Raw genomic sequence first — 56,447 nt, 5'->3', positions numbered from 1 at the left:
TCCCACTCACCCACACGGGAGTGAACAGCATGGGTATGAAGGACAAGCACCAGGACTCCGGCGAGCAGCAGCGGCAGCAGGGCCGGCAGCGCCCCGGCGAGGGCCGCGAGAAGACCGGGCAGCGCCCGACCCAGCCGCGTGAGCGCGGGCGTCACGACGGGCCGGACACGCCGGACGAGATGGAGGACCGTCTCAACCAGGACTACGACCGCTAGCCACGGCCGGGAGTCGGCGTCGTCGCCGCGTTCGGCTTCGACCGTGGCGCGGGTGACGGCGTGAGGGCGTGGGGTGTTCCGGGCCGGGGCACCCCACGTCCGTGCGGTTCCGGCCGACCAAGTCACCTCGCTCAGCGGCGCGGAGGCAGCTCCGGCCGTGAACGGTCGGGGACGTCCCGGTAGTCCGGCGGGACCGCCGCGGGGTTGGCCTCCAGGAGTTCCAGGGCCAGTTCGATCGCGTCGTCCATCTCGACATGGCGGCCCTCGGCCCAGTCCAGGGGAGTGCGCAGGCTCTCCACGTCGGGAGTGACGCCGTGGTTCTCGACGGACCAGCCGTAGGCGTCGAACCAGGCCGCGTTCATCGGCACCGTGATCACCGTGCCGTCGCCGAGGCGGTGCCGGCCGGTCATGCCGACCACTCCGCCCCAGGTGCGCTGGCCGACCACGGGACCCAGCTTGAGCAGCTTGAAGGCGGCCGTGATCATGTCGCCGTCGGACGAGGTCGCCTCGTCGGCGAGAGCCACGACGGGCCCGCGGGGCGCGTCGGAGGTGTACGACACGGGCTGGGCGTTGCGGGTCAGGTCCCAGCCGAGGATGGTGCGGGTCAGCTTCTCGATGACCAACTCGCTGATGTGTCCGCCCGCGTTGCCGCGGACGTCGACGATCAGGGCGGGCCGGGACACCTCCATGCGCAGGTCCCGGTTGAACTGCGCCCAGCCGGAGCCGCCCATGTCGGGGATGTGCAGGTAGCCGCACCGGCCGCCGCTCAACTCCCTTACCACAGCACGTCGTTTGGCCACCCAGTCCTGATAGCGCAGCGGGCGCTCGTCGATCAGCGGTACGACGGCGACCCGGCGCGGCGGTCCCTGGCCCTCCGCGGGGGAGAAGGTCAGCTCCACCGTCGTGCCGCCCGTCCCCGCGAGCAGCGGGTAGGGGCCCGTGACCGGATCCACCGGGCGGCCGTCGACGTGGGTGAGGACCGCGCCCTCGCGGATGCCCGCGCCGGCCAGCGGGGAGCGGGCCTTGGAGTCGGAGGAGTCGCCGGGCAGGATCCGGCGGACGGTCCAACGGCCGTCGCGGTACGTCAGGTTGGCGCCGAGCAGGCCCTGAAGGCGCTGGTAGTGTGCGGGGCCCTCGTTGCGGCGGGCCGGGGAGACGTAGGCGTGGGAGGTGCCCAGTTCGCCGAGTACCTCGCGCAGCAGGTCGGCGAACTCGTCCGGGGACGCGACGCGTTCGACCAGCGGGCGGTACTGCGCGAGCACCGCGTCCCAGTCGATGCCGCACATGTCCGGCTCCCAGAAATAGGCGCGGATCAGCCGGCCCGCCTCCTCGTACGCCTGGCGCCACTCGGCGGCCGGGTCGACCACGTGCAGGATCCGGCGCAGGTCGATCCACGTCGTCGTGTCGCTGTCGCCGATCTCCGTGGACGGCACCGCGCGCAGGTCGCCCTCGTCGGCGACGACCAGGCGGGTGCCGTCGCCGCTGACCGCGAAGAAGTCGAGATGGCCGACGAGTTCGTACTTCTTCGCCCTGCTGATGTTGAAGTGCTCGAGCGTCGGCCGGCCGGTGGTGTCGTCCGGGTTGACGAAGGTCTCGCCCAGGGCGCCGGAGATCGGCCAGCGCAGCCAGACCAGGCCGCCGCCGGCGACCGGGTGCAGGGCCGAGTACTTGGAGGCGATGACGGGGAACGGGGTGACCCGGTTCGCCAGGCCCTCGACCTCCACGGTCACCGCGCCTGACTCGCCGGTCTCCTCGTCCTCGACGGGGTCCAGACCGCCGGCGGCCGGCCGTCCCTCGGGGTTCAGGGCGAAGGGGGACGGGGTCGCGGAGGACAGCGGAACGAGGTAGGGCTTGCAGCCGAGCGGGAAGGACAGGTCCCCGGTGTGCACGTCGTACACCGGGTCGAAGCCGCGCCAGGACAGGAAGGCCAGGTACCGGCCGTCCCGGGTGAACACCGGGTTCTCGTCCTCGAAGCGGCCGTTGGTGACGTCGACGATCAGCCGGTCCTGGATGCGCGCCATCCTGATCTGCCGCAGGGTCCGCCCGACCCCGGGCTGCGACCACGTCAGCCAGGCCCCGTCCGGCGAGAACGCCAGGTCCCGCACGGGCCCGTTGACGGACCGGACCAACTCGGTGAGCCGCCCACCGGAACCGTCGCCCGCACCGGTGCCGCCGGAACCCTCCGGCGCACCAGGCCCGGCGCCCTCACGCGCGCCAGAGGCGGCGGGCCCGCCTGCCGTACCGGTGCCGGCCGGACCGTTGACCGCATCGGTGGCAGCCGGGTCCTCCGGTGAACCGGTGCCGAGTGGACCGTCGGGCGCACCGGTCGCCGTGGAGTCGCCTGCCGCACCGGTTGCCGTAGAGCCGTCCGTCGGGCCGGTTCCGGCGGGCCCGCCTGCCGCACCGGTGCCGGCCGGACCGTTGACCGTATCCGCGGCAGACGCGCCCTCCGGCGCGTTTGTGGCGGCGGGTTCGTGTTCGTTCGTGTGTGCCTCGGTCGTGTCCGTGGCGACCGGGGGCTCGTCGCCCTGTCCCGTGACCGCGGCCACCTCCTCCGCCGCCTCCTCCTCGTTCAGGTCGGTCATGTCGAGCAGGAGCAGGCGGCCGTCGTGGGAGGCGAGGGCCAGGCGGTCGCCGGCGGGGTCGGAGGCCGTTTCCAGGACGCGGCCGAGGCGGCCGGAGGCCAGGCGGCGTGGTGGACGGGCGCCGGTGGCGCGGGGGAGGTGGGTGATCTCGACGGCGTCCTCGCCGTCCGCGTCGGTGACGTAGGCGACCTGGCCGGTCCCGCCGAGCATCTCCGGCAGCCGGATGCGCACACCGGGGGTGTCGATCAGCGTGCGGGCGGGGCCGTCGCGGTGGGTCAGCCAGTGCAGGGAGCCGCGTACGACGACCGCGCTGGCCCGGCCCGTCTCGTCGACGGAGATGCCGTCGACGTGCTGGGCGGCCGGCACCTGGTAGCGGCGGCGGCCCGCCCGCGGCCCGCTCGTCCGTACCTCCAGCCGGCGCGGGACCGAGTCCGCGGACAGGTCGTCCACCATCCACAGGTCGCCCGCGCACTGGTACACCACCCGCGTGCCGTCGCTGGAGGCGTGCCGGGCGTAGAAGGCGTCGTGGTCGGTGTGCCGGCGCAGGTCGGAGCCGTCGGGCGCGCAGGAGTAGAGGTTGCCCACGCCCTCGTGGTCGGAGAGGAAGGCGATCCGGCCGCCGACGAACATCGGGCAGGCCAGATGCCCGCCGATGTCGGCGAGCAGCCGCTGCCCGTGCAGCCACAGCCGGCCCGTCGCGCCGCCCCGGTACCGCTTCCAGGAGGCCGGTTCGTGCGGCGGCGTGCCGGTCAGCAGCAGGGTCTTGTGGCCGCCTTCCACGTCGGCGACCTGGAGGTCGGAGACCGGCCCCCAGGGCAGCTTGCGGCCGGGGGAGCCGTCGGTGCCGACCTTGTAGGCCCAGGTGAAGTAGGAGAACGGCTCGCCGTGGGAGGCGACGGCGAGGATGTCGGTCCGGCCGTGCTCGTCGGGCGGCGCCCACCCGCACACCCGGGTGTCGGTGCTGCCCCAGTAGGTGAGCTGACGGGCCGGGCCGCCGTCCACCGCGACCAGGTGGATCTCGGGCACCAGACTGCGCCAGCTCGTGTACGCGATGTGCCGCCCGTCGGGCGAGAAGCGGGGTGGGCCGACCTTGGTGCGGTCCACCGTGAGACGCCAGGCACGGCCCGCTCCGTCGAGCGGCGCCAGCCAGAGGTCGTCCTCGGCCACGAAGCACAGCAGATCGCCGCTGAGGTGCGGCAGGCGCAGATAGCTCACCTTCCCATGCTTTGCCCGGGTATGGGCCGCAGCAACTTATGCGGAACCGACAGTCGTGACCCAGGACACGTACGAAACGGTTTCGTTTCGTTCGGCGGGTGCGCTACCTTTCTCATGTACGAAACGGTGTCGTTCCCAACGGGAAGGCGGAGGACATGGCCGAGGTCGCGACCGGGCGCCGCAGCCGTATCACGCCCGAGCGCGAGGCGGAGCTGTACGCCGCCGTGCTCGACCTGCTCCGCGAGGTCGGCTACGACTCCCTCACCATGGACGCCGTCGCCGCCCGCACCCGGTCCAGCAAGGCCACCCTCTACCGCCAGTGGGGCGGAAAGGCCGAGCTCGTCGTCGGGGCCATGCGGCACGACAAGCCGACGAGGATCGACACGATCGACACCGGAGCGCTCCGCACCGACCTGCACGCCCTCGTTCGCGAGGACGACTGCGTCATGGAGCAGAACTCCGCGCTGATGCGGGCCCTGGCCATGGCCATGCACACCAACCCGGACCTCAGACAGGCCTTCCGGGAACAGCTCATCGAACCGGAGATGGCCGCGTTCCGCAGCCTGCTGCAACGCGCCGTCGACCGGGGCGAGATCCGGGCGGACTGCCCGGCGCTGGACTTCGTGGTGCACATGCTGGCCGGCGGGTTCGTCGTCCGTGCGCTCATCGAGGGCCTGCCGCCGACCCAGGGCTTCCTCCATTCGTACCTCGACGCCGTGGTCCTCCCCGCCCTCGGCGTACCGACTTCCTGACACCTCTCCCCAGCAAGCCCACTCTCTGACGCACCGCTCACGTCGTCGGGCTCATCACCCCTGCCCACCTTCACCCCCCACGACCTGACCGGGAGTACGTCAACGTGGCCACCTTCCTCTACAGACTCGGCCGCCTCGCCTTCCGGCGACGGCACTTCGTCGCCCTCGTCTGGCTGGTGCTGCTCACCCTCGCCGGCGTCGGCGCGGCCTCCGCGCCGGCCGCCGGGAACACCTCCTTCTCCATCCCGGGCACCGAGGCGCAGAAGGCCTTCGACCTGCTGGAACAGCGGTTCCCCGGCGCGAGCGCCGACGGGGCCACCGCCCGCGTGGTGTTCAAGGCACCGAGCGGCGAGAAGATGACCGCCGCCGGGAACAAGGCGACCGTCGAGAAGACGGTCGAGGAGCTGTCCAGTGGCTCGGAGGTCGTCTCCGTCGCCGACCCCTACACCGCGCACGCCGTCAGCCAGGACGGCACGATCGCCTACGCGTCGGTGCGGTACAAGGTCTCCGGCATGGAGCTCGAGGACTCCTCCCGCACCGCCCTGAAGGAGGCCGCGCAGCACGCGCGGGACGCCGGGCTGACCGTGGAGATCGGCGGCGACGCCCTCCAGACCGCGCCGGAGACCGGCGCGAGCGAGGTCATCGGCATCGCGATCGCGGCCGTCGTCCTCGTCATCACCTTCGGCTCGCTCGTCGCGGCCGGACTGCCCCTGCTGACCGCGCTGATCGGCGTCGGCATCGGCGTCTCGACGATCACCGCCCTCGCCCACACCCTGGACCTGGGCTCCACCACCTCCATCCTGGCCACGATGATCGGCCTCGCGGTCGGCATCGACTACGCCCTGTTCATCGTCTCCCGCTACCGCGCCGAACTCGCCGAGGGCCGCGAGCGCGAGGAGGCGGCCGGACGGGCCGTCGGCACGGCGGGCTCCGCTGTGGTCTTCGCCGGTCTGACCGTCGTCATCGCCCTGGTGGGACTGTCCGTGGTCAACATCCCGATGCTGACGAAGATGGGCCTGGCCGCGGCCGGCACGGTCGTCATCGCCGTCCTCATCGCCCTGACGATGATCCCGGCGCTGCTGGGCTACGCGGGCCGCAAGGTCAAGCCGATCGGTGCGAAGGGCGGACTGCTCCGCCGCCGGCGTCCCGCGCCGCAGCCGGACCGGCCCAACATGGGCACCCGCTGGGCGAGCTTCGTCGTCCGCCGCCCGGTCGCCGTGCTGCTGCTCGGCGTGCTCGGCCTGGGCGCCGCCGCGATCCCGGCCGCCTCCCTCGAACTGGGCCTGCCGGACGACGGCTCCCAGCCCGTCTCCACCACCCAGCGCCGCGCCTACGACCTGCTCTCGGAGGGCTTCGGACCCGGCTTCAACGGCCCCCTGATGCTCGTGGTCGACGCCGGCGGCAGCGCCGACCCCAAGGCGTCCTTCACCAAGGTCACCGACGAGATCAAGGGCCTCAAGAACGTCGTGACGGTGACGGAGGCGCAGCCCAACGAGGCCGGCGACACCGCGATGGTGACCGTCGTCCCCGACTCCAAGCCGTCCTCCACCGCCACCGAGGACCTGGTGCACGCCATCCGCGGCGCGGGCGGCGACATCGAGGCGAAGGCCGACGCGAAGGTGCTCGTCACCGGCTCCACGGCGATGAACATCGACGTCTCGCAGAAGCTCAACGACGCGCTGCTGCCGTATCTGGCGCTGGTGGTCGGCCTGGCCTTCCTGCTGCTGATCGTGGTCTTCCGCTCGGTCCTGGTCCCGCTCAAGGCGGCGCTCGGCTTCCTGCTGTCGGTGCTGGCGGCGCTCGGCGCGGTGGTCGCGGTCTTCCAGTGGGGCTGGCTGTCGGGCCTGATGCACGTGGAGGAGACCGGCCCGGTGATGTCGATGATGCCGATCTTCATGGTGGGCGTCGTCTTCGGACTCGCCATGGACTACGAGGTGTTCCTGGTCACCCGGATGCGCGAGGCGTACGTCCACGGGGAGACGCCGGGCCAGGCCGTGGTGACCGGGTTCCGGCACGGCGCCCGGGTGGTGACGGCCGCCGCGATCATCATGATCGCCGTCTTCTCCGGCTTCATCGGCTCCAGCGAGTCGATGGTCAAGATGATCGGCTTCGGCCTGGCGATCGCGGTCTTCTTCGACGCGTTCATCGTGCGCATGGCGATCGTGCCGGCCGTACTGGCCCTGCTGGGCCGGCGGGCCTGGTGGCTGCCCGGCTGGCTGGAGCGCGCCCTGCCCGACGTCGACGTGGAGGGCACGGCCCTGCACACCGAGCAGCCGCGGCACGCGGACCCGGACGAACGGCGGGAGCTCGTCGGGGCGTGAGCTCCTGACCCGCCGGGGTGAACGGCCGGTGAGGGTGCCGTGGGGACGGCGCACCCTCACCGGCCTCGTCGGTTCCGGAGGCCTCATCCACCACGTGGGAATTCCTTCGTGATGCCCGTAATCGGCGGCTAGCCTGCCGTTCATGACGACGACACCCGAGTCAGGAGCCCACCCCCGCTTCGCCGACGCCCTGTGTGAGCTGGGGCTCGACGAACTGCTCCCCGAGGTCCGCAGGTTCCCCGAGGCGACCAGGACCGCCGCCGAGGCCGCGGCGGCCGTCGGCTGCGAACTGAGCCAGATCTGCAAGTCGCTGATCTTCGCCGTGGACGGAGAGCCGGTGCTGGTGCTCATGGACGGCGCCTCCCGGGTGGACATCGAGCGGGTCAGGGAGGAGCTCGGCGCCGAGAAGGTGACACGGGCCAAGGCTGACGTCGTACGGGAGACGACCGGGTACGCCATCGGCGGCGTACCGCCCTTCGGGCACCGGACCCGCACCCGCGTGCTCGCCGACCGTTCGCTGCTCGGCCACGACGTGATCTGGGCCGCCGCCGGAACCCCTTACACCGTCTTCCCGATGGCACCCGCGGCGCTGGTCGCCCAGGCCGGAGGCGTCCTGGTGGACGTGCGCGAGCGCACCTCGTGACTCCGGCGGTCACCGCGGCCGTCCTGCTCGCCGCGGTCACGCACGCCGGCTGGAACGCGATCGCCCACCGCATCACCGACAAACTGACCGGGTTCACGCTCATCGCGGGCGGCGGCCTGCTGATCGGGCCGGCCATGGCGCCGTTCGTCGCGTTCCCGGCCCGCGCCGCGTGGCCGTACCTGCTCTTCTCGGCCGCGATCCACGTCGTGTACTACGCCCTGCTGATGACGTCCTTCCGGCTCGGCGACTTCGGGCAGGCCTACCCGATCGCGCGCGGCACCGCCCCGCTCGTCGTCACCGTGCTCGCCGCCCTCTTCGCGCACGAGGTGCCCGACGGCTGGGCCGCCGCGGGCGTCGCCGTGTCCTGCGCCGGGCTGACCGGTGTCGCCCTGTGGGGCCTGCGCGGACGCCGGCCCGACTGGGCGGCGATCGGCGCCGCCCTGGCGACCGGACTGGCCATCGCCGCGTACACGGTCGTCGACGGGCTCGGGGTGCGGGCCGCCGGCTCGTCCCTCGGGTACATCGCCTGGCTGATGGCGATCCAGGGCGTGGTGATCCCGGCGTACGCGGTGTGGCACTGGCGCGGACGCACGGTCGCCACGCTGCGGCCGTACGCCGCGGTCGGGCTGCTCGGCGCGGCGCTGTCCGTGGCGGCGTACGCGCTGGTGCTGTGGGCGCAGACGAAGGCGGAACTCGCCCCGATCGCCGCGCTGCGGGAGTCGTCAGTCAATCCTTGCTCATGCAGTAATAGTTTGGCTGGTCAGGGGGCTTTCCAATAGAGAAGTCAAGGCCGGAGCCTGAGCTGGGCTCCTAGGGACCGCCTCCATGAAGAAGTGATGTTGATCAGCGGGTCGGGAAGGACGCCAAAGCAAGATCCCACTGGTCAGCCGCGTGAAGGAGTGCAGCCATATCGAGCTGCACCTCCACGACGTGCTGGTAAAGGTCCGCTCCGTCATCACCCTGCTGCCAAGGAGCCGCGCCCTCCAAAGACAGGTGAATGCGAACCACCGCCCTGCCCTCGTTGCGGTCGGCGAGGCTGAAGGCCAAGACCGGTTCGATGAACCACGTGTCCGGGGACAACTTGCCGTCCGTGTCAGGTCCGGTCACAGTCACCGTGCCCGCTGCCACCGCACGCAGCCACCTTACGCGCTTCATCGGTCAGCAGACAGGCATCGGTGAAGGACCAGCTGCCATCGCGAGTTGCCACGGAACCTCCGATGACCAGCCAGTTGTCGTCATAAGAGTCGCCCCTGACTGTGGGGAACTGATAGCGCAGCGGGCGGAGGTCGACACTATTTGCCTGATCGCTCAATCGCACCGCCGCAGGATGCCACGCTCCCCTCGCGGCTCTGCACATGGTGGGCGTAACGATCAGGATGACGCCGTGACCGGTGGCGGCATGACCTCGTAGAGGCGCCGGTCGTGGACCTGGGCCCACAGGCAGAGTCACCGGGTGTTGGCTGAGCTCAGTCGCGTGATCTTGGCGCTGCTCAGTCGTGCCGGATGGAGAACAGGCGCGCCGCCACAGCCAGCACCAGCCCGGCCACGATGAGGTACAGGCCAAGACGTTCTTCGGGCACCGCCGGTGACCACACCCGCCAAGCTGACGAGGTGTAGCCATCGGCTGCCAGGAAGGCCCCGTAGCCCCTGGGGAGCGCGCTGGTCTGGCCGCGCACCCACAGCAGGGCGCCGATGACCGCGCAGCTCGCGGATATCGCATACAGGACCGTGGCGCGGCGCGGGACCGGTCTGTTCACGGGTTCTCCCTCGGCTTTGTCGTTGTGATGCGTGGATTCTCGCTGCCCCGTACCGGTCACGTCCGCGCCGGGGCATCGTGTCGAATACCCGTGCGTACCGCAGCTCCTCTGCGCCATGCCCGCACGCTCGGTCATGCTCGGTCGGAACATCAACATCTGGCCCGCGCTGAATCTCTGAATCTTTGGTCTTCCGCCCATTCGATCTGCTGGGCTTGACCCCATGGACACCGCCGCTGCCGACCGTCCGTCGGCGACCTACGACCGCATCGGTATCGGATACAGCGAAGTCCGACGCCCTGACCCCCGCCTGCATGCTCTCATCGGCCAGGCACTGGAAGGCGCCCGCACGGTTGTCAATGTCGGCGCCGGCACTGGCTCCTACGAGCCGGAAGGCGTCAGCGTGACCGCTGTCGATCCTTCCGAGGTCATGCTCGGCCAACATCTCGGGATGAACAAGGTAAAGGCTGCAGCCGAAGCCCTTCCGTTCACGGACGGCTCCTTCGACGCGGCCATGGCCATCATGACCGTCCACCACTGGCCCGACCTGCACCGCGGACTCAGCGAACTGCGCCGCGTCGCTGACAGGCAGGTCGTCTTCACCTGGGATCCCACGCACCGACCGGAGTTGTGGCTGCTTGAGGAGTACCTGCCGGAGATCCGTGAGCTGGACCACGCCCGCTTCACCCCTGTGACCGAGGTCGCCGACGCGCTCGACGCGCACACCGTGCTGCCCCTTTCCATCCCGCACGACTTCACCGACGGCTTCCAGTGCGCCTACTGGCGCCGACCGGAGTGCTACCTCGACCCGGTCATCCGCCAGGCCAGCTCCACCTTTGCGCAGCTGCCGCCGTCCGTCGTAGAGCCAGCGATCGCCCGGCTCCGCGCCGACCTCGCATCCGGCACCTGGCACCGCCGCCACGCCGACCTGCTGGCTCAGCAAACCATGGACTACGGATATCGCCTGCTCATCGCAGGCGGGTAGTCCCGTCATCCCCTACTGTCTACGCGGTCCGTAGGCTGGCGGCTCCTGCCAGGCAGAGAAAGCTGTTCAGCAACTTCACGTCGGTCATCGTGGGCGCCGCGATCGGCGCCGTGTTCTTCAAGGAGCGTTTCGGGGCGCCGCGGATCGCGGCCGCCGGGCTGCTGGTCGTCGGCATCGGGCTGATGCTGCACACCGGGTAGCGCGGGCTCCTTGGGTGCGCGGGCGGCGGCCGAGAGGCACCCTGGAATCAGGTGTTCCGGAGGTGACCGCCATGATGAAGACCGTTGTGGGATGGCACATCGAGCTGGAGTTCCAGGAGGACGGCCAGCACACCCGGGCGGCGGCGATGGTCCGCTTGCCCGACGGCAGCGAGGTCCGCGCCCACGGCAGGGCCAGCCGCCACCGCACCGACTCCGACCAGCCGCGGGTCGGCGAGGAGATCGCCGGGGCGAGGGCCCTGAACGAACTCGCGATGCAGCTTCTGACCAAGGCGCACGGCGAGATCGACGAGGCCTCGGGCCGCACGTCGCAGCCTATCCACGTCTGACACTCCCGCCGGGAAGGACTACGCCAGGGACGTCCGCACCGCGTGGACCAGGGCCTGCGCCCTCGGGTCCGCCGTCACGTTGGGGTGGAAGCCGTTGGTGATGTAGGCGAAGGCGACGGCCGCGTCCGGGTCCGCGAAGGCCAGGGCGCCGCCGCGGCCGGGGTGGCCGAAGGAGCCGGGGCCGAGCAGGGGCGACGCCGGGCTGTGCAGCATGTGGCCGAGACCGAAGCGGGTGGGGGCCACCAGTACGCGGTCGGGCCCGGCGGAGTGCTCCGTGCGGGCCAGTTCCATGGTCCGCGGGGTGAACAGGCGGGTGCCGCCGTCCACTTCGCCGATGAGCGCCGCGTAGAAGCGGGCCAGCCCGTCGGCCGTGGCGATGCCGTTGGCCGCGGGCAGGACCGCCGCGCGGTAGGCGGGGTCGTTCTCGTCGGGCAGCGGGGTGATCGCTGCGAACGCCCGCCGGGTCAGCGACTGCGGGTCGGCGTACGCCTCGGCCACGGACCGCTTGGGCCGGGTGCGAAGGCCCGTCGCCGAGCGCGGGGGCTGCACCTGGCCCACGCGGCCCACCCGCCCGCTCTCGCCCGCCGGCAGCCCCACCCACAGGTCGGCGCCGACCGGTCCGGCCACCTCGCGCGCGATCCATTCGCCGATCGTGCGGCCCGTGATCCGCCGCACCAGCTCGCCGGTCAGCCAGCTGTACGTCTGCGCGTGGTAGCCGTGGTCCGTGCCCGGCTCCCAGACCGGTGCCTGCGCGGCGACCGCCTCCGCGCCCAGCACCGGATCGGCGGCCTGCTCCGGTGTCAGCGGCCGGTCGAGGACGGGGACGCCCGCACGGTGCGAGAGCAGGTCGCGGACCAGGGTCCGCTCCTTGCCCGCCGCCTTGAACTCGGGCCAGTACGCCCCCACCGGCGCGTCCAGGTCCAGCTCCCCGCGCTGGTGCAGCAGCAGGAGCACGGCCGCGGCGACGCCCTTGGTCGCCGAGCGCACGATCTGCGCGGTGCCCCGCTCCCAGGGCGCCGAGCCGGCCGTGCCGTCGACGTCACGCGTTCCCGCCCACAGGTCCACGACCCGGTGCCCGTCCCGGTACACGGCCACCGCGGCGCCCCGCTCGCCCCGCAGCGCGAAGTTCGCCGCGAACGCCTCCCCGACCGGCTCGAAGCCCTCGGCCACTGTGCCGTGCACGTCCACGTCCACGTCCGCCATTCCTCCCGCTCTTCGCCTGCGACAGTGGGTGCAACCGGCGGCCCCGGCCTGCGATTCCTGCGGCGGATCGGCTTGGCACGATCGTTATGTCAGTGCCGGCCGGTCCTCTGCTCACCCCGGGCGGCGTTCCGACGCCGCCTCCCGGCCCTTCACGCGCCCATCGACACGGACCGCGGGTCGAAGCCGAAGGGCAGCTCCAGGCGGTGGGCGCGCATCAGTGTGTCGTCGGCGAGCAGTTCGCCGGTCGGCCCGTCGGCCGCGATCGCGCCGTCGCTCAGGATGAGTGCGCGCGGGCACAACTCCAGCGCGTACGGCAGGTCGTGGGTGACCATGAGCACGGTCACGTCCAACGAGCGCAGGATGTCGGCCAGTTCACGGCGCGAGGCGGGGTCCAGGTTGGACGAGGGCTCGTCCAGGACCAGGATCTCCGGCTCCATGGCGAGGACGGTCGCCACCGCGACCCGGCGGCGCTGGCCGAAGGAGAGGTGGTGCGGCGGGCGGTCGGCGAACTCCCCCATGCCGACCTGTTCCAGGGCCGTGGCGACCCGGGCCTGGAGCTCCGGTCCCTTGAGTCCGTTCGCGGCGGGCCCGAAGGCCACGTCCTCCCGCACGGTCGGCATGAACAACTGGTCGTCCGGGTCCTGGAAGACGATGCCGACCTTCTGCCGGATCTCGGCCATGTGCTTCCTGCCGACCGGCAGCCCGGCGACCGTCACCGTCCCGGTGCCCCCGCCCAGGATGCCGTTCAGATGCAGTACCAGCGTGGTCTTCCCGGCGCCGTTGGGGCCGAGCAGCGCGACCCGTTCGCCCCGCCCGATGCTGAAGTCGACGCCGAACAGGGCCTGGTGGCCGTCGGGGTAGGCGAAGGCGAGGCCGGAGACCTCCAGAGAAGCTGTCACAGGATCCATCCCAGCAGACAGACGGCGAACGCGGCACAGGGGAGGGCCAGGGCGTACGACCACTGGGCCCGGGACGCGGTCACCTCGTCGATGACCGGCATCGAACCGGCGTAGCCCCGGCTCACCATGGCCAGGTGCACACGCTCCCCGCGCTCGTAGGAGCGGATGAACAGCGCGCCCGCGCACTTGGCGAGCACGCCCCAGTGCCGGACACCGCGCGCCTCGAAACCGCGCGACTCTCGGGCGATCCGCATCCGCCGCATCTCGTCGGCGATGACGTCGCCGTAGCGGATCATGAAGGACGCGATCTGCACCAGCAGGGGCGGCAGCTTCAGGCGTTGCAGGCCGAGCAGCAGTTCGCGCAACTCGGTCGTGCTCGCCAGCAGGACGGACGCGGCGACGCCGAGGGTGCCCTTGGCGAGCACGTTCCAGGCGCCCCACAGCCCGTTCACGCTCAGGGACATTCCGAGCACGTCCACCCGTTCGCCCTGGGCCACGAACGGCATGAGCACCGCGAACGCGACGAACGGGACCTCGATCAGCAGCCGCTTGAGCAGGAAGCCGGCGGGCACGCGGGCCACGGAGGCGACGACGGCGAGCAGGACGGCGTAGACGGCGAACGCCCACATCGCCTCCCTCGGGGTCGACACCACGACCACGACGAAGGCGAAGGAGGCGGCCAGTTTGGTGTGCGGCGGCAGCGCGTGCACGGGCGAGTGCCCGTGCCGGTACAACCGGTGCGCGTGACCCGCCCCCATGTCAGGCGGCCCGGGAGGAGGGAGCGGACGGCTCGGCGGCCGTACGCCGCCTGCGGACCACCCAGAAGACCGTGCTGCCTGCGACGACGGTCGCCCCGACGCCGATCACGCCCGCGAGCCCGCCGGACAGCCGGGCGTCGGCGATGTCCTTCACCCCGTAGTCGGCGAGCGGGGAGTCGGCGGCGGCGTGCGGCTCCTCCTTCTTGTCGATGCCCTGGTCGTGGGCGATCTTCTCCAGACCGTCGGGGTTGGCCGAGGCATAGAAGCTGACGAATCCGGCGAGGACGAGGGAGGTGACCAGGCCGGTGAGCCACAGCTTGCGATGGGATCGGGCGGCGGCCGGCACGGGCTCCGGCTCGGGCTCGGGGGCGTCGACGAGTTCGCCGTTCACCCGCAGCTTCAGGCGCTGCTCCAGGCCACGCGCGCCGTACACCAGGTCCGGGCGTACGGCGATGACGGCGCCCACGGTCAGCGCGGTGATCGCGGCCTCGCCGATGCCGATGAGGACGTGCACGCCGATCATGGCGGTGGCGACCTTGCCGATCGCCACGTCGGTGGTGCCGCCGACCGCGTAGATCAGCGTGAAGGCGACGGCGGCGGCGGGGACGGAGAGGAGCGCGGCGGCGAAGGAGGCCGCCGTGATGGAGCTGCGGCGCCGCGGGAGCACCTTCACCAGTCCGCGGAAGACGGCGTAGGCCACCACCGTCGTGACGATCGCCATGTCGGTGATGTTGACGCCGAGCGCGGTCAGGCCGCCGTCGGCGAAGAGGATGCCCTGCATGAGCAGGACGACACTGACGCACAGAACGCCGGTGTAGGGGCCCACGAGTATCGCGGCCAGGGCCCCGCCGAGCAGGTGGCCGCTGGTGCCGGCCGCGACGGGGAAGTTCAGCATCTGCACGGCGAAGATGAACGCCGCGACGAGACCGGCCAGCGGCGCGGTCCGTTCGTCGAGTTCCCGGCGCGCACCGCGCAGGCTCACGGCGACGGCGCCGGCGGCGACGACTCCGGTGACGGCGGATGTGGGCGCGTTGATGAATCCGTCAGGCACATGCACCGTTCGATGATAGAGGCTTGTTGCGAAGCGCTTGCAAGAGCGAGTGCGTCGTTGATGTGCGCCGGATCGGAACGTTCGGGAAGCGGAATCCTGGAAATATGCGACATTGGAGGGAAAGCGGATGTCCAGCCCTCGCACAGGTCACACAGCGTTAGGGGTCGTCCGATGTCGGTGGTCGAACAGCACGCACAAGCCCACATCCTCACGGAAGACGTTCTCGATGATGTCGGGGCCGTCCCGGTCGTCCTTCGCTACGACTCCCTTCAGGATCCGCGCGCCGTCATGGTCGACCTGCCCGGCCCGCACGAGTGGACCTTCCCCCGGTCACTGCTGGAACAGGGGCTGCGCGCCCCGGCCGGCAGCGGTGACGTGCGGGTGTGGCCCTGCGGGCGGGTGCAGGCCGTGATCGAGTTCCATTCCACGCGCGGTGTCTCGGTGGTGCAGCTCGAGACGAAGACGGTGCACAGGTTCCTGAAGCGGACCTACCGGGCGGCGGCGTCACCGGCGGCGCTCGCCCACGGGTGACGCCGCCGGTCTCCGCGGGCCCACTCGGCCGCCGTCAGCTCCCGGCCTTCAGCAGGGACGCCACTATCGGACCGGCGGTGTCGCCGCCGTGCCCGCCCTTCTGCACGACGCCCGCGGCCGCGAGGTCGCCCCGGTAGGCGGTGAACCAGCCGTTGGGCTTCTTCTGGTTGTCGACCTCGGCGGAGCCCGTCTTCGCGCCGTAGTCAGGGCCGAGTCCGGCCATGGCCTGGGCGGCCGTGCCGTACGCGGCGGTGTACTGCATCACCTCGCGCAACTGGGACAGGGTGGAGGCGGACATCGTCCGGGAGGCCGTGGCCAGCTTGCGGTGGTCGACGTCCGGGGAGACCAGGTACGGCTGGTGGAAGACGCCCGCCTTGACCGTCGAGGCCACCGACGCCATGTTCAGCGGGTTCATGCGGACGCCGCCCTGCCCGATGAGGGAGGCGCCCATCGGGGCGGCCGTCTGCACCGGCACCGCGCCGTCGAAGGACGGCACACCGATCGCCCAGTTGTCCATCGCCAGGCCGAAGACCTGCTGGGCCTGCTGGGTCAGGTCGGAGTCCTTCAGCTTCTTCGCCTGGCTGATGAAGGCGGTGTTGCAGGAGCGGGCGAAGCTGGCCTTGAAGGTGCCGCCCTTGATCTCGAAGTCCTGGTCGTTGTGGAACTTCCAGCCGCCGTAGGTGTACGTCTTCGGGCAGGGGTGCGGCTTGTTGACCGAGGCCAGGTCCTTCTCGAAGAGCATCGACGAGGTGATGATCTTCATCGTGGAGCCGGGGGCGAGAGAACCCAGGAAGGCGGTGTTGAAGCCGCGGTTGGAGTTCGCCACCGCCAGGATCTCGCCGGTCGACGGACGCATCACGACCACGGAGGCGCGGTCGGTCTTCGACACCTCCTTCTCGGCCGCCGCCTGGAGGGACGGGCTCAGCGTCGTCTTCACCGTGCCCGGTGTGCCCTTGCTCAGTTCGACGAGCGTCTTGTCGGACAGGTCGGCCTTCTTCGACTCCTTGCCGCGGACCACGCGCAGCTCCACACCCGCGCTGCCGCCGGCCGTGGCGCCGTACTTCTCGCGCAGCCCGTCCAGGACCGGGCCCAGCGACGGGTACTGGGCGGTGGTCATCTCGGCGCCGTTCCGGTCCAGGGCCTTGACCGGCGCGGTGCCGGACTCCCCGGTGACCAGGGTGTCGCCGTCCTTCAGGTCGGGGTGGACGACGGCGGCATGCCACTCCACGACCGGCTCGCCGTCCGTGTCGTTCCGGACGACGGTCAGCGCGCTGTCGTACGCCAGCGGCTTGGTCAGCTCCTTGTACGACACCGTGGCCTTCACGGAGAACGGCACCTTGTCGCCCGTGGCGGTGCCCGCGGTCAGGGTGACGTCCTTCAGGTGCGCGTCCTTCGCGTAGCCGGTCAGCAGGGCGGTGGCCGCGGAGGCGTCGCTGGTCGCGGCGGCCGCGTCGGCGGGCTTGCCCTGCTGCCAGGCCGTGAGGAACCCCTCGGCCGCGGTCTGCACCTCGGCCGCCGACAGCGGGCCGGTCTTCTTCTCCGTCCCGCCCGGGCCGGACGTCGTGTGCGGCCGGTCGTCGGCCGCCGCACCGCCGCCGTACAGCGCGTAGGCGCCGATGCCGGCCCCGCCGACGACGACGGCGATCACCCCGCCGACCACGGCCGGAGTCCTCTTCCGTCGCTCGGCGACGCGCCTTCTCTTCCCCACTGCCTTCCGTCCTCCGCCAATCCCCCGGGGCCCCCGCCGCCCCACCGCCCCCACGATCCTCAATGACCGCCCCACCATAGGGCTTCTTCCCCCGGATGCACCCACGGGGCGGGCGCCTGATCCGGTCCCCCGGCTGGGACGGGGTCCCGGTTCCGGCTGGGACGGGTCCGGGTCCCGGGAGGGTTGGGGGGCCTGGTGGGAGAGGGGGATGGTCCCGATCCAGCCCGGGGCAGAGCAGCCTCGATCCAGTCCGGGGGCTCGTCCCGGCCCCGGGGGAGCCCGGTACCGTCCGGGCGGGCCGGGCCCCGCGGGGGCGGGGGCAGGGGCCCGATCCAGCCCCGGAGGCTCGACCCGGCCCCCGGGGGAGTCCGGTGGCGTCCGGGGCGGGCCGGGCCTCGCCGGGGCGGGGCCGAGTCCCGGTACAGGGGAGCAGGTTTCGCCGGGGCGGTGGTGAGGGCCCCGCCGGGGGCGCCGGTCCCGCTGGGAACTCGGGCCAATCCACAGGACGACCACAAGCCGGCCGTCCGGCCCGTGGTTCTTCGGTCCCTCGGCCGTCTGGCCGTCAGGCTCACCGGCCGTCCGCCCGGCTCTCCGGGCCGCCGGCCTGGCGGTGCGCCGGTACTCCGCGGTCCCGTCCCATGGCTCTCCGGCCGTCCGGACCGGCCGGGCCGACCGGCCTTCCGGCCTTCCGGCCGTCCGGACCGGCCGGGCCGACCGGCCTTCCGGCCTTCCGGCCTTCCGGCCTTCCGGCCTTCCGGCCTTGCGGACCGTCCGGCCTTCCGGACCGTCCGGCGCTCCGGACCCACCGGTCCCCTGGACCGGTCGGGCGCCGGCTTCGCCAGGCTTGCGGACTCGGTCGGGCGATACGGACCGGTCGGGCGCGCGGCTCGGCCAGGTGGGCGGATCGGCAGGGTGGGAGCGTCAGCTCGCTGTGCGGAGTACCGATGCCACGATCGGGCCCGCCGCGTCGCCGCCGTGGCCGCCCTCCTGGGTCACGGCGGCGGCTGCCATGTCGTTGCGGTAGCCGGTGAACCAGCTGTTGGACTTGGCCTGGCCGTCGACCTCCGCGGAGCCGGTCTTCGCGCCGATGCTGCCGCCGAGCCCGGACATCGCCGGGGCGGCGGTGCCGCTGACGGCCGTGCGGTTCATCATCTGCCGGAGCTGGGCGACCGTGCTCGCCGAGAGGCCCCGGGCCTGCGCCAGCGGACGGCCGTCGAGCCGCGTGGACACGATGACGGGCTGGCGGAAGGCCCCGGTCATCGCGGTCGCCGTCACCGACGCCATGTTCAGCGGGCTCATCTGGACCTGGCCCTGTCCGATCAGGTTGGCCGCGGTGTCCGGGCCGCCGGACGCGGGGACGGAGCCGTCGAAGGAGGGGATGCCGACCTTCCAGTTGTCCCGGCCGAGCCCGAAACGCTCCTCGGCCTCCTTGGTCAGCGAGTCCACCTGGACGTCGTCCGCGTACTTCACGAACGCCGTGTTGCAGGACCGGGCGAAGCTCTCCGAGAGGGTGGCCCGCTCGTTGGGCGCCATGTTCTTGAGGTTGTGGAAGGTCTGGCTCTGCCACACCGCCTCGTTCGGGCAGGGCGCGGGACCGGCGGCCGTCGTGAGCCCGGTGTCGATGAGGGTGGCCGCGCTGATGATCTTCATGGTGGAGCCGGGCGCGAGCCGGCCGAGGAAGGCCGCGTTGAAGCCGTCGGCCCGGTGGTTGGCGACCGCGAGCACCTCGCCGGTGGACGGCTTCACGGCGACCACGGACGACTCGGCGTAGCGTTGCACGGCCTGCTCGGCCGCCGCCTGCGCACTCGCGCTGAGGGTGGTGCGCAGCTTGCCCGGCCGGCCCTTGGCGAGGGTGACCAGCGGAGTGTCGGCGGCGCCGGAGTCCTCGTGCCGGATGCTCAGCTCGACCGCCGGCTCGCCGCCCGCCTTGTCGCCGTACTTGGCCCGCAGCTCGTCCAGGATCGGCCCGAGCGAGGGGTAGTCGTCCTTGGTCAGCACGGTGTTGTTGCGGTCGACGGCCTCGATCGGCGGGGACGGCGACTCCCCGGTGACGAGGGTGTCGCCCTTGACCAGGTCGGGGTGGAGGACGGAGGGCTCCCAGTCGACCAGCGGCTGATGGGTGGACACGCCCCGCACGATGCTCAGCCGGCCGGCGTAGGCCAGCGGCTTGGACTTGCCGCCGTACGACACGGTGGCCTTGACCGAGAAGGGCACGGTGGCCCCGGAGACGGTACCGGGGGTGATCTTCACCTTGGTGATGTGCGCGTCGTGTCCGTAGGCCGTGAGCAACTGCTCTGCCGCATCGGGGAAGTTGGTGTACGAGGCGGCCTCGGCGGGCTCGTCCTTCTCCCAGGCCGCGAAGAACTTCGCCGAGGTCTCCTTCACCTCGCCCCGGCTCGGCGGCCCGGTCCTGACCGGCGCCGGCCCGCTGCCGCCCACCGAGTCTCCGTTCACATTCCCGTTCAGCGCGGACACGAAGTTGTACGTCCCGTACCCCGCCCCGCCGATCATCACGGCGAACACCCCACCGATGACGGCGGCCTTGACCCCCTTGCGCATGGAAACGCTCCCTCCCCGTTTGCGGCCCACCGACTGTAAGCGGCCGCAGGAGAACCCACGGGGCTGTTTTCGAATGGTGTCCGAACAGTGATCAGCCGGCTGACCGTGATCAGCCGGCTGACTCGGGCCCACATCCGTGAGCCGACGGCGTCTACGCGTGGCACATGCCGTGGTTGACCATCTCGGTGTGGCGGGCGACCACCGGGCGGGCGCTCTTGGCCAGGGACTTCACGACCGGGTTGGCGCCCGAGGCGATCTCCTTGTCGATGAGCGCGAGGGTCTGCACGTGGGCGGGGTACTGGGCCTTGAGCCACGCGGCGTCGTACGCGCGTGTCCCGGCGAGGCGCTTGAGGTCGGCGGTCTGCCTCAGTTGCGCCTCCGTCTGCCCGGACGGCAGTGTCACGCCGAGTCGTGTCGCGGTCTTCACGACACCGGCGTCAAGGGTGCGGTGGTCGCGGATGAAGTCGCGCCCGACCCGCTTGACGCAGGCGGTGGTCGCGGCGCTCTGGGCCTGCTCGCCGGTCGTGATCTCCCACAGGTTCCCCTGATGGGCCGCGGCCAGGAACTGCTTGTCCAGCGCGGAGACCGCCGACGGCGAGGGCGACGACGAAGCGAGGGCCGGGAGCGACAGGGCACCCGTGACGCACAGGGCGGTGGCGCAGACGGCGGCGAAACGGGCACGGGATCGAGTCGTGTGCATGAGTCCTCCACAGGTCGCACGTGCAAGCCTCGGGAAACCCCATCCTCAGTGGCTCGAAGTTGCTCGAACTGCTCGAAGTTGCCTGAACCGGCTCGAAGCGGGTGAAGCCGTACCTATGCCATGGTTCATCCGGTCGGGGCCCCCGGCAACCGAGGACCCCCGGGCACCACCGATGACCAGGTCAGACCCAGGTGTCCAGCCACATCCTTGAACGCCACGAGTCGATCGGGATCGACGTGCCCGTGTACAGCGGCCAGAAGTAGACGAAGTTCCACGCGATCAGCAGGAACAGGACGCCCGCGCCGGTCGCGCCCGCGACCCGGCGGGTTTCCGAGGAGCCGGGCGGGCCCACGATCGCGCCGATCAGCATCGCCACCGCCAGGCAGAGGAAGGGCAGGAAGACGATGGCATAGAAGAAGAAGATCGTGCGCTCCTGGTACATGAACCAGGGCAGGTAGCCGGCGGCGGCGCCGCAGGCGATGGCGCCCGCGCGCCAGTCGCGGCGGAAGAACCAGCGCCACAGGACGTACACCAGCGCGGCGCAGGCCGCCCACCACAGCATCGGCGTGCCGATGGCGAGGACCTCGCGGGCGCACTTGCCGGCGGCGTTAGTGGGACAGCCCGCGGTGCCGGGGGAGGGCGACTCGTAGAAGTACGAGACCGGGCGGCCGTCGACGATCCAGCTCCACGGGTTGGACTGGTAGTTGTGCGGCGAGGACAGACCGACGTGGAACTTGAAGACCTCGTGCTCGTAGTGCCACAGACTGCGCAGCCAGTCGGGCAGGAAGGAGAAGCCGCTGCCCCTGCCGTCGGTCGCGGCCCAGTCGCGGAAGTAGCCGCCGCTGCCGTTGGCGGGGGAGCGGATCCAGCCGATCCAGGAGACCAGGTAGACGGCGATCGCGACCGGGACGGTGGCCAGGAACGTGATGCCGGTGTCCCGCTTCAGCACGGCCGAGTACGGGTGCCAGGCGCCGGCCACCTTGCGGGCGCCCACGTCCCACAGCACGGCCATCACGCAGAACGCGGCCAGGATGTACAGGCCGTTCCACTTGGTGCCGAACGCCAGGCCCAGCATGAGGCCCGCCGCCCAGCGCCAGGGGCGCAGCCCGAGACGGGTCGTCTCGGCCGTGTACGCGTCGGGCCGCACCCGCCCGTCGGCGTCGGCCGGCAGCGCGGCCGCGAGTTTCGCCCGGGACCTGTCGCGGTCGATCAGCAGGCAGCCGAAGGCGGCCAGCACGAAGAACATCAGCACGCCGTCGAGCAGCGCGGTCCGGCTCATCACGAAGTGCAGGCCGTCCACCGCCATCAGCGCGCCCGCCAGGCAGCCCAGGAAGGTGGAGCGCAGCAGGCGCCGCCCGATCCGGCACAGCATCAGCACCGACAGCGTGCCGAGCAGGGCCGTCATGAAGCGCCAGCCGAACGGGTTGAACCCGAAGAGAAGCTCGCCGAGGCCGATCACGTACTTGCCGACCGGCGGGTGCACCACATACGCCGCGTCAGTGGGGATGGGGACGTGCCCGCCGGTCTTGAGGATCAGGTCGTTGGCGTTCTTGTCCCAGTTGACCTCGAAGCCGCGGTGGACGAGCGCCCACGCGTCCTTGGCGTAGTAGGTCTCGTCGAATATCACCGCCTTCGGGCTGCCCAGGTTCCAGAACCGCAGCACGCCCGCCACCAGGGTGACCAGCAGTGGGCCGCCCCAGCCGGACCAGCGCACGATCCGGTCGGCGACGGTCCGCGGGACGCCGAGGGCCGCCCACAGGCGCCCGCCGGGCTGCGCGTACGGCGGCACCAGACGGTCGACGACCCCCTTCTCGCCGCTTGCGGGCCCCGCGAAGTGGCCGAAGCGGCGCAGCCGTTGCTGCCATGTCGGCCGCTGGTCGTGCGGGGCCGGGCCCTGCCGGGTGTCCGTGTGGGACGCGGTACTGGTCACCGCGCCATCGTAGGGAACCGTTCCGTGTGAGTCCCGCGCATGGCCCGTACGGGCCGGGACGCGTTCGCCCGCGACGGCACTTGAGAGGATGGGACGCGTGACTGGAACCCTTGTTTTGGCGGGCACCCCCATCGGCGACGTCCAGGACGCGCCGCCCCGGCTCGCCGAGGAGCTGGCCGGCGCGGACGTGGTCGCGGCGGAGGACACCCGGCGGCTGCGCCGGCTCACCCAGGCGCTCGGCGTCACGCCCAAGGGGCGCGTGGTGTCGTACTTCGAGGGCAACGAGTCCGCCCGCACCCCGGAGCTGGTCGAGGAGCTGCTCGGCGGGGCGCGCGTGCTGCTGGTGACGGACGCGGGCATGCCGTCCGTGTCCGACCCGGGCTATCGGCTGGTCGCGGCCGCCGTGGAGCAGGACGTCCGGGTGACGGCCGTACCCGGCCCCTCCGCCGTGCTCACCGCGCTGGCGCTGTCCGGGCTGCCGGTCGACCGGTTCTGCTTCGAGGGGTTCCTGCCGCGCAAGGCGGGCGAGCGGCTGACCCGGCTGCGGGAGGTCGCGGACGAGCGGCGCACGCTGGTCTACTTCGAGGCCCCGCACCGGCTCGACGACACGCTGGCGGCGATGGCCGAGGTGTTCGGCGCCGAGCGGCGGGCCGCCGTCTGCCGGGAGCTGACCAAGACCTACGAGGAGGTGCGGCGCGGCGGGCTCGGGGAGCTGGCCGCGTGGGCCGCCGAGGGCGTGCGCGGCGAGATCACCGTCGTGGTCGAGGGGGCGCCGGAGAAGGGGCCCGAGGAGATCGGCGCCGACGAGCTCGTGCGGCGGGTGCGGGTGCGCGAGGAGGCCGGGGAGCGCCGCAAGGAGGCCATCGCGGCGGTCGCGGTGGAGGCCGGGGTGCCCAAGCGGGAAGTGTTCGACGCGGTGGTCGCCGCCAAGCGCGCGGAGGCGTGAGACCCGCTCACACCCCCTCTGAGCAGGGCGCATCTCTCATGAGCGGCCGCCCCATGGAGCGGCAAAGAGCCGTCCGGGAAGGCAAAGGGACTTCGGCCGTCGGAGGGACCCTTTGGCAAGCGGGGCCCAAAACGCCTCCAACACTCCCCAGGCCGTGTGCGTGGCCGTCGGCGGAGGAGTTCACTGGACGGCGGGACGGCAACCGTCCCTTTTGTCCAGCGGACACGCGGACACGAGGAGCTGGCATGAGCGACATCGAAGGGCGGGGCTTCGCCCACCGCGGTACGGCCACCGCCGTCGTCAACGAGTCCTACTCCTTCGCCTGCATGAGGTGCGGGCACGGGTGGGAGCAGTCGTACGAGATAGAGCACTACACGGACGGCGACGGCAACGAGTGCGTGCGGTACGTGGCGGACGGCCGTGTCGTGCCGTCCCCGCTGAGCCGGCCGAACTGCCAGAACTGCGACGGTCACGTCGTCCGGATCATGCGGGCCGGGCGGGTGTCGTCCGCGCAGAGCCATCTGCACCAGCACGAGGAGCACCGGCACGAGCACCGGCATGAGCACCGGCACGAGGAGCCGCGGCACCGTCCGGCGGTACCCGTGGCGGCCCGGGGAGAGACGTCCCCGCCCGGGGAGGAGGCGGCGGACCGCGCGCAGGAGGCCCACAGGGACCGCGTCGGCCACGGTGACCACCACTGGCACCTGTCGGACCTGCTGCACCCCTTCCACCGCAAGGCGGGCTGAGGAGTCGGGCAGTCGGGCCGAGGAGGGCGCGTCCCTCCCGCCGGCGAACGGCGAAGGATGACGTCCGGCCCCTTCCGTAGGATCGGGTCATGCCTTCGAACGCCGACAAGAACGCGGCGCCCCCGCTTCCGGAGCCGCTCCGGATACCGGTCGCCGACTCCCACACGCACCTCGACATGCAGTCCGGCACGGTCGAGGAGGGCCTGGCCAGGGCCGCGTCGGTGGGCGTGACGACGGTCGTCCAGGTCGGCTGCGACCTGGGCGGCTCGCGATGGGCCGCCGAGACGGCCGCGGCGTACGACAGCGTCCACGCGACGGTCGCCCTGCACCCGAACGAGGCGCCGCGCATCGTCCATGGCGACCCGGACGGATGGTCGCGGCAGGGGGCGCGCGAGCCGGGCGGGGACGCCGCGCTCGATGAGGCTCTGGCCGAGATCGACCGGCTGGCCGCGCTGCCCCAGGTCAAGGGCGTCGGCGAGACCGGGCTCGACTACTTCCGCACCGGCCCCGAGGGCAAGGCCGCCCAGGAGCGCTCCTTCCGCGCCCACATCGAGATCGCCAAGCGGCACGGCAAGGCACTCGTCATCCACGACCGGGACGCGCACGCCGACGTCCTGCGCGTCCTCAAGGAGGAGGGCGCCCCCGAGCGGACGGTGTTCCACTGCTACTCGGGCGACGCGGAGATGGCGGAGGTGTGCGCCCGCGCCGGCTACTACATGTCCTTCGCCGGCAACGTCACCTTCAAGAACGCCCAGAACCTGCGGGACGCCCTCGCCGTGGCCCCGCTGGAGTTGGTCCTGGTGGAGACCGACGCGCCCTTCCTGACCCCGGCGCCGTACCGCGGACGGCCCAACGCCCCGTACCTCGTTCCGGTCACGGTGCGTGCGATGGCCGCCGTGCGCGGCATCGACGAGGACACCCTGGCGACGGCGCTCGCGGTCAACACCTCCCGCGCCTTCGGCTACTGAGCGTACTCGGAGCGCTTTGGAGAGTGACGGGCGCTCCGCTAGGTTCTGGCCGCGTGAGCGATCTGCGGTACGAGACCTACGAGGCGTACGGCGCATACGAGAACCGCGAGGCGTATGAGCCCTACGGGCCTTACAACCCGTACGAGCAGTACGAGCAGCACGGCCTGTACGAGGGGTACCAGGGTTTCGATGGGGACCACCGGTACGGCTGGTACCACTCCCACGTCCCGTACAGCCCGTGCAACCCGTATCAGCAGTACGGCGGTGACTCGTACGAGCAGGGCCACCAGTACCAGCAGCAGTGCGGCCAGTACGGCTGGCCGCACCAGTACGACGCGTACCGGCAGTACGAGCACGCCGCTGTCCACCACGACGTGCACACCGCGCAGACCCTGCCGTACGGACCGCAGGGGTCGCCGTACGCGGACACCTACCGGCCCGCCTACGAGGCCGTCCGCCGGTCCGCCGCCCACGAGCCCACCCAGCCGGTACTGCCCCGGCAGATCCGCCGGACCGGAAGCGGTACGGGGAGCGTCACGGGCGGCGGCGGAACGCATCGGGGCGCGCGGCGGCGCTGGGCGCGGTACGCCGAGCGGCCGGAGGTGTGTGTGCGCCGGCTGCTGCCCCGCGCGCTGGTCGTCGCGTTCCTGGCGGGCGGGACCACCGCGTTCCTCGCCACGGACAAGGCGATCGAGCTCAGCGTCGACGGCGGCGGGCGCACCCTCCACACGTTCGCCGACGACGTCTCCGGAGTGCTGGCCGACGAGGGCGTGCGGCTCGGGCCGCACGACGTGGTGCTGCCCGCCCCCGGGACCGCGCTCACCAGCGGTGACGAGATCACCGTGCGCCGCGGGCGGCCGGTGCGGCTGACGCTCGACGGGCAGCGCCGCGAGGTGTGGACGACGGCGCGCACGGTCGAGGAGGCGCTCAGGCAGTGGGGTGTGCGCGCGGAGGGCGCGTATCTGTCGGCCGCGCGCTCGCAGCCCATCGGACGCGCCGGGCTCGCGCTGGACGTGCGCACCGAACGTTCGGTGACCGTCATGGCGGACGGCCGCGCCCGCACCGTCCGCACCAACGCGGCGACCGTGCGGGAGGCGGTGGCGGAGGCCGGGGTCACCCTGCGCGGCCAGGACACCACGTCCGTGGCGCCGTCCAGCTTCCCGCGCGACGGGCAGACGGTCACCGTGCTGCGGATCACCGGGAGCCGGGAGGTGCGCGAGGAGGTCATCCCGTTCGCCGTGCGGCGCACCACCGACCCGTCCCTGTTCAAGGGGACGGAGGTCGTCGAGCGGGCCGGACAACCCGGAGTGCGCCGGGTCACGTACTCCGTGCGCACGGTCAACGGTGTGCGGCAGCGGCCGTGGCACGTGGAGTCGGAGGTGGTGCGGGCGCCGCGGACACAGATCGTGAAGGTCGGCACCAGGGCCCGCCCGCGGTCGGTGCGGGGCGCCGACCACCTGGACTGGCAGGCGCTGGCGCAGTGCGAGTCCGGCGGCAGGGCGGATGCCGTGGACCCCTCGGGCACGTACGGCGGTCTGTACCAGTTCGACGAGGGCACCTGGCACCGCCTCGGCGGCAGAGGCCGCCCCCAGGACGCCCCGGCCGAGGAGCAGACCTACCGGGCGAAAAAGCTGTACGTGAGCCACGGCCCAAGCGCCTGGCCCCACTGCGGCGACCGCCTGCGGGGGTAGGCGAACAGCGAACACCGCCCTCCACACCGCCCCGACCTCCGCCCAGGGCGGCGCGGGTCGGCCCGCCCGCGGACGCCTGCGAGCCTGCCCCGCCCCTGGGTGGTCGCGGGTCGGTCGGCCCCCCGGGCGAGGGGATCGGCCCCCCGGACAGTCGCCGGTTGGCCTCGTTCCGGGCGGTCGCGGGCGGAGCCGTCCCCCGTGCCTGCCTCCGTGCGCCGTTCCCGTGCGGCGGCCTCGGCTCCTGACGCCCGCGGGGCGGCCTCGCGCCTGGGCGGTCGCCGGTCGGCCGCGTGCCGGAGCGCCGCGGGTCGGCCTCTTGGGCGCCGTTCCTTCGCGCTGTGTCCTGCGCGCGCGGGTGGCTGGGGCGGGTGAGCCGGGGCCTGCGGGGCGGCCTCGCCGGCATCCCTGCGCGATGTCCCTGGGCGTTGGTTTCCGCGCGGGCAGCGGGGGCGGGCGAGCCGTCCCCCGTGCCGGACCTCCGCGCGCCGGCCTCCGCTCCGGAGGACCTTGCGGGTGGGCCCCGCCCCGACCGGTCGCTGGTAGGCCTTGCCCCTCGGCCGGTCGCTGGTAGGCCTCGCCCCGGCCGGTCGCGGGTGGGTCCCGCCCGGGGCGGGGGCGGGTCGGCCCCGTCCCCGGTGGCCGTGGCGAGCGGGTCGTCCGCGTCCCCGTACCCTTGTGCCGTGAGCAGCCCCGTCCCCGACGCCCTTCTGGGTCCCGCCGACGTCCGCGAACTGGCGGCCGCGCTCGGCGTACGCCCCACCAAGCAGCGCGGCCAGAACTTCGTGATCGACGCGAACACCGTCCGCCGCATCGTCCGCACCGCCGACGTCCAACCCGAGGACGTGGTCGTCGAGGTCGGCCCGGGGCTCGGCTCCCTCACCCTCGCCCTGCTGGAGGCCGCCGACCGGGTCACCGCCGTCGAGATCGACGACGTGCTCGCCGCCGCGCTGCCCGTGACCGTCGCCACCCGCATGCCGGAGCGCGCCGACCGGTTCGCGCTGGTCCACTCCGACGCGATGCACGTCACCGAGCTGCCGGGCCCCGCGCCCACCGCCCTGGTCGCGAACCTCCCGTACAACGTGGCCGTGCCCGTCCTGCTGCACATGCTCGGCACCTTCCCGAGCATCGAGCGCACCCTCGTGATGGTGCAGGCGGAGGTCGCCGACCGGCTCGCGGCGGCGCCCGGCTCGAAGGTGTACGGCGTGCCGTCCGTGAAGGCCAACTGGTACGCCGAGGTCAAGCGGGCCGGGGCCATCGGCCGCAACGTCTTCTGGCCCGCGCCGAACGTCGACAGCGGGCTGGTGTCCCTGGTCCGGCGCAAGGAACCGGTCGCGACCACCGCCACCAAGCGCGAGGTCTTCGCCGTCGTCGACGCGGCCTTCGCCCAGCGCCGCAAGACCCTGCGGGCCGCGCTCGCCGGGTGGGCCGGTTCCGCCGCGGCGGCGGAGGCGGCCCTGGTCGCCGCCGGGGTCTCCCCGCAGGCGCGGGGCGAGTCGCTGACGGTGGCGGAGTTCGCACGGATCGCCGAGCACAAGGAGGCCGGTAAGTGAGCGTCACCGTACGCGTCCCGGCCAAGGTCAACGCCCAGCTCGCGGTCGGCGCCGCCCGCCCCGACGGCTTCCACGACCTGGCGAACGTCTTCCTCGCGGTCGGCCTGTACGACGAGGTCACGGTCACCGAGGCCGACGAGCTCCGCGTGACTTGTGCGGGCCCGGACGCCGCCGAGGTCCCCCTGGACCGTACGAACCTCGCCGCCCGCGCCGCCCTCGCCCTCGCCGAGCTTCACGGCCGCAGCCCCGACGTGCACATCCACATCGCCAAGGACATCCCGGTCGCCGGGGGCATGGCCGGCGGCAGCGCGGACGGCGCGGGCGCGCTGGTGGCCTGTGACGCGCTGTGGGGCACGAACGCCTCCCGCGACGAACTCCTCGACATCTGCGCCGAGTTGGGCAGCGATGTGCCGTTCAGCCTGGTGGGCGGGGCGGCGCTGGGCACCGGGCGCGGGGAGAAGCTGCGCCCGCTGGAGGTCGGCGGCACCTTCCACTGGGTGTTCGCGATGGCGGACGGCGGGCTGTCCACCCCGGCGGTGTTCCGCGAGTTCGACCGGCTGGCCGAAGGCACGGAGATTCCCGAACCGGTCGCCTCCGAGGACCTGCTGGCCGCCCTGGAGAAGGGCGACACCGCCGCGCTCGCCGCCGCGCTCTCCAACGACCTCCAGCCCGCCGCGCTCTCCCTCCGCCCGTCCCTCGCGGACACGCTCGCGGCTGGGCGTGCGGCGGGGGCCCTGGCGGGCCTGGTCTCGGGGTCGGGGCCGACGACGGCGTTCCTGGTGGCGGACGCGGAGTCGGCGGAGACGGTGGCCGAGGCGCTGCGCGCGTCAGGGACATGCCGTTCGGTGCGTACGGCGTCGGCGCCCGCGCCGGGCGCGACGGTGCTCTGACGGGGCCGTGCGGCTCAGAGCCCGTCGATGGCCGTCAGGTCGATGTCGATGGCGCAGGGCTTGTCGACCTTGATCCGCTCACGGTGGACGCCCATGTGCACGTATGCCTGCGTCATAGGGTCGAGTTCGTAGACGTGGATGACGGGTCCGCCGGCGGTTCCGTTCTGCTCGACGCGCCAGAAGTTCGGGATCCCTGCGGCGGCGTATTTCTGCGGCTTGGTCGTGCGGTCGCGGGATTCCGAGTCGGGAGAGACGACCTCCACGGCGAGCAGGACGTCCTCGGCCCGAAAACTGGTCTGGTCCAGCCCGGTGACCGCGTCGGCCCGCACCGCGCTGATATCGGGTTCGGGGCCGTTGCGGTCGTCGAGGACGACGGTCATCTCCCGCTCGACACTGAACTCCGGGCCAAGAGAGCTGCGTAGGCCGTTGACCAACAGGTCGATCACGAGGAAGTGGAAGCGGCGCTGCGGACTCACGAAAACCAGGCTCCCGTCGAGCAACTCGGTGTGCGGCGGGAGATCAGGCAGCGTGAACAGGTCGTCCACGGTGTAGCCGTCCAGCGGCGGCACCGGCCAGTGGCTGTGCTGCTTCACGGACTCGGCAGTCATAGTTCCTCCCATGGACGGGATCCTGCTGTCTGCCTTTCCACCGTAGCGGCCGTATCCCGATCATGTCATCACAAAGAGTGACGACAGCGCGACGGTCGGGCCCTTTCCTCCGAGGCCCTACGCTAGAAAGCTGACCGACCCCCGCGCACAGGAGTGAAATGGCCGTCAACCTGGTCAATGTCGAGAACGTCAGCAAGGTGTACGGCACACGTGCCCTGCTCGACGGTGTCTCGCTCGGTGTGTCCGAAGGGGACCGGATCGGGGTCGTCGGGCGCAACGGTGACGGCAAGACCACGCTGATCCGGATGCTGGCCAGGCTGGAGGGCGCCGACACCGGACGCGTCACGCACTCCGGCGGACTGCGGCTCGGTGTGCTCACCCAGCACGACTCCCTCGACCCGGAGGCCACCGTCCGCCACGAGGTCATCGGGGACATGGCCGATCACGAGTGGGCGGGCAACGCCAAGGTCAGGGACGTACTGACCGGACTGTTCGGCGGGCTCGACCTGCCGGGCTTCCCCAAGGGCCTCGACACCGTCATCGGACCGCTGTCCGGCGGCGAGCGGCGGCGGATCGCGCTGGCCAAGCTGCTCATCGAGGAGCAGGACCTGCTCGTCCTGGACGAGCCCACCAACCACCTCGACGTCGAGGGCATCTCCTGGCTGGCCCGGCACCTGCGCGAGCGCCGCTCCGCGCTGGTGTGCGTCACCCACGACCGGTGGTTCCTCGACCAGGTCTGCACCCGCATGTGGGACGTGCAGCGCGGGGCCGTGTACGAGTACGAGGGCGGCTACTCCGACTACGTCTTCGCCCGCGCCGAGCGCGAACGCATCGCCGCCACCGAGGAGGTCAAGCGGCAGAACCTGATCCGCAAGGAGCTGGCCTGGCTGCGGCGCGGCGCTCCCGCCCGCACCTCCAAGCCCCGCTTCCGGGTGGAGGCCGCCAACGAGCTGATCGCCGACGTGCCGCCGCCCCGCGACAGCAGCGAGCTGATGAAGTTCGCCTCCTCCCGCCTCGGCAAGACGGTCTTCGACCTGGAGGACATCACCGTCCAGGCCGGGCCGAAGGTGCTGCTCAAGCACATCACCTGGCAGCTCGGCCCGGGCGACCGGATCGGCCTCGTCGGCGTCAACGGCTCAGGGAAGACCTCCCTGCTGCGGGCCATGGCGGACGCCGCCCGCACCGAGGGCGAGGCGCAGCCCGTCGGCGGGCGGATCGCCGTCGGCAGGACCGTCAAGCTCGCCTACCTCTCCCAGGAGGTCGCCGAACTCGACCCCGACTGGCGGGTCCTGGAGGCCGTGCAGCGGGTGCGTGAGCGCGTCGACCTCGGCAAGGGGCGGGAGATGACCGCCGGGCAGCTCTGCGAGACGTTCGGCTTCGGCAAGGAGAAGCAGTGGACGCCGGTGGGCGACCTGTCCGGCGGTGAGCGGCGGCGGCTGCAGCTGCTGCGCCTGCTCATGGACGAGCCCAACGTGCTCTTCCTCGACGAGCCCACCAACGACCTCGACATCGAGACCCTCACCCAGCTCGAGGACCTCCTCGACGGCTGGCCCGGCTCGATGATCGTCATCTCCCACGACCGCTTCTTCGTCGAGCGCACCACCGACACGGTGTACGCGCTCCTCGGCGACGGCGCGCTGCGGATGCTGCCGCGCGGCATCGACGAGTACCTGGAGCGGCGGCAGCGGATGGAGCAGCAGGCCGCGGCCGCCGCCCCGGCCCCTGCGCCCGCCGCCGCGCAGGCCGCGCCCGAGCGGAGCGCCGCCGAACTGCGCGCCGCGAAGAAGGAACTGCAGAAGGTCGAGCGGCAGTTGGACCGCATCTCCGAGAAGGAGTCCACACTGCACGCGCGGATCGCCGAGCACGCCACCGACTTCACGAAGGTCGCCGAACTCGACGCCGTGCTGCGCGCGTTGGCGGGGGAGCGGGAGGAACTGGAGATGCGCTGGCTCGAACTCGCCGAGGACGCGTAGCGTTACGGCGGGGCGCGTCGGGGGCGGGCGCGCGTGCTGTGTGAACGGGACGTGTCGGTTTCCTGGAGGGAAGTCCCCCCGGGCCCGCCACGCATAACGGGCGCGTCACGGCCCGGTCCTCCCTTGGGAACAGGGGCCGACGCGAGCCGGTGACGGCCAGGTTGCGAGTGATAAGAATGAGCCGTCCGGGAACTTTCCCGGACGGCTCTGGGTGCGTCGAGTACCTCAGGGCGTGGCTAAAAAGCAGTGATTGAGGGGGACGCGCGCTGATGTCTCAGCCGCCCAGCCAGCCGCCCCAGGGCGGCTTCGGAGCACCGCAGGATCAGCCGCAGCAGCCGCAGGACCAGCCTCCGCAGTCCGGCGGCTTCGGTCCCCCGCAGCCTCCGCCCCCGCCCCCACAGACTCCGCCGGCCCAGAACCCGCCGGCCCAGGGCGGCTTCGGCGCCCCCCAGGACCCGCGCCAGGCCACGCCCCCGCCCCCGGCCCAGCCGCCGCAGACCCCGCCCCCGCCCGCGGGACCGCCGCAGCCCCAGCCCGGCTACGGCTACCCGCAGAAGCCCGGGCCCTACGCCCAGCCCGGCCCCTACGGCGCGCCCGCCGCGCCCGGTCCGTACGGGCCGCCCCAGCAGCCGGGACCGTACGGGCAGCCCGGCTACGGCTATCCGCAGCAGCCGCACTTCGCGGGCGCGCCCGGCACCCCGCCCCCCGGCGGCTCCGGCAGCCCGTTCAAGGGCAGGACCGCGGCCGTCATCGGCGCCGCTGTGGCCGCCCTGCTCGTCGTCGGCGTCAGCGTGTGGGCCTTCAGCGGCGACGACGGCAAGAAGCCGGTCGCCGGGGCGAGCGACGACGCGAAGCCCTCGAAGTCCGCCGCCTCCGACGCCACGGTCGACCCCGGGGACGGCAGCGGCGACGGCAAGGGGGACACGGAGGACCTCAACGCGGGCCGCAAGTCCGGCGAGGCGAAGGTGCTCTGGTACCAGGAGGCTCCCTCCGCGCCCGGTGGCGGCGCCGACGCCCCCGGCATGTGGATCACCGGCAAGGCGGCGGTGAAGGCGGCGTACAAGCAGGTCTTCGCCTACAACGTCGCTGACGGCAGGCCCACCTGGGAACCGGTCACGTTCCCGGAGAAGATCTGCGCGGTGACACCGCGGAAGACGGCCGACGACAAGGTGGTCGTGGCCTACATGAGCGGCAGCAGCGACCGCGCCAAGTGCAACCAGCTCCAGCAGATCGACCTGAACACCGGGGCGAAGGGCTGGACCGCCAAGGTGGCGGACGGCGAGCTGTTCGACAGCACGCTCAGCATCGAGATGACCGTGGCCGGCAAGACACTGGTGGTGGGCCGCTCGCAGTCGGGGACGGCGTACGACATCGGCAGCGGCAAGAAGCTGTTCGACAAGAAGCGTTACGGCGACGCCTGCTTCCCCGGCGCCTTCGCGGGCGGCGCCCGGCTGATCTCGGTGGCGTCCTGCGGGGCCGGCGGTTCCAACGAGCACGACGAGGTCCAGGAGCTCGACCCCGCCACCGGCGCGGTCAGGTGGACCAAGAAGATCCCCAAGAACTGGTCGGTCGAGCGGGTCTACTCCGTCGACCCGGTGATCCTGTACTCGGTGGACGAGGACAAGAAGCACTGGAACATCTCGACGCTGGGCAGCGGCGGCGCCATCCGTTCCCAGGTGGACACCAAGGCGAAGTTCAACGCGCAGTGCGGCTGGGCCATCCTCGCCCGCAACCTCCAGGGCTGCCAGGCCGTCGCCTCCGACGCCGACACCCTCTACCTGCCCACCGACGTCACCACCGGCGCCAACGAGATCGTCGCCCTCAACCTGGCCACCGGCAAGGAGAAGTGGCGCGTCAAGTCCCCGACGGACACCTCGATGATGCCGCTCAAGGCGGAGAACGGGCAGCTCGTCGTGTACGTCGAGCCGTCGTACGACGAGGGCGGCCAGGTCGTGTCCGTGGCGACGGCGGGCTCGGCCCACACCCCGGTGAAGCTGCTGCAGAACCCGGAGGGCACCGCGTCGATCGAGAACGGCTTCTTCTCGCGGGCCGTCGACTGGGTCGACGGGCGCCTCTACCTCTCCACCACCCGGCTGAGCGGAAAGGCCGACACGAAGGAGAAGCTGATGCTCGCCTACGGCAAGTGAGCCCGGCCGGCCGCGTCCGACGCGGCCGGCGCCGCACGCCGTTCCGGCCACCAGGCTTCCCCGTCGTCCCCTCCCGCTCAGCTTCCCCGAGGTGCACTCGCCATGACCCAGCCGCCCCCGCCGCCCAACCAGCCGCCGCAGCAACCCGCGCAGCCCGCGCCACCCGCACAGCCCCCGCAGACGCCGCCGCCCGCGGGCGGTCCGGACCTCGCCAAGTCCCCCCAGCCGGCGCCCGGTTACGGCTACCCGCAGGCACCGCCGCCGCAGGGCGCCCCGCAGACGCCGCCGCCCCCGGCCGGACCGCCGCAGCCCCCGTCGGGCTACGGCTACCCGGGAGGGCAGCCGAACCCCTACGCCCAGCCCCCCGCCGGTCAGCCGAACCCGTACGGCGCCCAGCAGCCCGGATACGGCTACCCCGCCCAGCCGCCGACCGTGCCGGTGCAGCCGCAGGCCGTACAACCCGGCGGCGGCCGGAAGGTCAACGCCCAGGTGGCGATGATCGTCTCGACCGTCGTCGTGATCGCACTCATCATCGGCAGCGGCATCTGGTACTCGCACAGGTCCGACGGCGGCAAGCAGGACACCGCGAGCTCCAGCGGCGGCACCGGCGGCAAGGGAGACGACGGCAAGCCGGCGTCCGGCGGCACCGAGAAGGCCCCGTCCGACCCGACGGCCAAGGTCCTCTACCAGGTGCCGATGCCCGAGGTGAGCGACCTGGTCACCACCAGCGGCTCCTGGCTCACCGACAAGGCGTACGTCAAGACCGGCGTCGCCGAGGTCGTCGGCTACGACCGGGACAAGGGCACCAAGCTGTGGACGATCGCGCTGCCCGGACCGGTGTGCCAGGCCAGCATCCACTCCACCTCCGACGACCGGACGGCGATCGTCTACGAGCCCGCCATGCCGACCAAGGACCAGCCCACGCACGGCTGCAGCCAGGTCGCGGCGATCGACCTCGACGCCGGAAAGAAGCTGTGGACGCAGACCGTCAAGTCCGGTGACCAGCTCGTCAGGCTCGACAACGTCACCGTCAGCGGCGCCACGGTCGCCGTGGGCGGCACCAGCGGCGGCGCCGCCTTCGACATCGCCGACGGCAAGGTCCTGTGGGCCCCGAAGGCGGCCGACACCTGCTACGACGCCGGGTACGGCGGCGGCGCGAAGCTGGTCGCGGTGCGCAAGTGCGGCCAGTACGGGCAGCGTCAGCTGCACATACAGACCATCGACCCGAAGTCCGGCAAGGTGATCTCGGAGTACAAGATGTCGCAGGGCATCGAGTACGCCGCGATCGTCTCGACCGATCCGCTCGTCGTGGCCGCCGACGTCGGCCAGAGCGCGGGCGACGGCAGCGGCATCTCGGACTTCTTCTCCATCGACAACGGGACCGGCAAGCTGCGCGCCCACATCTCGGCGCCCGGCGACACCTACGCGGCCCGCTGCGACGGCATCAGCAGGGTCGAGGACTGCCACGGCCTCGCGGTCGGCAACGACCGGCTGTACGTGCCCACCGAGGATCACGACGGCAGTGAGGAGTTCCGCAAGACCAACGAGGTCGTCGCCTTCGACCTCGGCACCGGCAAGCAGACCGGTCAGCGCGCCGACGCGGGCGACGGCTACCACATCTACCCGCTGCGCATGGACGGCGGCGACGTCATCGCGTACAAGAGCCCGCCGTACGACAAGGGCGGCCAGATCGTCAGCATCGACGGCACCAGCTTCAAGCAGACCAAGCTGCTGGAGAACCCGGCCTCGCGGGACGTGCGCGACGCGGAGACGTCGATGTCGCCGGAGCGCGCGGAGTTCCTCTACTCCCAGGGCCACCTCTACATGTCGTCGATCTACGCCCGCAAGGCGTCGACCTCGCTCGGCAAGGACTACCTGGCGCTGGCCTTCGGAACGGGCGGCTGACCCGCCGCACGGCCGGAACGAGACGGCCCCGTCCCCGACCGGGGACGGGGCCGTCCGCGTACCACCCGGCGCCCCCGCACGACCCCCGAAACGGTTTTTGAATGCGAGGAATGCGAAAAGGTCGCCGATCCGGGGCACTTCTCGCCGGTAGGGGCAGCGCGACGTCGAACAAGCGTGTAGCTTCCGGGGGCATGACGGGCGGGCGTGCCGGGGGGCCGCCGCCCGGGGCGGGTTGTGGACATCCGTGGGGGACTGGGGGGCTCGATGGGAGTGCGGCTCATGGTGGTCGACGACCACCGACTACTGGCCGAGGCGCTGGCCTCGGCGCTGAAGCTGCGCGGACACCGTGTGCTGGCCGCCGCGGCGCCGGCCGCGGGAGCGGCGGACCTGGTGATCAGCCGCGCTCCGGAGGTGTGCCTGCTGGGCACGGCGACACCCGCCGAACCCGGCACCTTCGAGCCGGTGGTGAAGATCAAGCGGGAGCGTCCGCAGGTCGCGGTGGTCGTGCTCGGGCCGGTCCCGTCGCCGCGCGGCATCGCGGCCGCCTTCGCGGCGGGGGCCTCGGGGTACGTACGCCACGACGAGCGCATCGAGGGTGTCGAGCGGGCGATCATCAAGGCGCGGGCGGGCGAGGCCGCCGTCGCCCCGCAGCTCCTCCAGGGCGCCTTCGGGGAGTTGCTGAACCCCGCCGCCCCACCGGACGACGAGGGCCAGCGCCTGCTGCGGATGCTCACCCCGCGCGAGGTCGAGGTTCTGGTCCGGGTCGCCGAGGGCGAGGACACCCGGCTGATCGCGGCCGGTATGGGCATCGCCCCCAGCACCGCCCGGACCCATGTCCAGCGCGTCCTGATGAAGCTGGGGGTGGGCTCGCGGCTGGAGGCGGCGGCCCTGGCGGCCCGCACCGGTCTGCTGGACCGGGCGGGCCCGCTGCCGTAGCCGCGGCGTCCCCGCCCGGGACGGGGGACGCCCGGGTCAGTCCTCCCGCGGTTCCTCCCGCGGTTCCTCCGGCGGGGCAACCGGGCGCAGCTTCATCCACACCAGGAAGAACACGCCCAGGACCAGCATGCCGAGGCCGGTCCACAGATTGATGTTGACGCCCTGGGCCTTGTCGATGGCGGCCTGGGAGTCGGTGATCCCGGTGACGGTCACGATGACGCCGTACAGCACGAACAGTCCGCCGATGATCCGCCGCAGGTCGAAGATGCGCGCGGCGGTCGCGGACCTGCTCTCCAGGTCGGTGACCTCGCGCTGGACGTCGTTCTCGGAGTACCCGGAGCGTCCGGGGTTCTCGGGCTCTTGCATGGTTGGTCGATCCTCCGCGATCAGAACGAGAACGGGACGTAGCACAGGGCGGCCAGCACGACGGCGCCCCAGCCGAGGAGCGCCGGGCGGCGGTACCAGGCCTCGTCGCCGGGCGCGGGCGGCTCGGCCAGGCCGGGCGACCTGGTGCCGTAGACCAGGCCCCGGAGTTCCTCCTCGGGCTTGGGCTTGGTGAACAGGGACACGGCGACCATGACCACCGCGCCGGCGGCGAACCCGGCGATCGCGGAGACGAAGTTGGCGCCCTGGTCGGAGGGGATGTGGACGATGTCCTGTTTGTAGAGGACGAAGTAGTTCACCATCGCCGCGGTGGTACCGGCGAGCAGGCCCCAGAAACCGGACTTCATGGACGCCCGCTTCCAGAACATGCCGACGATGAACACCACGAACATCGGCACGTTGAAGAAGGAGAACAGCGTCTGGAGGTAGCTCATGATGTTCGAGAACGACGACGCCAGGAAGGCCGTGCCGATCGACGCGACCACACCGATCGCCGTGATGAGCCGGCCGAAGCGGACGTAGTACGCGTCCTCGCGGTGCCGTACCACGTACTTGGCCCATATGTCGTTGGTGAACACGGTGTTGAAGGACGACACGTTGGCCGCCATGCCCGCCATGAAGGCCGCCAGCAGACCGGTGACCGCGATGCCGAGCACGCCGTTGGGCAGCAACTCCTGCATGAGGTAGGGGATCGCGTCGTTGTACTGGAGCCCCGATGCGGGCGTGCCGAAGTTCGGCACCAGCGCGGCGGCGGCCAGGCCGGGGATCATCACCAGGAAGACGATGAAGACCTTCGGGAACGCGGCGATCAGCGGGGTGCGCTGGGCGGCGGAGAGGTTCTTCGCGGACAGCGCGCGCTGCACCTCGGCGAAGTTGGTCGTCCAGTAGCCGAAGGACAGCACGAAGCCGAGGCCGAGGACGATGGTCAGCCAGTTGGCGCCGAGCGGGTTGGCGTCGCCGATCCCGGTGCCGCCCCACGCGGTGGTGAAGTCGGCCCCGTGCTGCTCGGTGAGCCGGTGGGTCAGCCCGTCCCAGCCGCCGGCCTTCTTCAGGCTGAGCACCACGATCGGGATGAGGGCCGCGAGGATCACAAAGAACTGGAGCACCTCGTTGTAGATCGCGGACGACAGGCCGCCGAGGGTGATGTAGGCGAGGACGAAGAAGCCGGCGACCACGATCGCCACCCACTGCGGCCAGCCCAGCAGCGCCTCGACGACGATCGCGAGGGCGTAGAGGTTCACACCGGCGATCAGGATGGCCGCGAAGGCGAACAGGATCGAACTGAGCAGATGTGCCGGCCTGTCGAAGCGCAGCAGCAGGAACTCGGGTACGGACCGCACCTTGGAGCCGTAGTAGAAGGGCATCATCACCAGGCCGAGGAAGACCATGGCCGGGATGGCGCCGATCCAGTACCAGTGCACGGTGTACGCGCCGTACTGGGCGCTGTTGGCGGCCATGCCGAGGATCTCGGTGGCGGCCAGGTTGGCGGAGATGAAGGCGAGGCCGGTGATCCAGGCGGGCAGCGAGCGCCCCGAGAGGAAGAAGTCCAGGCTGGTCCTCACCGAGCGACGGGCGGCGAAGCCGATGCCGAGGACCACGGCGAAGTAGATCGCGAGGATCGCGTAGTCGAGCCCGTTGGTGGGCAGCCGTAGCCCCGCTGCCAGGTGTACGGGTGCGTTTGTGGGGGTTTGCATGAGAACTCGCTTCGTCGCGCGAACTGGTCCAGCGGGAACCTACGCCTCCGCATTTATTATTTGAACACTTTTGTTGGTGGACTTTGTTCGACCGTGATGTAAACAGGCCGAGAAGGGTGGGGTGGCTTGTGATGTGTTATGTTTGATTGTGTTGGATGGTGGGAGGGAGTCCGGCAGTGAAGAAGACCTCGACCCGGCTGGCCGACGGTCGTGAGCTGATCTACTACGACCTGCGGGACGACACCGTGCGCGACGCGGTGGACCGGCGCCCGCTGGAGCGGACGGTCACCACCGCGGAGATCCGCCGGGACGTGCTGCTCGGTGACACGGTCGCCGTCGCCTCCCACCGCCAGGGCCGCACCTACCACCCGCCGGCCGGCGAGTGCCCCCTGTGCCCCTCCGCGAGCGATCGCCTGAGCGAGATCCCCGGCTCCTCCTACGACGTGGTGGTCTTCGAGAACCGCTTCCCCTCGCTGGCCGGCGACCTCGGTCGTTGCGAGGTCGTCTGCTTCACCTCCGACCACGACGCCTCGTTCGCCGACCTGAGCGAGCGGCAGGCCCGGCTGGTCCTGGACGCGTGGACGGACCGCACCGCGCAGTTGTCTCAACTACCCTCCGTGAACCAGGTTTTCTGCTTCGAGAACCGCGGACCCGAGATCGGCGTGACGCTGGGGCACCCGCACGGCCAGATCTACGCCTACCCGTTCACCACCCCGCGCACCGCGCTGATGCTGCGCTCAGTGGCGGCCCACCGGGCGGCCACCGGCGGGCAGAACCTCTTCGACGCGGTCCTGGAACGGGAGTCGGCCGGTGAGCGGGTCGTCGTCGAGGGCGACCACTGGGTGGCCTTCGTGCCGTACGCGGCGCACTGGCCCTACGAGGTCCACCTCTACCCCCGGCGCCGGGTCCCCGACCTGCTCGGACTCGACGAGGCCGCGCGCGCGGAGTTTCCCGGGATCTACCTCGACCTCCTGCGGCGCTTCGACCGGCTGTTCGGCGAGGGCGAGCCGCCGACGCCGTACATCGCCGGCTGGCACCAGGCGCCGTTCGGCGCGCTCGGGGAGTTCGACGGCGTCACACGCGACGACTTCGCGCTCCACCTGGAGCTTTTCACCATCCGACGCACTTCCGGCAAGCTGAAGTTCCTCGCGGGCTCCGAGTCCGGCATGAACGTGTTCATCAACGACGTGCCGCCGGAGCGCGCGGCCGAGCGACTGCGGGAGGTAGCGGGTTCATGAGCGGGAAGTACCTGGTGACGGGTGGCGCGGGCTACGTCGGCAGTGTGGTCGCCCAGCACCTGCTGGAGGCCGGGCACGAGGTCGTCGTGCTCGACGACCTCTCCACCGGCTTCCGCGAGGGCGTGCCCTCGGGCGCTTCCTTCGTCGAGGGCGACATCCGGGACGCCGCCGACTGGCTGGACCCCTCCTTCGCCGGGGTGCTGCACTTCGCCGCCTCCTCGCAGGTCGGCGAGTCGGTGGTGAAGCCGGAGAAGTACTGGGCCAACAACGTCGGCGGCACGATGGCCCTGCTCGCCGCGATGCGCGGGGCGGGCGTGCGCACGCTGGTCTTCTCCTCCACGGCGGCGACCTACGGCGAGCCGGAGCAGGTGCCGATCCCCGAGACGGCACCGACCCGGCCCACCAACCCCTACGGCGCCTCCAAGCTCGCCGTCGACCACATGATCGCCGGCGAGGCGGCGGCCCACGGGCTCGGCGCGGTCTCGCTGCGCTACTTCAACGTGGCCGGCGCGTACGGCGCGTACGGCGAACGCCACGACCCCGAGTCGCACCTGATCCCGCTGGTCCTCCAGGTCGCGCAGGGCAGGCGGGAGGCGATCTCCGTCCACGGCGACGACTACCCGACCCCGGACGGCACCTGCGTGCGCGACTACATCCACGTGGCCGACCTCGCCGAGGCCCATCTGCTGGCCCTGGGCGCCGCCCGGTCCGGCGAGCACCTGGTGTGCAACCTCGGCAACGGCAACGGCTTCTCCGTCCGCGAGGTCGTCGAGACCGTCCGGCGGGTCACCGGCCACCCCGTCCCCGAGGTCGTGACCCCGCGCCGGGCCGGCGACCCGGCGGTCCTGGTCGCCTCGGCGGCGGCCGCCCGGGAAAAGCTCGGCTGGAAGCCGTCCCGCACCGATCTCGCGGGTATCGTCGCGGATGCCTGGGAGTTCGCGCAGCACATCGCAAGGGAGCGGTAAGTGGGGGCACTTGAGGTCCGGGAAGGCTTCATCGAGCTGTACGGCGCCGAGCCGGAGGGGGTCTGGGCGGCGCCGGGCCGCGTCAACCTGATCGGTGAGCACACCGACTACAACGACGGCTTCGTGATGCCCTTCGCGCTGCCGCACATGACGACGGCCGCGGTCGCGCGCCGCGACGACGGCGTGCTGCGGCTGCACTCGGCGGACGTGCCCGGAGGGCCGGTGGAACTGCGGCTCGACGAGCTGACCCCGGAGTCCGACCGGAACTGGACCGCCTACCCCGCGGGCGTGGTCTGGGCGCTGCGCGAGGCGGGCCACGAGGTGACCGGCGCGGACGTCCACCTGGCGTCGACGGTGCCCACGGGCGCCGGACTGTCCTCCTCCGCGGCCCTGGAGGTCGTGGTCGCCCTGGCCCTGAACGATCTCTACGGCCTCGGCCTGAAGGGCTGGCGGCTGGCCCGCCTGTGCCAGCGCGCCGAGAACGTCTACGTCGGCGCCCCGACCGGCATCATGGACCAGACCGCCTCGGCCTGCTGCGAGGCGGGCCACGCCCTGTTCCTGGACACCCGCGACCTGTCCCAGCGCCAGGTCCCCTTCGACCTGGCCGCCGAGGGGCTGCGCCTGCTGGTCGTCGACACCCGGGTGGAACACGCGCACAGCGACGGCGAGTACGGCCGTCGCCGCGCGGGCTGCGAGAAGGGCGCGGCCCTGCTGGGCGTGGACGCCCTGCGTGACATCCCCCGCGACGGCCTGGACGCGGCGCTGGCCGAGCTGGCCGGCGACGAGGAGGTGGCCCGGCTGGTCCGCCACGTCGTCACCGAGAACGGGCGGGCTCAGCGGGTGGTCTCCCTCCTGGAGTCGGGCGACATCAGGGCGATCGGCCCGATCCTGACCGAGGGCCACGCCTCCCTGCGCGACGACTTCCGCGTCTCCTGCCCGGAACTGGACCTGGTCGTCGACACGGCCCTCACCTCCGGCGCCCTCGGCGCCCGTATGACGGGCGGCGGCTTCGGCGGCTCGGCGATCGTTCTGACGGACTCCGCCGACGTCCCCACCCTCACCAGGGCGATCGAAGAGACGTTCACCAAGGCGGGCCACACGGCCCCACGCGTCTTCGAAGCGGTTCCCTCGGCGGGGGCACGGCGGGTGGACTGACAACCTGCTGTCGGGGACGCGGTTGCGCCAGGTGTCAAAGCTCGGTGACGCCCGTGAAGCGGGCGGCGCTGTTGTCCCGTCCTTCGGCACGTAGAAAGTTTCGCGGCAGTTGACGTACAGCGCCAGGGGCATGGGGCAGGGCGGGGAGCGGACGTCGGCGGGGCGTGGTGGTTCAGCCGAGCGGTTTGATCATCGTGTATTCGGTGATGCCCGGCGGGTAGTCGGGGATCGCGCAGACCACCTTGTAGTGGTGCCTGCGGTAGAAGCCGGGGGCCTGGAAGTCCCAGGTTTCCAGGCGGGCGGCGGTGCAGGCGCGGTCGCGGTGGGCGATGCGTTCGGCGCGGACCAGGAGGCGGGAGCCGAGGCCCGTGCCGCGGTGGGGGGCGTCGACCCAGAGGTGGGTCACGTGCAGCCAGGTCGCCCAGGTGTGGCCGACCAGGCCGCCCGCCAGGTCGCCGCAGTCGTCCAACGCCCAGAGGTGGAGGGGGACTTCACGGGCGGCCGGGGTTCTGCGCAGATCGGCGATGAACGGCGAGGCCGCGGTGTTCGTGTCGCGGAGGCGGGAGCGGAGCAGATCGCGGCGCTCTTTGTCGACTTCTGCCTCAATACGAAACATGCGGCACACCCTAAACGCGTCGGCCGGTCAGTTCTGCGAATTGCCTTCCCCTGTCGGCCGCCGCCCGTACTCTGATGAGCGGCACCGGTGGGGGCCGGTGCTGGTCAGGGGGGCGAGAGGGCTCGGGCAGGACAGCGTCGGGCGCGGAGGCGGTCGGTCACGGCGAGTGTCGTGCGACCGTACTCGGCTCCGGACGTCGGGCCCGCGCCGCTCGGCGTTCTCCGGCGTCGGAAGACTCCCCTGCTCTGCCAGGAGCGTGGGGAAGGGGGTTTTCAGTGGTTCGTGTCCGCGTCCTGGTCGTCGACGACCACCGCATCTTCGCCGAGTCGCTCGCCGCCGCCCTGGCCGCCGAGCCCGACGTGGAGGTGTCCGCGGCCGGCTCCGGTCCGGCGGCCCTGCGCTGTCTGGAGCGGGCGGCCGCCGAGGGCCGCCGCTTCGACGTCGTGCTCGTCGACTCCGACCTCGGTGGCAACGTCCCCGGGGCCCGCCCCGCCGTTCCCGTGCGGGAGGGCGACGAGGACGGACTGGTGGACGGGATCTCCCTGGTCGCCGGGGTGCGGGCAGCCCAGCCGGGGATGCGGACCGTCGTACTCGCCGAGAAGGACGACCCGCGCCGCGCCGCGCTCGCCCTCCAGGCCGGTGCCTGCGGCTGGGTCGCCAAGGACTGCTCGCTGTCCCGGCTGCTCACCGTCATCCGCGGAGTCCTGCGCGACGAGACCCATCTGCCGCCCGCCCTGCTCACCGGCGTGCTGCGGGAGCTGACCGCCGCCCGCAAGCACCGCACCGAGAGCGAGCGCCTGGTGGAGTCGCTGACCCCGCGCGAGCGTGAGGTGCTGCGCTGCATGGTCGCGGGTCTGGGCCGCAAGGCCGTCGCCGAGCGGCTGTACCTGTCCCCGCACACCGTGCGCACCCATATGCAGAACGTCCTCGGCAAGCTCGGCGTGCACTCCACCCTGGCCGCCGTCGCCCTGGCCCGCCGGGCCGGGGTCGGGCCGGCCGACCTGGGGCCCGCCGGGCGGATCGGGGTGGAGGAGAGCAGCAGCGCCTGACCCGGCGCCGTCCCTCAGCCGGGGATGTTGTCGAACGGGGCGGTCAGCTGGCGCAGCAGTCCGGCCAGTTCGGCACGCTGTGCGGTCGACAGCTCGGCCAGCAGCGCGCGCTCCTGGTCCAGGAGCCCGGCCAGGGACCGGTCGGCCCGGTCCCGGCCCTCGTCCGTCAGACGGACCAGCACCCCGCGCCGGTCGCTGGGGTCGGGAAGCCGCTCCACCAGGCCCTTCTTGGCCAGCCGGTCGATGCGGTTCGTCATGGTGCCCGAGGTGACCAGCGTCTGGGTCAGCAGTTGCCCGGGGGAGAGCTGGTACGGCGAGCCCGCGCGCCTGAGCGCCGTCAGGACGTCGAACTCCCAGGGCTCCAGGCTGTGCTCGGAGAAGGCCAGCCGTCGTGCCCGGTCCAGGTGCCGGGCCAGCCTGCTCACCCGGCTGAGCACCTCGAGCGGTTCCACGTCGAGGTCCGGGCGCTCCCGGCGCCACGCTGCGACCAGCCGATCGACCTCGTCCTCCATGGCGATCAGTGTAGTGGTTGTGTCGACATGAAGTCTCTTGGCGTCAAGTCTCTTGACGTCGAGAGATATGCCGGGGGAGAGTGGGTGGGCGCAGCCGCCGACGACCCACCCGCACCGCGCCCGCACCTCCTGGAGGCCGCCATGCCCGCCCAGAGTCCCGCCTGGGACCCCGCCCAGTACCTGCGCCACGCCGGCCACCGGGCCCGCCCCTTCACCGACCTCGTCGCCCGCGTCCCCGCCCTGCCCGGCGACCGGCCCCGCATCGCCGACCTCGGCTGCGGCCCCGGCAACGTCACCACCCTGCTCGCCGACCGCTGGCCCACCGCGCACATCACCGGCTACGACAACTCCCCGGAGATGCTCGACAAGGCCGTGGTCGACCACCAGGGCCCCACCCCCGGCGGCGGCCGCCTCGACTTCACCCCCGCCGACGCCCGTGTCTGGACACCGGACGAGCCGTACGACCTGATCGTCAGCAACGCCACGCTCCAGTGGGTGCCCGGGCACCCGGACCGCTTCGCCGACTGGGTGGCGGGGCTGCGCCCCGGCGGCACCTTCGCCTTCCAGGTGCCCGGCAACTTCTCCGCCCCCAGCCACCGGCTCATGCGCGCCCTCGCCGGCTCCGCCCGCTGGCGCGACCGGCTCGGGGACACCCTGCGCCACGCGGACGCGGTGCTCGACCCCGAGGCCTACCTGGAGCGGCTGACCGGCCTCGGCTGCGCGGCCGACGTCTGGGAGACCACGTACATCCACCTGCTGACCGGTGAGGACCCGGTCCTCGACTGGGTGAAGGGCACCGGGCTGCGGCCCGTGCTCACCGCCCTCGCCGGCGACCCGGCGGCCCGCGAGGAGTTCCTGGCCGAGTACCGCACCGCCCTGCGCGAGGCGTACCCGGCCGGACCGCACGGCACCCCGTTCCCCTTCCGCCGCGTGTTCGCGGTCGCCACCAAGGGGGCCTGAGAAGTGCTCGCCGCCATCGACCACGTCCAGCTCGCCGCCCCGCCCGGCTCCGAGGACGACCTGCGCGCCTACTACGCCGGGGTCCTCGGCATGACCGAGGTCCCGAAGCCGCCGGTACTGGCCGCGCGCGGCGGCTGCTGGTTCCAGGCGGGCGCCGTCCACCTGCACCTGGGTGTCGAGCCGGACTTCCGCCCGGCCCGCAAGGCCCACCCGGGGCTCGGGGTGACGGACATCGAGGCCTACGCCGCCCGGTCACGGCGCACGGCGCGAAAGTCGTCTGGGACGACGACCTGCCGGGCCACAGGCGCTTCTACTCCGAGGACCCCGTCGGCAACCGCCTGGAGTTCCTGGAACCGCTCGCCCAGGACTTCTCCGTCTAGAACCTTCTAGGACTTGCGGTGCCCGATCAGCCGGGGCCGCGGCTCCAGCCCGTCCAGGCCGTGCCAGGCCAGGTTCACCAGGTGGGCGGCGACCTCGGCCTTCTTCGGGCGGCGGACGTCCAGCCACCACTGGCCGGTCAGGGCGACCATGCCGACCAGCGCCTGCGCGTACAGCGGGGCCAGCTTCGAATCGAAGCCGCGGGACTTGAACTCGCGTCCGAGGATGTCCTCCACCTGGGTGGCGATGTCGGAGATCAGCGACGCGAACGTCCCCGTCGACTGGGGGATGGGGGAGTCGCGGACCAGGATGCGGAAGCCGTCCGTGTACTCCTCGATGTAGTCCAGCAGGGCGAATGCCGCCTGCTCGCACAGCTCACGGGGGTGGCCCGCCGTCAGCGAACTGGTCACCATGTCCAGCAGCCGCCGCATCTCGCGGTCCACCACCACCGCGTACAGGCCCTCCTTGCCGCCGAAGTGCTCGTACACCACTGGCTTGGACACCCCGGCCTTGGCCGCGATCTCCTCCACCGAGGTGCCCTCGAAGCCCTTCGTCGCGAACAGCGTGCGACCGATCTCCAGCAGTTGCTGGCGGCGCTCGGCACCGGTCATACGGGTACGGCGCGTGCGCCGCGGCTTTTCGTTGCTGGAAGTGCTGGAGTCGGTCGCCACGCCGTCAATCATGCCGCCTCGGCGGCCTTCCCCCGGCGCCGGGAGTCGTCCTGCCCGTCGTTGCGGCGGGAATCGATACGCGAGCGTGACGGCCAGCGCACGTCGTGTGCCCAGCCGAGCTGCTCGAACCAGCGGATGATCCGGGCCGAGGAGTCGAGCTGGCCGCGCTCCACCCCGTGCCGGGCGGAGGTCGGGTCGGCGTGGTGCAGGTTGTGCCAGGACTCGCCGCAGGACAGGATCGCCAGCCACCAGACGTTGCCCGAGCGGTCCCGCGACTTGAACGGGCGCTTGCCGACCGCGTGGCAGATGGAGTTGATCGACCAGGTCACGTGGTGCAGCAGCGCCACCCGGACCAGCGAGCCCCAGAAGAACGCGGTGAGCGCGCCCCACCACGACATCGTGACCAGGCCGCCGATCAGCGCCGGCAGCAGCAGCGACACCGCCGTCCACAGGATGAACTGACGGGAGATCGTCCGCATGGTCCGGTCCTTGATCAGGTCCGGGGCGTACTTCTCCTGCGGCGTCTGCTCCTCGTCGAACATCCAGCCGACATGGGCCCACCACAGGCCCTTCAGCAGCGCCGGGACCGTCTCGCCGTAGCGCCACGGGGAGTGCGGATCACCCTCGTGGTCGGAGAACTTGTGATGCCTGCGGTGGTCGGCGACCCAGCGGACCAGGGGTCCCTCGACCGCCATCGACCCCGCGATCGCCAGCGCGATCTTCAGGGGCCGTTTCGCCTTGAACGAGCCATGCGTGAAATGCCGGTGGAAACCGATCGTGATGCCGTGACAGCCGAGGAAGTAGAAGAAGACCAGCAGGCCGAGGTCCAGCCAGCTCACCCCCCAGCCCCATGCCAGCGGCACCGCGGCGAGCAGTGCCAGGAACGGAACGGTGATGAAGAGCAGCAGCGTGATCTGCTCGATCGAACGCTTCTGCTCACCTCCCAGGGTGGCGGAGGGAAGAGAGGTGTCGGTCGCCTTCGGGGCGTCGTCGATCACATCGGAGCTTGTGGTCATGGGCGTCCCCTGTGGGGTCGAGGGTCGAGAAGGGTTGTCGGGGTCAGGGAACCGGTCAGCTCCCTACGGTTCCGTAACCTACGGCGTCGTAAGTATGGCAGCGCGTCGCGCCGCGGCAAGAGCCCCTCGTCTGCGCGTCCCCCGCGACACCTAGACTTGGAGGCGGTCGGACAGCGCGGTCCGCTCTGAAGAATTCCTTCCCGGACACTCGGCCCGTAAGCGGCAGCCGCCGCGCGGCACCCGTCCGGGTCCCCTCCCAGACGTGCTTCAACCCGCAAGGAGCCGCACCTGTGAGCAGTGCCGACGACCAGACGACGACCAGCCCCGAGCTGCGGGCCGACATCCGCCGACTGGGTGACCTCCTCGGGGAGGCCCTGGTACGGCAGGAAGGCCCCGAACTCCTCGACCTGGTCGAGAAGGTACGCCGCCTCACCCGAGAGGACGGTGAGGCCGCCGCCGAACTGCTGCGCGGTACCGAACTCGACACCGCGGCCAAGCTGGTCCGCGCCTTCTCCACCTACTTCCACCTGGCGAACGTCACCGAGCAGGTGCACCGCGGACGCGAACTGCGCGCCCGGCGCGCCGCGGAGGGCGGTCTGCTCGCCCGCACCGCCGACCGCCTCAAGGACGCCGACCCCGAGCACCTGCGCGAGACCGTCCGGCACCTCAACGTCCGCCCGGTGTTCACCGCCCACCCCACCGAGGCCGCCCGCCGCTCGGTGCTCAACAAGCTCCGGCGCATCGCCGCGCTCCTGGAGGCCCCGGTCGTCGAGTCCGACCGCCGCCGCCTGGACACCCGGCTGGCGGAGAACATCGACCTCGTCTGGCAGACCGACGAACTCCGCGTCGTCCGCCCCGAACCCGCCGACGAGTCCCGCAACGCCATCTACTACCTCGACGAACTCCACGCCGGCGCCGTCGGCGACGTCCTGGAGGACCTCACCGCGGAACTGGAGCGCGTCGGCGTCAAGCTGCCCGACGACACCCGCCCCCTCACCTTCGGCACCTGGATCGGCGGCGACCGCGACGGCAACCCCAACGTGACCCCCGAGGTCACCTGGGACGTGCTGATCCTCCAGCACGAGCACGGCATCAACGACGCCCTCGACATGATCGACGAGCTGCGCGGCTTCCTGTCCAACTCGATCCGCTACACCGGCGCCACCGACGCACTGCTGCAGTCCCTCGGCACCGACTTGGAGAACCTGCCGGAGATCAGCCCCCGCTACAAGCGGCTCAACGCCGAGGAGCCCTACCGGCTCAAGGCCACCTGCATCCGCCAGAAGCTCGTCAACACCAAGCAGCGCCTGGCCACCGGCACCCCGCACGAGCCGGGACGCGACTACCTCGGCACCGCCGAACTCCTGCGCGACCTGCGGATCATCCAGGAGTCCCTGCGCGAGAACCGCGGCGGCCTGTTCGCCGACGGCCGCCTGGGCCGCACCATCCGCACCCTGGCCGCCTTCGGCCTCCAGCTGGCCACCATGGACGTCCGCGAACACGCCGACGCCCACCACCACGCCCTCGGCCAGTTGTTCGACCGGCTCGGCGAGGAGTCCTGGCGCTACGCGGACATGCCCCGCGAGTACCGCGCCAAGCTGCTCGCCAAGGAGCTGCGGTCCAGGCGGCCGCTCGGCCCGAGCCCGGCCCCCGTCGACGCGGCCGGCGCCAAGACCCTCGGCGTCTTCGAGACGGTCAAGCGGGCCCTGAGCGTCTTCGGGCCCGAGGTGATCGAGTCGTACATCATCTCCATGTGCCAGGGCGCCGACGACGTCTTCGCCGCCGCCGTCCTGGCCCGCGAGGCCGGACTCGTCGACCTGCACGCCGGCTGGGCGAAGATCGGCATCGTGCCGCTCCTCGAGACCACCGACGAGCTCAGGGCGGCCGACACCATCCTGGAGGACATGCTCGCCGACCCGTCCTACCGGCGCCTGGTCGCGCTGCGGGGCGATGTGCAGGAGGTCATGCTCGGCTACTCCGACTCCTCCAAGTTCGGCGGCATCACCACCAGCCAGTGGGAGATCCACCGCGCCCAGCGGCGCCTGCGCGACGTCGCCCACCGCTACGGCGTACGGCTGCGGCTCTTCCACGGCCGGGGCGGCACCGTCGGCCGCGGCGGCGGCCCCACCCACGACGCCATCCTCGCCCAGCCCTGGGGCACCCTGGAGGGCGAGATCAAGGTGACCGAGCAGGGCGAGGTCATCTCCGACAAGTACCTCATCCCGTCCCTGGCCCGGGAGAACCTGGAACTGACGCTCGCGGCGACCCTCCAGGCCTCCGCCCTGCACACCGCCCCGCGCCAGTCCGGGGAGGCGCTGGCCCGCTGGGACGCCGCGATGGACGTGGTGTCCAACGCCGCCCACGCCGCCTACCGCAGGCTCGTCGAGGACCCCGACCTGCCGGCGTACTTCTTCGCCTCCACCCCCGTGGACCAGCTCGCCGACCTGCACCTGGGCTCGCGCCCCTCGCGCCGCCCCGACTCCGGCGCCGGACTCGACGGACTGCGCGCCATCCCCTGGGTGTTCGGCTGGACCCAGTCCCGGCAGATCGTGCCCGGCTGGTTCGGCGTCGGCTCCGGCCTGAAGGCGCTGCGCGAGGCGGGCCTGCGGCTGGAAGGGGACACCGTGCTCGACGAGATGCACGGGCAGTGGCACTTCTTCCGCAACTTCATCTCCAACGTCGAGATGACCCTCGCCAAGACCGACCTGCGCATCGCGCAGCACTACGTCGACACCCTCGTCCCCGACGAGCTCAAGCACATCTTCGACACCATCCGGGCCGAGCACGAGCTCACCGTGCGCGAGGTGCTGCGGGTCACCGGCGAGAGTGAACTCCTCGACGCCCAGCCCGTGCTCAGGCAGACCTTCGCCATCCGCGACGCCTACCTCGACCCGATCTCCTACCTCCAGGTCACCCTGCTCAGGCGGCAGCGCGACGCGGCGGCGGCCGGCCAGGAACCCGACCCGCTGCTCTCCCGGGCCCTGCTGCTCACGGTCAACGGCGTGGCGGCCGGCCTGCGCAACACCGGCTGACCGCCACAGGCGAGACGCTCGGCTGGGATTTCCCAGCCGAGCGTTTTTGCGTGGGCGGCTGTCCACCTCGGCAGTCACGGGGGCCATGTGCTCCCGCCTGTGCCGCGACGGCCTGCCCGAGGCCGTCGGCCCTGCTCACCTCGCCCACCGTGCCCGGCGGGTGCGAGGGCCGCGCCGGCGGCTGTCAGTGGGTCAACGCGTGGCCTGCCGCGTGAATCTGACACCCCTTCAAGCAGTCGCCGTCCCGGTTTTGGAGAGATCGAGACAAGCAGTTCACCTGACGTTGGGATAACAGGCGGGAGTCCCGGTTTTACTCGCTTCGCCTTGTTCGGTCGTACTCGGGTTCCCGTTGCCCGTGCCGCCGTTCTCCAACTTCAGGAGCGACTCCATGCCTCTTCCTCTCCCGAGGAACTCCCGGTCCCGCCGGACTCTGGTCCGGGCCACCGGCATCGTGCTTGCCGTGACCGGTCTGAGCAGCTTCCTCGCCGGGCCTGCCGACGCGAACCCGGCCGGTACCGGACTGGTGATCAACGAGGTGTACGGCGGGGGCGGCAACTCCGGCTCCACCTACACCAATGACTACATAGAGCTGTTCAACCCGACCGACGCGGCCGTCAGCGTGAGCGGCTGGTCGGTGTCGTACTTCAGCGCCAAGGGCAACCTCGGCGGGACGACGGCCCTCTCGGGCAGCGTGCCGGCCCACGGCTACTACCTGGTCCAGGAGGCGAAGGGCACCGGCGGCACCACGCCGCTGCCCAGCCCCGACACGAGCGGTCAGCTGGCGATGTCGGCGACCGACGGCTCGGTGACGCTGAACGACGCGACCAGCGCCGTCATCGACACGGTCGGCTTCGGCACCGGCTCGATCGTCGAGCGCGCGGCTGCTCCCGCGCCGAGCAACACCACGGCCGTCACCCGCGTGACACCCGGTGTGGACACGGACGACAACAGCGTCGACTTCACCACTCGCCAGCCCGCCCCCAAGAACTCGGGCAATGAACCCGGTGACGGTGGCGGTGAACCGGGCGGCGACGCAGGCAATGTGACGATCGCCGAGATCCAGGGCACCAACACGGACACGTCGCCGTTGGCGGGCAAGACGGTCACCACCGAGGGTGTCGTCACGGCGGTGTACGCGACCGGCGGGTTCAACGGTTTCTACATCGAGACGGGAGGCGCCGGCGGCACCGTCGCCGACGACAAGACCCCCGGAGCCTCGGACGCCGTGTTCGTCCACGGGTCGCAGTCGGCCGGCACCGTGACCGTGGGCGAGAGCGTCCAGGTGCGCGGTACGGTCCAGGAGTTCGCCGGCACCACCGAGATCACCTTCCCGACCGTCACGAAGCTGTCCACCCCGCTGCCGCCCGTCACCCCCCTCAAGATCGCGTGGAGCGACCTGGAGACCGAGTTCCAGAAGGAAGCGCACGAGGGCGAGCTCATCGCTCCCCAGGGCGACTTCACGGTGACGGACAACTACAACACCAACTTCTACGGCCAGATCGGGCTGGCCGCCGGCGACAAGATGCTGCGTCAGCCGACGGACGCGGGGCCCGCCGGCAGCGACGCCGCCCAGCAGACCGCCGACTACAACGACTCCCACGCCATCACACTCGATGACGGCGCCGGCGTCAGCTACACCGCCACCGGCGCCGCCGCCAACGACCCGCTGCCCTGGCTCACCGCCGGCAACCCGGTCAGCGTGGGCGCCAAGGTGACCTTCCACAAGCCCGTTGTCCTGGAGTACCGCAACTCGCTGTGGAACTTCCAGCCCACCGGCCAGGTCAACGGCGCCGGCACGGACATCGTCTCGTTCTCCGACATGCGCGCCCAGAAGGCGAAGCCGGCGGCCGTGGGCGGCAAGGTCCGCCTCGCGACCTTCAACGTGCAGAACTACTTCCCGATGACGGGCGACCAGTACATCGCCAAGGGCCTGGGGAAGTGCTCCTTCTACAACGACCGCCAGGGCAACCACATCGCGGTCAACGACTGCGGTGCCACCGGCCCGCGCGGCGCCGCCGACGAGGCCAACTTCCAGCGCCAGCAGAGCAAGATCGTCACCGGCATCAACGGACTCGGGGCCAGCGTGGTCTCGCTGGAGGAGGTCGAGAACTCGGCCAAGTTCGGGGAGGACCGCGACAAGGCGCTCGCGGGCCTGGTCGACGCCCTCAACGTCAAGGCGGGCGCCGGCACCTGGGCGTTCACGCCGTCGCCGGCGGCCGCGGACCGGCCTGCGGTGTCCGCCGAGGACGTCATCCGGACCGCGTTCATCTACAAGCCGGCCGACGTCTCCCCGGTGGGGGCCTCGCACATCCTGAAGGACCTCTCCGGTCCCGGTCAGGACTTCTCCATCGCGCGCGAGCCGCTCGCCCAGGGCTTCAAGGCCGCCGGCACCGCCGACTCCGACGCCTTCCTGGTCGTGGCCAACCACCTGAAGTCGAAGGGCGGAACCGGCGCCGGGCTCTACCCCGGCGACAAGGAGGACACCCGCCCCGCCTACAACCAGGGCGCCTACAACGAGACCCGCACGCACCAGGCGCACGACATGCTCGGCTTCGCGCAGGAGCAGGCGCAGGCGCTGAAGACGGACAAGGTGTTCCTCGTCGGCGACTTCAACGCCTACAACCACGAGGACCCGATGGAGTACCTGTACAGCCAGGGCTACAGCGACCTCGGGTCGACGTACGACCCGGACCACTACTCCTACTCCTTCCACGGCCTCCAGGGCACCCTCGACCACATCGTCGCCAGTCCGGCCGCGCAGTCGATGGTCACCGGCGCGACGGTCTGGCAGATCAACGCCCAGGAGTCGGTCGCGTACAACTACAGCCGCTACAACTACAACGTCACACAGCTCTTCAACGCCGACGAGCCCTTCTCGGCCTCCGACCACGACCCCGTGGTCGTCGGCCTCAACACCGGGTCGGAGTCCGGGAAGGTCGCTTCCAAGGTCGACCTCAAGGTCACCCCGAACAAGGTCGTGGTGAACAAGACCGAGGTCATGGCGCACGTGACGGTCACGGCCACCGGTGCCAAGCCGACCGGCACCGTCACGGTGACCGTCGACGGCCGGACCTGCGGCGCCAAGCTCAACGACGGCGTGGCGAACATCAAGCTGCCGGTGTTCCACAAGGCGGGCACGCACACCGTGACCGTGAGCTACTCCGGGGACGCCAAGGTGCTCGCCGGGACGGCCGACGCATCGGTGACGGTCACCACCAAGTAGGTCGAGAAGGCGCGCACGCACTGACGCGGGGCACGTACGACGGGAGCCTGCCCTTCGAGGCAGGCTCCCGTTCTCACTGGTCATGGAGGCTTACTGGTCGTACGTGCCCTTGATCACAAAGAAGGAGCCGCGGATCACTTCGGCCAGCTTCGACTTCTGGCGCGCGAACTTGAAACGTGAGGCCAGTTCCTCGGGGACCTCCATGCCTTCCGAGAGCTTGAACCCCACTGCGCGCTTCGTTCCGTCCTCGATGCCGTACATCACGTTGATCGACAGGCCGGACTCGTAGAACACGTAGGCCATCCGAAACCCGTCCACCTCGAAGGAAGCCACCTCGAGCGGACGGGCGGAGATCACGATGTCCCGCTCCTCGGAGAGGATGTGGCTCACCCAGTCGAGCACCTCCGGTGCCTCGCCGGCGGGCCTGACGGTGAACACGTGGTCGTACTTGTTCTTGTAATAGCGTGCCTCGTTGGCGCGCAGTCCTGCGAGAGCCTCCGCCACGGGGGACGATGCCAGGCCGACGGTGGACACGTTCGCGAAGTCTACGGTGTACGGCATGTGCCCTCCTTGAGGCAGCGGCCCGCCCCGCCGCGGGGCCGCGATGTCGTCTTCACGCTACGTGCCCGCGCCGCGGCCCGGCTTCTCGATTCCTGCTCGATCGGGGCGACCTGTTCATCGGCCCGGCTTCGGGCGATGCCCTCCGGCCGGCCCACCGGGATGGGAACAGGCCGTTCCGGGATGGCTCACAACGCCACGAAGACCGCCGTCAGCAGCGCGACCCCCGAGCCCGCCAGCACCCACGCCGCCCGGGTCCGTCGCAGGCCGCCCGCCACGACCACCGAGGCCAGCAGCAGCGCACCGCCCAGCGGGGCCCACGCGTACAGGATCCCGGCCGGGCCCGAGCGGACCACCTCGTCGGTCCCCGGCTTCACGACGACGCTGTAGCTCTGTCCCTTGCGCACCGCCACGGTGTGCTCGATCAACGCCCGGTCGCGGGCCGTCGACCCCGTCGAGACCGGTGTGTAGGGACCGGTGCACGTGTCGCCCTCGCACCGCGTCACCGCGATCGTGCCGTGCTCACGTCCCTTGGTGAGCATCACGTACGGCGCGGTGTGCCAGGACGCCCACACACCCGCGATCAGGATCAGCACCGTGACCGTGCCCATGGCCGCGACCCGGCCGAACCGGAGCGCGGTGTGGGAGGCCTGGCGGGAGCGGCGGGCGGTGGCGGCAGGCATGGCCGGGATCATTGGCCATATCGCTACGAGCGGTCAACTCCGGGGAGAGGCAGCGGGGGACAAGTCAGGAGTTGTACGCGCTTTGCGCCCGCTCCAGGCCCTCCGCCAGCAGACACTCCACCGAGTCCGCCGCCCGGTCCACGAAGTAGTCCAGCTCCTTGCGCTCGGCGGAGGAGAAGTCCTTCAGCACGAAGTCCGCCACCTGCATCCGGCCCGGCGGGCGCCCGATCCCGAACCGCACCCGGTGGTAGTCAGGACCCATCGCCTTCGTCATCGACTTCAGCCCGTTGTGGCCGTTGTCGCCGCCGCCCAGCTTCAGCCGCAGCACGCCGTAGTCGATGTCCAGTTCGTCGTGGATCGCCACGATGTTCGCGAGCGGCACCTTGTAGAAGTCGCGCAGCGCGTTCACCGGTCCGCCGGACAGGTTCATGTACGACATCGGCTTCACCAGGACCACCCGGCGGCTCTCCGGGCCGGGGGGACCGATCCGGCCCTCCACCACCTGCGCCTGCGCCTTGCCCGCCCGCTTGAACCGGCCCCCGATCCGGTCGGCCAGCAGATCCACCGTCATGAACCCGACGTTGTGCCGGTTCATGGCGTACTCCGGTCCGGGGTTGCCGAGGCCGACGATCAGCCAGGGATCGTTCGCGGAGGTCGTCACGTCCATGTCTCCTCAATAGGCGTCATACACGCCGGCCGCCGCCCCCCGAGGGAAGCGGCGGCCGGCGGAACGACGACGGTCGGGCTCAGGCCTGCGCGGCCTCTTCGCCTTCCTCGCCCGCCGCGGCCTCCTCGGCCTGCGCGGCCAGCACCTGCAGCACCACCGTGTCCTCGTCCACGGCCAGCTTCACGCCGCTCGGCAGGGCGATGTCCTTGGCGTGGATCGCGGCACCGGCCGCCAGACCCTGCACGGAGACCGTCAGCTGGTCCGCGATGGTCGTGGCCTCGGCCTCCACCGGCAGCGCCGACAGGACGTGCTCCAGCAGGTTGCCGCCCGGGGCCAGCTCGCCCTCGGCGACGACGGGGATCTCGACGACGACGCGCTCGCCGCGCTTGACCATCAGCAGGTCGACGTGCACCAGGTGGCCCTTCAGCGGGTCGCGCTGCACGGCCTTCGGGATCGCCAGCTCGTTGGTCTTGCCGTCGATGTCCAGCGAGATCAGGACGTTGGGCGTACGCAGCGCCATCAGCAGCTCGTGACCCGGCAGCGTCAGGTGGACCGGCACCATGCCGTGCTCGTACAGCACACCGGGAACCTTGTTCTCACGGCGGACACGGCGGGCGGCGCCCTTGCCGAACTCGGTGCGCGTCTCGGCGGCGAGCTTCACCTCGGACATGCTCTTCACTCCTCGTAGAGGTACACGGAAAACGGTCGGGGTCACCCGGCCACGAACGGCCTGCTACGAAGAGCGCGTCGATAACGGATCGCCGTACCACGAGAACGAGTACGGCCTCCCTCGCCGAGCAACTGGTGCAGTCTACTCGGACCGGGAGGCCGGACCCAAAACGATCTAGGGGCCTGATCGTTCACCAGGCCCGATCGTCACTGCTCGTCGAACAGGCTCGTCACCGAACCGTCCTCGAACACCTCGCGCAC

Annotated in this window: 48 protein-coding genes and 2 pseudogenes (1 of these 50 cut by a window edge); 27 read left to right on the top strand and 23 right to left on the bottom strand. The window is 71.6% G+C overall.

Annotated features, from left to right (window positions below; translation table 11 throughout):
• The first annotated feature begins 29 nt into the window (after positions 1 to 29).
• A complete protein-coding gene (locus tag ACF09J_RS13500) occupies positions 30 to 215 on the top strand; it encodes a hypothetical protein (RefSeq protein ID WP_392305559.1) in 186 nt (61 codons plus the stop codon).
• A 131-nt stretch (positions 216 to 346) separates the two neighbouring features.
• Here the strand turns inward: ACF09J_RS13500 and ACF09J_RS13495 are convergent, their stop codons facing one another.
• On the bottom strand, positions 347 to 4,015 hold the full coding sequence (locus ACF09J_RS13495) for a S41 family peptidase (RefSeq protein WP_392305558.1): 3,669 nt from the start codon (positions 4,013 to 4,015) through the stop codon (positions 347 to 349).
• A 155-nt stretch (positions 4,016 to 4,170) separates the two neighbouring features.
• On the opposite strand from ACF09J_RS13495, the gene ACF09J_RS13490 reads away from it, so the two are divergent.
• The 4 genes from ACF09J_RS13490 to ACF09J_RS13475 all read left to right on the top strand — a co-directional run bounded on the left by ACF09J_RS13490 (position 4,171) and on the right by ACF09J_RS13475 (position 8,510).
• Positions 4,171 to 4,767 (top strand): TetR/AcrR family transcriptional regulator, encoded by a 597-nt coding sequence (locus tag ACF09J_RS13490; protein WP_392305557.1) that lies wholly within the window; start codon positions 4,171 to 4,173, stop codon positions 4,765 to 4,767.
• A 104-nt stretch (positions 4,768 to 4,871) separates the two neighbouring features.
• Positions 4,872 to 7,088 carry an MMPL family transporter gene (locus ACF09J_RS13485; protein WP_392305556.1) on the top strand — a complete coding sequence of 739 codons (2,217 nt, stop codon included), beginning with the start codon at positions 4,872 to 4,874 and terminating at the stop codon, positions 7,086 to 7,088.
• A gap of 142 nt (positions 7,089 to 7,230) precedes the next feature.
• On the top strand, positions 7,231 to 7,731 hold the full coding sequence (locus tag ACF09J_RS13480) for a YbaK/EbsC family protein (protein ID WP_392305555.1): 501 nt from the start codon (positions 7,231 to 7,233) through the stop codon (positions 7,729 to 7,731).
• Positions 7,728 to 8,510, top strand: a complete 783-nt coding sequence (locus ACF09J_RS13475; RefSeq protein WP_392305554.1) for an EamA family transporter — start codon at positions 7,728 to 7,730, stop codon at positions 8,508 to 8,510. Before ACF09J_RS13480 ends, ACF09J_RS13475 begins: the two co-directional genes overlap by 4 nt.
• Before the next feature lie 64 nt (positions 8,511 to 8,574).
• Here the strand turns inward: ACF09J_RS13475 and ACF09J_RS13470 are convergent, their stop codons facing one another.
• Both ACF09J_RS13470 and ACF09J_RS13465 read right to left on the bottom strand, forming a co-directional pair.
• The gene (locus ACF09J_RS13470; protein WP_392305553.1) at positions 8,575 to 8,859 is read right to left on the bottom strand and encodes a hypothetical protein; all 285 of its coding nucleotides are present in this window, start codon (positions 8,857 to 8,859) and stop codon (positions 8,575 to 8,577) included.
• Between the two features lie 362 nt (positions 8,860 to 9,221).
• Positions 9,222 to 9,488 carry a hypothetical protein gene (locus tag ACF09J_RS13465; RefSeq protein ID WP_392305552.1) on the bottom strand — a complete coding sequence of 89 codons (267 nt, stop codon included), beginning with the start codon at positions 9,486 to 9,488 and terminating at the stop codon, positions 9,222 to 9,224.
• A 220-nt stretch (positions 9,489 to 9,708) separates the two neighbouring features.
• Between ACF09J_RS13465 and ACF09J_RS13460 the strand changes: the two genes are divergently transcribed.
• The 3 genes and pseudogenes from ACF09J_RS13460 to ACF09J_RS13450 all read left to right on the top strand — a co-directional run bounded on the left by ACF09J_RS13460 (position 9,709) and on the right by ACF09J_RS13450 (position 11,017).
• Positions 9,709 to 10,470 carry a class I SAM-dependent methyltransferase gene (locus tag ACF09J_RS13460; RefSeq protein ID WP_392305551.1) on the top strand — a complete coding sequence of 254 codons (762 nt, stop codon included), beginning with the start codon at positions 9,709 to 9,711 and terminating at the stop codon, positions 10,468 to 10,470.
• 77 nt (positions 10,471 to 10,547) lie between these two features.
• Positions 10,548 to 10,670, top strand: a pseudogene (locus tag ACF09J_RS13455) (EamA family transporter); the annotation flags it as partial.
• A 71-nt stretch (positions 10,671 to 10,741) separates the two neighbouring features.
• A complete protein-coding gene (locus ACF09J_RS13450) occupies positions 10,742 to 11,017 on the top strand; it encodes a DUF1876 domain-containing protein (RefSeq protein WP_392305550.1) in 276 nt (91 codons plus the stop codon).
• 18 nt (positions 11,018 to 11,035) lie between these two features.
• Here ACF09J_RS13450 and ACF09J_RS13445 read toward each other — a convergent pair whose 3' ends face one another.
• The 4 genes from ACF09J_RS13445 to ACF09J_RS13430 form a co-directional block, all read right to left on the bottom strand.
• Positions 11,036 to 12,205 carry a serine hydrolase domain-containing protein gene (locus ACF09J_RS13445; protein WP_392305834.1) on the bottom strand — a complete coding sequence of 390 codons (1,170 nt, stop codon included), beginning with the start codon at positions 12,203 to 12,205 and terminating at the stop codon, positions 11,036 to 11,038.
• A gap of 164 nt (positions 12,206 to 12,369) precedes the next feature.
• Positions 12,370 to 13,128, bottom strand: a complete 759-nt coding sequence (locus tag ACF09J_RS13440; RefSeq protein ID WP_392305549.1) for an energy-coupling factor ABC transporter ATP-binding protein — start codon at positions 13,126 to 13,128, stop codon at positions 12,370 to 12,372.
• Complete coding sequence (gene cbiQ / locus ACF09J_RS13435) at positions 13,116 to 13,877, bottom strand: cobalt ECF transporter T component CbiQ (protein WP_392305548.1); 762 nt, start codon at positions 13,875 to 13,877, stop codon at positions 13,116 to 13,118. Before cbiQ ends, ACF09J_RS13440 begins: the two co-directional genes overlap by 13 nt.
• 1 nt (position 13,878) lies before the next feature.
• The gene (locus tag ACF09J_RS13430; RefSeq protein WP_392305547.1) at positions 13,879 to 14,934 is read right to left on the bottom strand and encodes an energy-coupling factor ABC transporter permease; all 1,056 of its coding nucleotides are present in this window, start codon (positions 14,932 to 14,934) and stop codon (positions 13,879 to 13,881) included.
• A 165-nt stretch (positions 14,935 to 15,099) separates the two neighbouring features.
• Here ACF09J_RS13430 and ACF09J_RS13425 point away from each other — a divergent pair, with 165 nt between their 5' ends.
• Positions 15,100 to 15,459, top strand: a complete 360-nt coding sequence (locus tag ACF09J_RS13425; protein WP_392305546.1) for an SsgA family sporulation/cell division regulator — start codon at positions 15,100 to 15,102, stop codon at positions 15,457 to 15,459.
• A 34-nt stretch (positions 15,460 to 15,493) separates the two neighbouring features.
• Here the strand turns inward: ACF09J_RS13425 and ACF09J_RS13420 are convergent, their stop codons facing one another.
• The 4 genes from ACF09J_RS13420 to ACF09J_RS13405 form a co-directional block, all read right to left on the bottom strand.
• Complete coding sequence (locus ACF09J_RS13420) at positions 15,494 to 17,167, bottom strand: penicillin-binding transpeptidase domain-containing protein (RefSeq protein ID WP_392305545.1); 1,674 nt, start codon at positions 17,165 to 17,167, stop codon at positions 15,494 to 15,496.
• Positions 17,168 to 18,088: 921 nt separating this feature from the next.
• Complete coding sequence (locus tag ACF09J_RS13415; protein ID WP_392305544.1) at positions 18,089 to 19,726, bottom strand: penicillin-binding transpeptidase domain-containing protein; 1,638 nt, start codon at positions 19,724 to 19,726, stop codon at positions 18,089 to 18,091.
• Positions 19,727 to 19,877: 151 nt separating this feature from the next.
• Positions 19,878 to 20,426 (bottom strand): DUF4142 domain-containing protein, encoded by a 549-nt coding sequence (locus tag ACF09J_RS13410; RefSeq protein WP_392305543.1) that lies wholly within the window; start codon positions 20,424 to 20,426, stop codon positions 19,878 to 19,880.
• Between the two features lie 181 nt (positions 20,427 to 20,607).
• The gene (locus ACF09J_RS13405) at positions 20,608 to 22,356 is read right to left on the bottom strand and encodes a dolichyl-phosphate-mannose--protein mannosyltransferase (protein WP_392305542.1); all 1,749 of its coding nucleotides are present in this window, start codon (positions 22,354 to 22,356) and stop codon (positions 20,608 to 20,610) included.
• Between the two features lie 97 nt (positions 22,357 to 22,453).
• On the opposite strand from ACF09J_RS13405, the gene rsmI reads away from it, so the two are divergent.
• The 6 genes from rsmI to ACF09J_RS13375 all read left to right on the top strand — a co-directional run bounded on the left by rsmI (position 22,454) and on the right by ACF09J_RS13375 (position 29,147).
• Entirely contained in the window at positions 22,454 to 23,302 is an 849-nt protein-coding gene (gene rsmI, locus ACF09J_RS13400; protein ID WP_392305541.1) for a 16S rRNA (cytidine(1402)-2'-O)-methyltransferase, read from the top strand.
• A gap of 245 nt (positions 23,303 to 23,547) precedes the next feature.
• A complete protein-coding gene (locus ACF09J_RS13395) occupies positions 23,548 to 24,048 on the top strand; it encodes a hypothetical protein (RefSeq protein WP_392305540.1) in 501 nt (166 codons plus the stop codon).
• 89 nt (positions 24,049 to 24,137) lie between these two features.
• Positions 24,138 to 25,016 carry a TatD family hydrolase gene (locus ACF09J_RS13390; RefSeq protein WP_392305539.1) on the top strand — a complete coding sequence of 293 codons (879 nt, stop codon included), beginning with the start codon at positions 24,138 to 24,140 and terminating at the stop codon, positions 25,014 to 25,016.
• A 374-nt stretch (positions 25,017 to 25,390) separates the two neighbouring features.
• A complete protein-coding gene (locus ACF09J_RS13385) occupies positions 25,391 to 26,707 on the top strand; it encodes a ubiquitin-like domain-containing protein (RefSeq protein WP_392305833.1) in 1,317 nt (438 codons plus the stop codon).
• A gap of 680 nt (positions 26,708 to 27,387) precedes the next feature.
• Entirely contained in the window at positions 27,388 to 28,257 is an 870-nt protein-coding gene (gene rsmA / locus ACF09J_RS13380; RefSeq protein ID WP_392305538.1) for a 16S rRNA (adenine(1518)-N(6)/adenine(1519)-N(6))-dimethyltransferase RsmA, read from the top strand.
• Positions 28,254 to 29,147: a 4-(cytidine 5'-diphospho)-2-C-methyl-D-erythritol kinase gene (locus ACF09J_RS13375; RefSeq protein ID WP_392305537.1), complete on the top strand. Its 894-nt coding sequence runs from the start codon at positions 28,254 to 28,256 to the stop codon at positions 29,145 to 29,147. The genes rsmA and ACF09J_RS13375 overlap by 4 nt, the downstream gene beginning before the upstream one ends.
• 14 nt (positions 29,148 to 29,161) lie before the next feature.
• Here the strand turns inward: ACF09J_RS13375 and ACF09J_RS13370 are convergent, their stop codons facing one another.
• Positions 29,162 to 29,755 (bottom strand): Uma2 family endonuclease, encoded by a 594-nt coding sequence (locus ACF09J_RS13370; protein ID WP_392305536.1) that lies wholly within the window; start codon positions 29,753 to 29,755, stop codon positions 29,162 to 29,164.
• 158 nt (positions 29,756 to 29,913) lie between these two features.
• On the opposite strand from ACF09J_RS13370, the gene ACF09J_RS13365 reads away from it, so the two are divergent.
• The 4 genes from ACF09J_RS13365 to ACF09J_RS13350 all read left to right on the top strand — a co-directional run bounded on the left by ACF09J_RS13365 (position 29,914) and on the right by ACF09J_RS13350 (position 36,716).
• The gene (locus ACF09J_RS13365; protein WP_392305535.1) at positions 29,914 to 31,728 is read left to right on the top strand and encodes an ABC-F family ATP-binding cassette domain-containing protein; all 1,815 of its coding nucleotides are present in this window, start codon (positions 29,914 to 29,916) and stop codon (positions 31,726 to 31,728) included.
• A 269-nt stretch (positions 31,729 to 31,997) separates the two neighbouring features.
• A complete protein-coding gene (locus ACF09J_RS13360) occupies positions 31,998 to 33,875 on the top strand; it encodes a PQQ-binding-like beta-propeller repeat protein (RefSeq protein ID WP_392305534.1) in 1,878 nt (625 codons plus the stop codon).
• A gap of 102 nt (positions 33,876 to 33,977) precedes the next feature.
• A complete protein-coding gene (locus ACF09J_RS13355) occupies positions 33,978 to 35,780 on the top strand; it encodes a PQQ-binding-like beta-propeller repeat protein (protein WP_392305533.1) in 1,803 nt (600 codons plus the stop codon).
• A 264-nt stretch (positions 35,781 to 36,044) separates the two neighbouring features.
• Positions 36,045 to 36,716, top strand: coding sequence for a LuxR C-terminal-related transcriptional regulator (locus tag ACF09J_RS13350; protein WP_392305532.1), 672 nt, complete (start codon positions 36,045 to 36,047; stop codon positions 36,714 to 36,716).
• A 36-nt stretch (positions 36,717 to 36,752) separates the two neighbouring features.
• On the opposite strand, the gene ACF09J_RS13345 is transcribed toward ACF09J_RS13350, so the two are convergent.
• Together ACF09J_RS13345 and ACF09J_RS13340 are read right to left on the bottom strand one after the other, a co-directional pair.
• Positions 36,753 to 37,082, bottom strand: coding sequence for a hypothetical protein (locus ACF09J_RS13345; protein WP_392305531.1), 330 nt, complete (start codon positions 37,080 to 37,082; stop codon positions 36,753 to 36,755).
• Between the two features lie 20 nt (positions 37,083 to 37,102).
• Positions 37,103 to 38,794: a sodium:solute symporter family protein gene (locus ACF09J_RS13340; protein WP_392305530.1), complete on the bottom strand. Its 1,692-nt coding sequence runs from the start codon at positions 38,792 to 38,794 to the stop codon at positions 37,103 to 37,105.
• Positions 38,795 to 38,970: 176 nt separating this feature from the next.
• On the opposite strand from ACF09J_RS13340, the gene galT reads away from it, so the two are divergent.
• Genes galT through galK form a run of 3 tightly spaced genes read left to right on the top strand, consistent with a single transcriptional unit; the run spans position 38,971 to position 42,152 of the window.
• On the top strand, positions 38,971 to 40,032 hold the full coding sequence (gene galT, locus ACF09J_RS13335) for a galactose-1-phosphate uridylyltransferase (protein WP_392305529.1): 1,062 nt from the start codon (positions 38,971 to 38,973) through the stop codon (positions 40,030 to 40,032).
• Positions 40,029 to 40,997: a UDP-glucose 4-epimerase GalE gene (gene galE / locus ACF09J_RS13330; RefSeq protein WP_392305528.1), complete on the top strand. Its 969-nt coding sequence runs from the start codon at positions 40,029 to 40,031 to the stop codon at positions 40,995 to 40,997. The genes galT and galE overlap by 4 nt, the downstream gene beginning before the upstream one ends.
• A complete protein-coding gene (gene galK, locus ACF09J_RS13325) occupies positions 40,998 to 42,152 on the top strand; it encodes a galactokinase (RefSeq protein ID WP_392305527.1) in 1,155 nt (384 codons plus the stop codon).
• Between the two features lie 172 nt (positions 42,153 to 42,324).
• Here galK and ACF09J_RS13320 read toward each other — a convergent pair whose 3' ends face one another.
• The gene (locus ACF09J_RS13320; protein ID WP_392305526.1) at positions 42,325 to 42,768 is read right to left on the bottom strand and encodes a GNAT family N-acetyltransferase; all 444 of its coding nucleotides are present in this window, start codon (positions 42,766 to 42,768) and stop codon (positions 42,325 to 42,327) included.
• A gap of 275 nt (positions 42,769 to 43,043) precedes the next feature.
• Here ACF09J_RS13320 and ACF09J_RS13315 point away from each other — a divergent pair, with 275 nt between their 5' ends.
• Positions 43,044 to 43,817, top strand: a complete 774-nt coding sequence (locus ACF09J_RS13315; RefSeq protein WP_392305525.1) for a LuxR C-terminal-related transcriptional regulator — start codon at positions 43,044 to 43,046, stop codon at positions 43,815 to 43,817.
• A gap of 14 nt (positions 43,818 to 43,831) precedes the next feature.
• Here the strand turns inward: ACF09J_RS13315 and tamR are convergent, their stop codons facing one another.
• Entirely contained in the window at positions 43,832 to 44,329 is a 498-nt protein-coding gene (gene tamR / locus ACF09J_RS13310; protein ID WP_141360378.1) for a MarR family transcriptional regulator TamR, read from the bottom strand.
• 141 nt (positions 44,330 to 44,470) lie between these two features.
• Between tamR and ACF09J_RS13305 the strand changes: the two genes are divergently transcribed.
• A complete protein-coding gene (locus ACF09J_RS13305; protein WP_392305832.1) occupies positions 44,471 to 45,289 on the top strand; it encodes a trans-aconitate 2-methyltransferase in 819 nt (272 codons plus the stop codon).
• A gap of 3 nt (positions 45,290 to 45,292) precedes the next feature.
• A pseudogene (locus ACF09J_RS13300) lies at positions 45,293 to 45,669 on the top strand (VOC family protein).
• Positions 45,670 to 45,675: 6 nt separating this feature from the next.
• Here the strand turns inward: ACF09J_RS13300 and ACF09J_RS13295 are convergent.
• Positions 45,676 to 46,350, bottom strand: a complete 675-nt coding sequence (locus ACF09J_RS13295; protein WP_392305524.1) for a TetR family transcriptional regulator — start codon at positions 46,348 to 46,350, stop codon at positions 45,676 to 45,678.
• On the bottom strand, positions 46,347 to 47,354 hold the full coding sequence (locus tag ACF09J_RS13290) for an acyl-CoA desaturase (protein ID WP_392305523.1): 1,008 nt from the start codon (positions 47,352 to 47,354) through the stop codon (positions 46,347 to 46,349). Before ACF09J_RS13290 ends, ACF09J_RS13295 begins: the two co-directional genes overlap by 4 nt.
• A 290-nt stretch (positions 47,355 to 47,644) precedes the next feature.
• On the opposite strand from ACF09J_RS13290, the gene ppc reads away from it, so the two are divergent.
• Entirely contained in the window at positions 47,645 to 50,386 is a 2,742-nt protein-coding gene (ppc, locus tag ACF09J_RS13285; protein WP_392305522.1) for a phosphoenolpyruvate carboxylase, read from the top strand.
• A gap of 388 nt (positions 50,387 to 50,774) precedes the next feature.
• Positions 50,775 to 53,609, top strand: a complete 2,835-nt coding sequence (locus ACF09J_RS13280) for an ExeM/NucH family extracellular endonuclease (protein WP_392305521.1) — start codon at positions 50,775 to 50,777, stop codon at positions 53,607 to 53,609.
• 90 nt (positions 53,610 to 53,699) lie between these two features.
• Here ACF09J_RS13280 and ACF09J_RS13275 read toward each other — a convergent pair whose 3' ends face one another.
• From ACF09J_RS13275 to ACF09J_RS13255, 5 genes are all read right to left on the bottom strand, one after another.
• Positions 53,700 to 54,170 carry a phage tail protein gene (locus tag ACF09J_RS13275; protein WP_392305520.1) on the bottom strand — a complete coding sequence of 157 codons (471 nt, stop codon included), beginning with the start codon at positions 54,168 to 54,170 and terminating at the stop codon, positions 53,700 to 53,702.
• 185 nt (positions 54,171 to 54,355) lie between these two features.
• Positions 54,356 to 54,862 (bottom strand): hypothetical protein, encoded by a 507-nt coding sequence (locus ACF09J_RS13270; RefSeq protein WP_392305519.1) that lies wholly within the window; start codon positions 54,860 to 54,862, stop codon positions 54,356 to 54,358.
• A 52-nt stretch (positions 54,863 to 54,914) separates the two neighbouring features.
• Positions 54,915 to 55,517: an aminoacyl-tRNA hydrolase gene (gene pth, locus ACF09J_RS13265; protein ID WP_392305518.1), complete on the bottom strand. Its 603-nt coding sequence runs from the start codon at positions 55,515 to 55,517 to the stop codon at positions 54,915 to 54,917.
• Between the two features lie 79 nt (positions 55,518 to 55,596).
• Positions 55,597 to 56,187, bottom strand: a complete 591-nt coding sequence (locus ACF09J_RS13260) for a 50S ribosomal protein L25/general stress protein Ctc (RefSeq protein WP_392305517.1) — start codon at positions 56,185 to 56,187, stop codon at positions 55,597 to 55,599.
• A 206-nt stretch (positions 56,188 to 56,393) separates the two neighbouring features.
• Positions 56,394 to 56,447, bottom strand: partial view of a ribose-phosphate diphosphokinase gene (locus ACF09J_RS13255; protein WP_392305516.1) — the 3' portion only. The gene runs 921 nt beyond the window's last position; 54 of the gene's 975 nt are visible here — the last part of the coding sequence; its start codon lies beyond the right edge, outside the window — the gene reads right to left on this strand; it ends in the stop codon at positions 56,394 to 56,396.

The organism is Streptomyces sp. NPDC014889 (genome assembly GCF_043081205.1).
Classification (GTDB): Bacteria; Actinomycetota; Actinomycetes; order Streptomycetales; family Streptomycetaceae; genus Streptomyces.
The sequence above is the reverse complement of the archived record's forward strand: the minus strand, read 5'-3'. Positions and strand labels throughout refer to the sequence as shown.

What these genes read in the sequence shown, in the direction of transcription:
- ACF09J_RS13500 (WP_392305559.1), top strand. Translation starts at nt 30, where the DNA reads ATGGGTATGAAGGACAAGCACCAGGACTCCGGCGAGCAGCAGCGGCAG.
- ACF09J_RS13490 (WP_392305557.1), top strand. Translation starts at nt 4,171, where the DNA reads ATGGCCGAGGTCGCGACCGGGCGCCGCAGCCGTATCACGCCCGAGCGC.
- ACF09J_RS13480 (WP_392305555.1), top strand. Translation starts at nt 7,231, where the DNA reads ATGACGACGACACCCGAGTCAGGAGCCCACCCCCGCTTCGCCGACGCC.
- ACF09J_RS13460 (WP_392305551.1), top strand. Translation starts at nt 9,709, where the DNA reads ATGGACACCGCCGCTGCCGACCGTCCGTCGGCGACCTACGACCGCATC.
- ACF09J_RS13450 (WP_392305550.1), top strand. Translation starts at nt 10,742, where the DNA reads ATGATGAAGACCGTTGTGGGATGGCACATCGAGCTGGAGTTCCAGGAG.
- ACF09J_RS13440 (WP_392305549.1), bottom strand. Translation starts at nt 13,128, where the DNA reads ATGGATCCTGTGACAGCTTCTCTGGAGGTCTCCGGCCTCGCCTTCGCC.
- cbiQ (WP_392305548.1), bottom strand. Translation starts at nt 13,877, where the DNA reads ATGGGGGCGGGTCACGCGCACCGGTTGTACCGGCACGGGCACTCGCCC.
- ACF09J_RS13425 (WP_392305546.1), top strand. Translation starts at nt 15,100, where the DNA reads ATGTCGGTGGTCGAACAGCACGCACAAGCCCACATCCTCACGGAAGAC.
- ACF09J_RS13415 (WP_392305544.1), bottom strand. Translation starts at nt 19,726, where the DNA reads ATGCGCAAGGGGGTCAAGGCCGCCGTCATCGGTGGGGTGTTCGCCGTG.
- ACF09J_RS13410 (WP_392305543.1), bottom strand. Translation starts at nt 20,426, where the DNA reads ATGCACACGACTCGATCCCGTGCCCGTTTCGCCGCCGTCTGCGCCACC.
- ACF09J_RS13395 (WP_392305540.1), top strand. Translation starts at nt 23,548, where the DNA reads ATGAGCGACATCGAAGGGCGGGGCTTCGCCCACCGCGGTACGGCCACC.
- ACF09J_RS13390 (WP_392305539.1), top strand. Translation starts at nt 24,138, where the DNA reads ATGCCTTCGAACGCCGACAAGAACGCGGCGCCCCCGCTTCCGGAGCCG.
- ACF09J_RS13370 (WP_392305536.1), bottom strand. Translation starts at nt 29,755, where the DNA reads ATGACTGCCGAGTCCGTGAAGCAGCACAGCCACTGGCCGGTGCCGCCG.
- ACF09J_RS13365 (WP_392305535.1), top strand. Translation starts at nt 29,914, where the DNA reads ATGGCCGTCAACCTGGTCAATGTCGAGAACGTCAGCAAGGTGTACGGC.
- ACF09J_RS13360 (WP_392305534.1), top strand. Translation starts at nt 31,998, where the DNA reads ATGTCTCAGCCGCCCAGCCAGCCGCCCCAGGGCGGCTTCGGAGCACCG.
- ACF09J_RS13355 (WP_392305533.1), top strand. Translation starts at nt 33,978, where the DNA reads ATGACCCAGCCGCCCCCGCCGCCCAACCAGCCGCCGCAGCAACCCGCG.
- ACF09J_RS13350 (WP_392305532.1), top strand. Translation starts at nt 36,045, where the DNA reads ATGGGAGTGCGGCTCATGGTGGTCGACGACCACCGACTACTGGCCGAG.
- ACF09J_RS13345 (WP_392305531.1), bottom strand. Translation starts at nt 37,082, where the DNA reads ATGCAAGAGCCCGAGAACCCCGGACGCTCCGGGTACTCCGAGAACGAC.
- ACF09J_RS13340 (WP_392305530.1), bottom strand. Translation starts at nt 38,794, where the DNA reads ATGCAAACCCCCACAAACGCACCCGTACACCTGGCAGCGGGGCTACGG.
- galE (WP_392305528.1), top strand. Translation starts at nt 40,029, where the DNA reads ATGAGCGGGAAGTACCTGGTGACGGGTGGCGCGGGCTACGTCGGCAGT.
- ACF09J_RS13320 (WP_392305526.1), bottom strand. Translation starts at nt 42,768, where the DNA reads ATGTTTCGTATTGAGGCAGAAGTCGACAAAGAGCGCCGCGATCTGCTC.
- tamR (WP_141360378.1), bottom strand. Translation starts at nt 44,329, where the DNA reads ATGGAGGACGAGGTCGATCGGCTGGTCGCAGCGTGGCGCCGGGAGCGC.
- ACF09J_RS13305 (WP_392305832.1), top strand. Translation starts at nt 44,471, where the DNA reads ATGCCCGCCCAGAGTCCCGCCTGGGACCCCGCCCAGTACCTGCGCCAC.
- ACF09J_RS13295 (WP_392305524.1), bottom strand. Translation starts at nt 46,350, where the DNA reads ATGATTGACGGCGTGGCGACCGACTCCAGCACTTCCAGCAACGAAAAG.
- ACF09J_RS13290 (WP_392305523.1), bottom strand. Translation starts at nt 47,354, where the DNA reads ATGACCACAAGCTCCGATGTGATCGACGACGCCCCGAAGGCGACCGAC.
- ACF09J_RS13280 (WP_392305521.1), top strand. Translation starts at nt 50,775, where the DNA reads ATGCCTCTTCCTCTCCCGAGGAACTCCCGGTCCCGCCGGACTCTGGTC.
- ACF09J_RS13275 (WP_392305520.1), bottom strand. Translation starts at nt 54,170, where the DNA reads ATGCCGTACACCGTAGACTTCGCGAACGTGTCCACCGTCGGCCTGGCA.
- ACF09J_RS13270 (WP_392305519.1), bottom strand. Translation starts at nt 54,862, where the DNA reads ATGATCCCGGCCATGCCTGCCGCCACCGCCCGCCGCTCCCGCCAGGCC.
- pth (WP_392305518.1), bottom strand. Translation starts at nt 55,517, where the DNA reads ATGGACGTGACGACCTCCGCGAACGATCCCTGGCTGATCGTCGGCCTC.
- ACF09J_RS13260 (WP_392305517.1), bottom strand. Translation starts at nt 56,187, where the DNA reads ATGTCCGAGGTGAAGCTCGCCGCCGAGACGCGCACCGAGTTCGGCAAG.